Here is a 57671-nt window from a genome sequence, read left to right on the forward strand (position 1 = left end):
AGATCAATCTTGCGTTGGCGAAACCCTTGAGGTTTACGATGGATGTTCTTAACCCAACGCGTCACGCTCGCCACGCCAACATCAAACCGGGCCGCAACCTCGGCTATCGTAAGTCCTTTTTTCTCTCTAACAGACAGGACTTTACGGCGGAAATCCAGTGAATAGGCCATCTCTAAATTATAATCAAAATTATCTGGTTGTGCTATAGAATGCATTAGAGACGCGTTTGGCGAATAACTCGCTCTCCTAAGGACTACTTTTAAAACCCTCTCCATTCTAAATTAAAATTAGCTTGAACTTCTCCTTGCCCTAGTATTTATACTGTCTAGGTTCGCTTTCGCACCATGTTTGATTGGGAAACGGAATAAGTCATTATAAATTGATACTGCGCCCGCCATCCACAGCAATGATCTGACCGGTAATAAACGGCGCATTCGCGATTAGGAAATAGACTGTCTTGGCAATATCTTCCGGTTCTCCCATGCGCTTGAGTAATGTCCTGCCTATGATCTCTTTGCGTAAGGATTGGTCAATCCATTCTTCATGCTCTGGCCACAAAATAGGACCCGGTGCGACACCATTGACGCGAATAAGCGGAGCAAGCTCCAAGGCAAGCGATCGGGTAAGCGCAGCTAATCCACCCTTCGCTGCGTTATAAATCACATAGTTTTTCAAAGGCTGTTCCACATGGATATCCACGATATTAACAATACAACCATGTCGCTTTTCTAAAAAAGGTACCGCTGCCTGGGATAAAAACAAGGGTGCTTTAAGGTTGCTACCGATTAAATCTATCCAGGCTTGTTCAGTAAATTGGCCGACTGGTGTAGAAAAGAAGCTGGAAGCATTGTTCACCAGTGCATCCAGCTTACCGAATCGCCGCACAGTTTCCTTGATCAAATCTGGCAAGCGCTCAATATCGAGCAGATCAGCCTGGATTAACTCAACCGAATCTGGGCGCATTTGTTCGAGAGTTTGTCGCAATATTTGCGCATCATTCTGAGAAGAACGGTAATGCACCATCAGATTTGCACCCTGTTCATGCAGCTTGCCACAAATGGCCGCTCCTACTCGCTTAGCCCCACCCGTAACCAGAATCACTTTATTTTTCAAAGTCATTCACTATTCCCCTTTTGCACACGCTACATTTATAATCCCTTTTTCACAATCTACCATAAACCACGCCGTTCTACTCATATGCCTCCTATTACTTTACCTTTCCCCAGCGAAGCCGGGCTTCAGCATAGTAAAGCGTTACAAAATACTATCCAGGCAAGAATTACTGCCGCAGGTGGTTGGATTTCATTTGCTGATTTTATGGAAGCTACACTCTACACACCTGGCATGGGCTATTACAGTGCTGGCGCTACCAAATTTGGTTATGCCGGCGACTTTGTCACAGCACCGGAAATCTCTTCATTATTTGGCAAAACCATGGCACGGCAAGCTGCTCAGGTATTTGAACTAATCGGTTATAGCGATATTCTGGAGTTTGGCGCAGGTTCTGGCAAACTGGCACTCGACCTACTGCTTGAACTGGAGCAATTGAACCATTTACCACGACAATACTTTATCTTGGAGGTTAGCGCTGATTTACAGCAGCGGCAACGCGAATTATTCGAAAAATGTGCGCCGCATCTTATTTCATTGATTCAATGGTTTACCAGCTTACCACATGAATTTAACGGACTTATACTCGCTAATGAAGTGCTCGATGCGATGCCGGTTCATTTGGTAGTATGGCAAGACCATCATCTCTACGAACGCGGTGTTACCTGGAATCAGCAGACTTTTGAATGGCAGGAACGCCCTTTGATTGCTGGAGAACTATTTGAAATTGCACAAGCGTTACCCCCAATTAAAGAGGCAATGAAGCATGATTCCTTCCGCTACCTCAGTGAAATCAGTCTAGCTAATCGACACTTCATGCGCAGCCTGGCGCAGATACTTCACCGAGGCGTGATTCTGCTGATTGACTATGGCTTTGGACAAAGCGAGTATTATCATCCGCAGCGTAACCAGGGCACCCTAATGTGTCATTATCGTCACCATGTTCACGATGACCCCTTTTACTTGCCAGGATTGCAAGATATTACCAGCCACGTTAATTTTAGCGTGATCAACGACGTTGCATTAGATAGCGGTCTGCAGTCACTTGGCTATACCACCCAAGCACACTTCTTAATTAATTGCGGTATTACTGAGATCCTATCTCGAACACCAGCTGACATTCCTCATCAATATTTGCCATTGGCCAATCAATTACAAAGATTAGTCAGTCCAGCTGAAATGGGTGAATTATTCAAGGCGATCGCTTATGGCAGAGGAATCAATCAACCGTTAATAGGATTTACCCGAGGGGACAAAAGGCGGTTGTTGTGAAATAAATCAGTCAAAAACCCGCCGTTGAACGTGAAGGAGCGTACGATGATCCAAATGCGGCTACGGGATATCCCGTAACGGCCTCATCTCATTCTAGTGAATGAGAAAATCTTGAAGAGACTCTATATCCTGAGCCAGCTTTCCAATCAAGAGAGCAACGGCGGGTTTTTGGTTCAATATTGAGGTAAAAATGTACCCCCCAGTTCGATATCCGCATGTTTCACTACCGACAACAGCGTAGCACAAGCTGCACGCATACTCGGCGCGAGACGCAGCAAGGTCCCCACATTGACGGATCGGCGCAAAATCAACTCGAGCAAGTGGAGCATATTGACACTGCCATCAGGATAGACCGCACTCATTAAGATGGGTGGAGGAGAGAACTCGAGAGGATCGGTAATAGCACGTACCGCTACAAAGGGTATTCCCGCATTGACCGCGATCTCGGCAATAGCGCCACTTTCCATATCGACCGCACACGCGCCATTTTTTGCAGAGAATCTCTGTTTCTCGTCTCTCGAAGTCAATATCTGCTGACTAGTAGCTAAGGTGCCTCCCGCAACTTTTACGTGCTTAGGTAGATGCTGTATGATGCGACTACGCCATTCCAAGGCGACGGGGTGAGAATACTCCGTATAAACACGTTCAGGTAGAACCAGATCACCAGGGCGCAAAGTCTCATCCAATGCGCCTGCTACGCCAAAACTCATGAGGGATGATACTCCTCTGTCACGTAATCCCGCTGCAGCTTGCCGGGCAGCTTCGCTTCCTATACCACATACCCAGATTGCCGTCCCTTCTCTGAGCCGGACCATTTCATTGAAAGGGAGCCGACGTGGTGTGATGCATTTTGCTTCCGCGCGCATTGCTGTGACAATGCCTACTAAGCTCACGAGGGATTTCTCCCAGTCAGCGCACGATACCGTATCAACGCCCACAAGGGAAAATACTTTGAATAACCGTGATATTTCAAATAAAACACTCGTGGAAAGCCCGGTGCTGTAAACCATGGCTCATACCACAATCCATCAGTACTCTGCGTCTGAATCAAATATTTAATTCCTTTCTCAACTGTCTGGCTGTGCATTTCTCCAGCAGCCATCAGACCAAGTAATGCCCAAGCAGTCTGAAATGAAGTACTCTGCTCAAATTGTCCGGCGCGCTGTGGATCGAAATACGTATCATTGGTTTCGCCCCAGCCACCATTATCACGCTGAACAGATTTTAACCACTCAACCGCACGACGAATAGCCGGATGCTCCTTGTCAACATTTGCGAGCCGCATGGCTTCTAATACCGACCAAGTGCCGTAAATGTAATTGCTCCCCCATCGACCAAACCAAGCGCCACTAATTTCTTGTTCGCTAAATAGATAGGCCAGACCGCGCTTCACTGCGTGCTTATGTTGCGGATCACCATACATTGCCAGAAAACCAGTACATCGAGCGGTCACGTCGCTAGATGGTGGGTCAAGCAAAGCGCCGTGATCTGCAAAAGGAACCTCATTGAGATAATAATAAGTATTATCAATATCGAAAGCGGCAAAACCACCATTACTAGATTGCATGCCAGCAAGCCAATTTGCTGCACGCTGTACATTTTCTTGATAGTCAACGGAGCCAGCTTGATGCAACGACCAGGCGGCTGCAGCTGTATCATCCAGATCCGGATAATGCGGATTAGCATACTGAAATGCCCAGCCACCGCCCGGTAAATCTGGCCGTTTCTCACGCCAATCACCAGGGGCATCTAGTATTTGATGAGGAATGAGCCAATCAAGGGCTCGTTGGACAGGTCGTTGATCAGTATCACGATCCTCCTGCAAGGCAAGACAGGTTAAAACGGTATCCCAAATTGGGGAGGTGCAAGGCTGACACCATGTACGCTCACCTTCATCAACCAGCAATCCCTGAAGCGCTAAACGACATTGCTCGCGATAGGGATGATCATACGCATAACCGAGCAGCGCCAGAGCCTCATAGGCATTGACCATAGCTGGAAAAATTGCCCCTAAACCACATTCCCCATTGAGTCGCTCGACCATCCATTGTTCTGCTCGATGTAATGCTTTTTTCCGTACAAAGGCTGGAATCAGAGGTTCAAGTTTTGAGCCAAAGCGCTCCATATATAAAAAGAATCGATTAAGCGGAGTACGGACTGGAAAATAATCCTGTTCTTCTTCGGGTGGAACCGTGAATAGCTCCCTAACATGGATATTTCTTGGATTAGCCGCCTTGGCTTTTAAGGAGCAGAGAATAGAGAGTGGAATCATGACAGTACGCGACCAGTACGCCACTTTGCTGAGATGGAAAAGAAACCAGCGCGGGAACAAAATAATCTCTGCAGGAACGAATGGAACACCCCGCCACGGTATTTGACTATACATGGCGAGCAATAGTCGAGTAAACACATTGGCGCGCGCTGCCCCACCATGCGCCAGAATAGAGGAGCGGGCACGCACCATATGCGGGGTATCAGGAGAATCTCCAACAAGCTTCAATGCATAATAAGCCTTAATACTACAACTTTGATCAAATGCACCGCCATAATAAAGCGCCCAGCCCCCATGTGTCATATCTTGTTGCTCACGAATAAAGCGAGCCAACTTGTTTTCGAGAACGATATCTACTTCATCCATAAAATGCATCATCAGGATGTATTCGGCAGGAATCGTGCAATCTGCTTCTAACGGAAAACACCAATGACCATCTTTTTTTTGTAAAGAATATAATGTGTTGCGTGCTGAAGAGATGGCGTTATTCAGCTTTGATGAACTCATTTCGTCTATAGTCAAATTGCTTGATTTCAGCCATTGACCCATCAGGGCTGTCTTTTTTATGTTTATAAAGGCAAAGACCTGTTGTGACATTCTAGACATAAACATTAGAAACCTCTATTCAACATATTGAAATTTAATTATTTTACGAACATCTCTTTTTTGTTATTCAACTTAAATACAAAATTATGATACCCAGTTGCTACATCACAACAAAAAAGAACCACTACAAAGACATATCATTCCTGAAACTGATTTATTTAGTAACCTCATTCCTCTTTTTATCATTCTCATCATCACTCTTTTCATCATTATCATCATCATCCACTTCTTCTATGTCGATATGAAGATGATCATAACGATCGGTGGGAGGGTTACCATCATGGATCAGGAATTCACGTTGCTGTGTATAGGCTTCGCGTACAAACAAGTAGGGATCCAAAGCCGATTGATCACGAATTTTCATTGGCCCTGAAAGTCTTGCACGCTTATCTACCACTCTTAAAAATACAAGGGGAATCATTACGGGTCCACTGATTACATAACTCGCATAAAACAAAGCATCCGTAAAGAAACTGACAGGCAAATCCGCTATATCTCGCTGACTACTTGGTCCATAAACAGGAACAAATATATAAGAGCCACTATTTAAACCCCATACGGCCAATGTCTGTCCAAAATCCTCCTCATGTTCCTTAAAACCCATATGGCCCGCCATATCAGCGAGCCCGAATATACCAATAGTTGAATTAATCACGAACCGCAGGCTGTCCTCAACTCCCTGACGTATCTTCCCCTGCAGGAAAGCATTCAAGGCAACACTCGGATAAGCAAGGTTTCGATAAAAATTCCCAACAGGACGCTGTACAGCAAGGGGCACGTGCTCTATATAAACATCTGCCACTGGCTCCAAAATATTTCGATCAATCACGTCCGTAAACCAATAAGATTTACGATTAAAGGACTCATGGGGATCGGCCATATCCATCTCATTTTCATTTTTTGGTGTAGATGTACAACCTGTACAGAGCATCACCAGTAAAGACAACAAGATAATAACTAAATGATTTTGTCTCATATCCAAAGCCAGCCTTTTATCCTACTAAAGTGATTAGCCTGTATAGCCACTAAAATAATAGGTAGAAAGGGCTAAACAGAACGCTATAAACATGATGCATCAAATGTTTTTATGTAGTGTTAAAGTACTCGTCACGTACCCTTCTTTAACCAGCCATTCAATCTGGTCAATCAGAGCCTGTCGTATTGAGCTTTGCTGGAAACCCAATTCCTGCACGGCTTTATTACTTTCGAAAAACATAGAACGAGCTGCGAGTCTGACACCCGTCAATGGTGCCGTGGGTGGTTTACGCGTAATATAATCAGCTGATAATTCCGATAACGCTCCCACAACTAGAGCCACCCAGTGAGGAATGCGAAATTTTGGCATAGCCAATCCAGTAATGTCTTCAATCATTAGCAATAAATCCCCCAAAGTCAGATTCTCATTGCCAAGAATATAACGCTCCCTTGGACGACCATACTGAGCTGCCAGAATATGCCCTCTAGCTACATCCCGCACATCAACCATATTTAATTTACAATCAAGATAAGCAGGTATTTTACAATTTAAAAAATTCAGAATCATACGCGTGGGAGGTGTAATCCTTTGATCGCCAGGCCCAATGGGTAATGTCGGAGAAACAATCACTACTGGCAATCCTTTTCTTGCGGCGTCAAAAGCTATTTGTTCCGCAAGAAATTTTGAACGGCAATAAGGCCCAGGCATTTCATGCAGATCTCGCTGGATTGATGAATCAATAGGGCGATCTCCTTGCTTCTTGCCAGTCAATATTGACTCAGTAGAAGTATATACCACCACTTCAAGATCCGCTCGCGCTGCCTCTGATAATACAGTATATGTTCCTTCATAATTCACTTGCTTGAACACGCGCTTGTCTTGCGCCCATAAATCCGGATTTCCTGCCAGATGATAGAGACGTTGCACACCTTTTAAGGCACGTCGCACCGTATCAGCATCAGTTACAGAACCTCGTATTGCTTCTACGTCATTTGGTAGAGAGACATCTTCAAGCTCCAATACTTTTACTGTCTCGCCTTGTTCCAGGAGCTGCCTTACTAGATGTGCCCCAATAAACCCCCCTCCCCCAGTAACAAGAGAACAACGATGATTTGACAAAACGACTCCTTTAAATCACACATTAATTAGACAAAACGCAATTAATATATAAACAGAAATAGAAAATGCACAATATAAGATATTGTGGTAAAGGATAATCCAAAAAAGCTGACTAAATCTAGCTTATGTCAGGTCTTATTATATTTATCTTGTTTAGATTTGACGTTCTCCATGGATAACTTCAACCAGCTTTAAAGCTTGCAATTCCATTTCCATGACAAGAGTATCTACCTTGGCACGAAAATGCCGGTAAAAAATCATGCTGGGTATCGCTACAAGTATGCCAAAGGCAGCATTATACAATGCTACTGATATGCCATGGGCAAGTTGTGCCGGATTACTCCCTGTAGGCGCATTGGAACCAAAAATTTCGATCATGCCAATCAATGTGCCGAATAATCCCATTAACGGACTCAAGGAAGCAATGGTTCCCAATGTAGTAAGATAGCGATCAAGTTCATGTGCTACTCCACGCCCGGCTTCTTCAATGGACTCTTTCATAACTTCACGTGAATTGCCAACATTTCTGAGCCCTACTACAAAAATGCGACCCAATGGTGAGTTGTTATCTAAGCGCGACAACATCTCTACGTTTGTTCCTGTTTTATTGTATTCTTGTAGTACTCTTGGCAGTAAATCTCTGGGAGCAACCTTACTCAGACGAAGACTCCATAAACGCTCGACGATAATGGCAATTGCAACAACGGAAGCAAAGATGATTGGCCATATCGGCCAACCGGCAGCTTGGATAATTGAAAACACGCGTTAATCTCCCAGATAGTGGTATTTCATATGTTTGCAATTGCAGAATACTTTGTTCAATAAATCAGATAGATTGTGAAAAACACGAGCGTACTGAACGTCTAATCCGATGTGCCTACGATAATAAAAAATCAAGAGTAAAAAAATGTATCAAATCATAATGTATCGTGACAATGTAATTTCAGCAAGAAAATATAAATATTCTTTCTTATCTATAACTTCTGTGGATAAGTTTGTGTATAACCTATGAATAATATAAAAAATGCATCTTATTAAGCATTATTTTTAAATCGTTTTAATTCCTGATCTTAATAAAAAATATTTAATGACATTATGTTACGTTAACACACTATTTTCTAAAAGATATTTCATTTTCTAAAGAATAATTAGAATAAATGTGAATTATTGTAAAATAGCTAAATGAATCTTTCCTTTCAGCCTATTGGCTTTCGATCAGTATTAAGTGTCACCGAATTAAATCGGAGTGCAAGGGAGCTACTAGAACATACCCTGCCGCTCTTATGGGTAAGTGGTGAAATTTCCAATCTGAAGCAATACCATTCTGGTCATTGGTACTTTTCTCTCAAAGATGCCAACGCTCAAGTCCGCTGCGTCATGTTTCATCATAAAAATCAGTACCTTAATTGGCAACCTAAAGAAGGTATGCAAGTAGAGGTTCACGCTTTGGTAACACTTTATGAAGCACGGGGTGAATTCCAACTAATCGTTGAAAACATTCGCCGTGCAGGTCTAGGATTATTATATGAAGCGTTTGAACGGCTCAAAGCTAAGCTGGAACAAGCAGGATTATTCCACCCGATTCACAAAAAAGCATTGCCTACTTTCCCGAGGCAAGTCGGCATTATTACTTCGCTTAATACCGCTGCATTACATGATGTGTTAACCACGTTGCAGCGCCGAATGCCTGCATTGCCCGTCATTATTTATCCTACACCGGTGCAGGGCGAAAGCGCCGCTGCCAAAATAGCCGCTGCAATCCACTTAGCCATGGAACGGATGGAATGTGATGTGTTGATTCTCTGCCGTGGGGGCGGATCGATTGAAGATTTATGGGCATTCAATGAAGAAATTGTCGCACAAGCCATTTATGCGTGTTCAATTCCAATTGTAACAGGTATTGGCCATGAAACTGACTTTACTATTGCCGATTTTGTCGCAGATGTACGCGCACCTACCCCTACCGGCGCCGCACAAATTATCTCTCCAAACGCTCAAGAGATTTCCAATCACCTTCGTCATTTAGGTCAGCGCATGCAGCATGGAATACAACGTGGCATTGAGCGCCGCATGCAAATGATTGATTTGCTGACGCACCGTCTGCAACATCCTGGCGATCGTATTTATAATCAAGCAAAACATCTTCATCACTTGCAGGAAAGACTTTTAAATGCCTACTTAAGATATATGGAAGCACTTCGCTGGAAGTTAAATGAGCTTAACCGGCGAATGCACACTAGCTCACCAAATATTCCTTTTCTGTTCAAGCAGCAACATGATATGGCGCTTCGGTTACGTCGCGCAGGCATACATCGAATCCAAATTTTGGAAAATAATCTTCAGCATCAACAGGCATACCTTGTACATCTCAATCCGCAAGCGGTACTAGCGCGTGGTTATAGCATTACTTATACAACTGATGGTCATATTGTGCATAATTGGAAACAAATCCATTCGGTTGATGATATCCGAATCACTTTTGCTAAAGGATGGGCTCAAGCTAAGGTAATTGAAACAGGAAAATAAGTGTTGATGGACAATTTGGTAAGAGTGATGCAGACTTTGGCAACATTGCTTTGCTGATAAATTTTTATCTCACTCTTATTTATTCACAATTTAAAAGGAATTTAACTGATAATGCCCAGAACTTTTCTCGCACTTGGTGCGATCAATGCATTTTTATGCGTGCTTTTCGGTGCTTTAGGCGCGCATGGCTTAAAGCATACACTGACTACCGATATGCTCGTTATCTTCCAAACTGGCGTGCAATATCATTTTTACCATGCGCTAGGGCTTATTTTAGTTGGATTGGTATTATTAATTAATTTATCACAATCGAGATTATTGAAATTATCAGGCTGGTTGATGTTTACTGGCATCTTATTATTTTCAGGCACGCTTTACATCATGAGTGTCACCGGAATACGTGGATTGGGCATAGTCGCGCCATTTGGAGGGCTTTCTTACATGAGTGCATGGCTGTTGTTTGCCTATGCGGCATGGACAGGAAAATAAAAAAGTGGCGTCAGCTGACTGATTTAATACATGAAATTTCAGCATTTTTTTGCACCCTGCCCGCGTGGCCTTGAATCCGTGCTCGCCAGCGAGTTGGCACAACTTGGTGCAACAGCCATTCAAATATTACACGGTGGTGTGGCGTTTCAAGGCGATTGGCATATTTGCTATCGCGCTAATCTAGAAAGCCGTATTGCTAGTCGTATTCTATGGCAAATTGCCAGCCAACCCTATCACAATGAAGCAGATATTTATGACATCACTCATGCGCTACCGTGGCATAAATGGTTTGGCCCGGAACTGTCTATACGAGTCAATTTAGCCGCAATAAAATGTCCATTACGCAGCCTGGATTTTGTCACACTTAGAATCAAGGATGCCATTTGTGACAAATTCCGTAACGTTTGCGGTCAGCGCCCGAATGTCGATACCATCAACCCTGCCATTCGTATACATGCTTTTCTTGATGCCCAGACGTTTATCCTTTATCTTGATACTTCAGGCGAAGCGCTGTTTAAACGCGGTTTGAGACAAAATGCTGGAGAAGCACCCGTACGTGAAAATTTAGCAGCAGGCATTTTATATCTTGCTGGTTGGCAACCCGGTATACCGTTACTTGATCCGATGTGTGGTAGTGGTACATTTTTAATGGAAGCAGCCCAGATGGCCTGTCGCATTGCACCTGGATCAGGACGGCATTTTGCGTTTGAAAAATTCAAATTACTGGATGCGGCATTATGGCAACAGCTCAAACAAGCAGCTCAGGCTCAACAGCTCCCTTACACTCCTCAGCTTATTTTTGGTAGTGATTTATACGGCTATGCACTCGCTCATGCTCGCAACAATCTGACTGCGGCTGGATTGATCGATGTCGTCAGCTTAAAACAAGCTAATGTGCTGGAAATCGCTGCGCCATCCGCAAGTGGAATCATCGTAACCAATCCTCCTTATGGAGTACGTATCGGCGAGCAGCAAGCACTTGCACAACTTTATCCCAAGCTAGGAGATGTGCTGAAAAAGAAATTCCCGGGCTGGAATGCTTATATTTTTACCGCCGATCCGCTCTTACCCAAATTAATACGGTTGACTGCCTCACGTCGTATTCCATTGTTTAATGGTGCATTGGAATGCCGTCTACTCGAATATAAAATAATCAGTGGCAGTATGCGAAAGAAAACTAAAGTCATCGATTGTCAACCATCTGACATCACTATACCTTGAAGTATTATTTTCATAAAATCATCTATTACTTAAATAGCCTTAATTATTTTCAACTGAAAATGTCGTAGAGAAACAAGCCAATGCGAATTATCTTCTTATTGATTTTTTTAAGTTGCGCCGGCTTGATTGGCTATGCGCTTTATCTGCAAAGAGTAGAAGGCTTACTGCCATGCCCGCTTTGCGTAGCACAACGAATCGCTTATTGGTGCGTCGGGCTGACTGCACTGTTTGCTTTCCTGCATAATCCCCCAAAAATCACGCGCAGAGTATATGGTAGTCTGATGCTTATCTTTGCTCTGCTGGGTGCCATCATTGCGGGTCGTCATGCCTGGCTGATACGCTATCCTGAATCTTTTGAGTGCGGCATCAGCCCAGAGGAGGCTTTTCTGAATGCATTACCTATCGCAGAGTGGTGGCCTGGTATGTTTGAAGCCAATGGTGATTGCTCAGATGTCAGTTGGCAGCTGTTGTCTCTTACTATTCCAGATTGGTCACTTGCAGCTTTTTTGCTACTGATAAGTGCGACTATCTTTCTGTTGTTGACTAAAAGAAGTTGATATTGGGTATTTATTCCATTTCTAAATCAAAACTGATTTTGTCAGCTTCACCTTGCCGTATTATTTATACTGTCTGCGGCTCGCCTTCACGTATTTTTGATTTGGAAATGGAATTAAGCACAGACTAACCTCGGGGATGATGTTTAGCATGTAGTTGCTTTAATCTTTCTCTGGCTACATGTGTATAAATCTGTGTAGTAGAAATATCTGCATGCCCCAGTAATAGCTGGACAACGCGCAGATCGGCGCCGTGATTGAGAAGATGTGTGGCAAACGCATGGCGCAAGGTATGGGGTGACAGGGATTTAACGATACCTGCCTGTTGTGCATGACGCTTAATGAGATGCCAGAAAGTTTGGCGTGTCATGGTATCACTGCGGGCTGTCACAAATAATTTGTCTGTCACTTTATTATCCAACAGACATGGACGAGCCTTTTTGACATAATCATTGACCCAGTAAAGCGCTTCTTCACCAAGAGGTACCAAGCGTTCCTTGCTACCTTTACCCATGACACGTACTATGCCCATATCTGAGCTGATTTGAGCAACTCTAAGACTTACAAGCTCAGATACACGTAGTCCTGTGGCATAAAGTACCTCCAGCATCGCACGGTCACGCAGGCCCAATGGCTGCGTGATATCTGGTGCACTGAGCAATGCTTCAACTTCTGCCTCAGTCAGGCTCTCAGGTAGAGAGCGTGGTAATTTGGGGCTTTCGATGTTGAGTGAGGGGTCAGTTCTGATTTTCCCCTGGCGTAGCAAGAAACGATAAAATCGCTTCATACTTGACAATTCACGACTCGTGGTACTGGCTTTGGCCATAGAGGAAACTCTGCTGGCTAGAAATGCCAATAAATCAGCATGTGCTGCATCGATTAGCGATTGTGATTGTTGGTTTTGTTTAGCTAGCCATTCGCCTAATTGCTCCAAATCACTGCGATAACTTGCCAGGGTGTTAGCTGATAAACCATCTTCAAGCCATAGTGCATCAGTGAATTCATCTAATAACTTTGCATTTACCTCAGATGAATTCATGCGCATTCATGATTAAGGAGCCAGCGTTTGATATTAAGTGGCATACCATCGCTTGCGTGCATGAAGCCTCCCAGACCACCGTTCTTCGCGATGACACGGTGACAGGGCACAATAATAGGAAGACGATTGGCACCACATGCTTGTCCAACTGCACGGGGTGCAGAATGTAATTGACAAGCGATATCGGCATAGCTACGTGTTGATCCACATGGAATTTGCTGGATAATATCCCATACCCGCTTTTGATGAGGAGTACCCCCGATATGAAGCGAAAGATCAAAAACAAAAGACGGATTATCCTGATAGGCTAGCAACTGCCGACAAACTTCTTCTGCCAGCGGATTGATTGGAGCAAGTGGAGGAATATCCAAGGGGAGATAGTCGATATCGGTCAACCAATCTTCTTCTGTACGGATACCTAATACAGCAAATGGTGTGACCAATCTTGCGTGGTAATCCTTCAATGGTCCGGATTCCTTTGTATCACTCATTGTCTCTCCTCCACTTCAAGTTACAGACCAAATAGGGGGGCAAACCACAAGATCGTGCCCCCATCAGTCGTTTTATTATTTACCACTCAGAACATTTTGCAAAAGTAAATCATTCAATCTTCTAACAAAAGTTGCCGGATCCTCAAGTTGGCCGCCTTCAGCAAGCAAGGCCTGATCAAACAGTATATTGCTCCAATCAGAAAATTTTCCTTCTTCGTATTTCAGGCGTTGTACCATTGGATGATGTGGATTGATTTCTAAAATAGGTTTGGTGTCGGGCACTTTCTGCCCAGCGGATTTAAGCATGCGTTCCAGATTACCGCTCATATCATAGGCATCCACTACTAAACACGCAGGAGATTCGGTCAAACGGAATGTCACCCGTACATCCTTGATTCGCTCACCCAATACTTCTTTCATTTTTGTAGTGAGTTCCTTATATTCATCTGCTTCTTTTTCCTGTTCTTTTTTTTCTGCTTCGTCTTCTAATTTACCGAGATCAAGGCTGCCTTTGGCCACTGATTGGAGAGACTTACCGCCGTATTCGGATAAATTGGCTACTAACCATTCATCTACACGCTCAGATAATAGTAAAACCTCAATCCCCTTTTTGCGGAAGATCTCGAGATGCGGGCTGTTTTTAGCCGCTTTTAGGCTATCGGCAGTCACGTAATAGATTTTTTCTTGCCCTTCTTTCATGCGTGTAACATAATCATCAAGCGCTACCGTTTGATCGTCAGTATCACTGTGAGTTGAAACAAAGCGGAGTAATTTAGCGATACGCTCGCGATTGGCATAATCTTCACCGACACCTTCCTTCAATACTTGCCCAAATTCCTTCCAGAAGGTCTTGAATTTATCGCGATCTTCTTCTTTATCGCTACTAGCAAGATCTTCAATCAACCCAAGAATTTTCTTCACTGAGCCAGCTCGTATATTGTCAATATCCTTTGATTCTTGCAGAATTTCGCGCGAAACATTGAGCGGTAAATCATTAGAATCAATGATCCCACGCACAAATCGTAAGTAATTGGGTAATAATTTTTCTGCGTCATCCATGATGAAAACGCGCTTAACATACAGTTTGATACCGTGACGACGTTCACGATCAAATAAATCAAATGGTGCACGCGATGGGATGTAAAGTAACTGCGTATATTCTTGCTTGCCTTCTACCTTGGCATGAATATAAGCCAGTGGCGGTTCAAAATCATGAGCGACATGTTTATAAAATTCTTCATATTGCTCCTTTGTGATCTCACTTTTTGGTCGCGCCCACAAGGCACTGGCTTGATTAATGGTTTCATCTTCTTCAGTAATTATATATTCATTACTTTCTTGCGACCATTCTTCCTTCTTCATCACAATCGGCAAAGTAATGTGATCTGAATATCGGCGAATGATCGATTTTAACTGGAAACCACTCAGCAGCTCGCCTTCATCTTCTCGTAAATGCAAAATAATTTGGGTACCACGCTCTTTCTTTTCAACCGTTTCTAGCGTGTAATCTCCCTCACCAGTAGATTCCCACTGCACTCCATGTTCGGGTGTAAGGCCAGCACGCCGTGTAATCAGTGTAACTTTATCAGCTACGATAAATGCAGAATAGAAACCTACCCCAAACTGCCCGATCAAATGGGCATCTTTGGCTTGATCACCTGTTAATGAATTAAAAAATTCTCGTGTACCTGACTTGGCAATTGTGCCAATGTTGTCAATGACCTCCTGCCGTGACATGCCAATACCATTATCAGAAATAGTAATGGTGCGTGCCTCCTTGTCATAACTCACACGAATTTTTAGATCAGAGTCTGACTCATATAAAGCAGCATCTGTTAATCCTTCGAAACGTAACTTATCAGCCGCGTCTGAAGCATTTGAAATCAACTCCCGTAAAAATATTTCTTTATTGCTGTATAAAGAATGAATCATTAATTTTAAAAGCTGTTTAGCTTCAGCCTGAAAACTCATATGTTCTTTGTTTATTGCAGCCTGCATAGTTTTCTCCTTAAAAAATGCGGTAACATTGTGGGGGTGAATTAATAAATTTCAAGTTGGAAATTAAATATGGAAACAAATGATTTTTAATTTTCATCCTTTAACTAAGAAATCTCTGATCAAAAAACTATTACCCTAATAAACACATGCTATGAAATTGTCCCTATTTTTAACACTTGTTATTTTTGTTTTTTGCAATAGCACACAAGCTGTTGCCCAAGACGTGGATTTACTCCTTGAAAAAATCAAATTACCCCCCGGTTTTTCCATCAGCTTATGGGCGAAAGTACCTGACGCTCGCACGCTTGCAATAGGCGACAAAGGGACTGTATTTGTCGGATCAAAATCCGCGGGCAATGTTTATGCTATCACGGATCATCACGGTAAACGGCAGGTTAGAACCATTGCCAGCAATCTTAAACTACCTTCTGGTGTAGCATTTCACCAAGGAGCATTATATGTTGTAGCAATAAACCGGATTCTTCGTTATGATCAAATTGAAGAAAATCTTGATCTGCCACCTCAGCCTACGGTTGTAATCGATAGTTTTCCTAAGGAATCCTTTCATGGAGGGCGTTTTATTGCTTTTGGTCCTGACAATTTGCTCTACACCTCAGTGGGCGCACCTTGCGATGCTTGTGAAGCAGATCAGTCTCGATATGCACTGATTTCACGCATCATGCCCGATGGAAGTAACTACGAAATATTTGCTCAAGGTGTACGTAATTCGGTTGGATTTGACTGGCACCCTGAAACAAAAGAATTATGGTTTACGGATATTGGAAGGGACTGGTTGAGTGGTAGTTTGCCACCGAATGAACTTAATCATGCATCTAGTAAAGGTATGCACTTTGGTTTCCCCTATTGTCATGGTAAAAACATTCTTGATCCCAAATTTGGAGCAAAGCGCGGCTGTGAACGATCAACTCCACCTGCCGTTGAGTTAGACGCGAACGTGTCCCCAATGGGTATGCGATTTTATGCAGGCGGCATGTTCCCACCCGAATACAAAAATCAAATCATTATTGCTGAGCATGGCTCTATGAACCAACGCACACAAAGCGGCTATCGGCTAGAATGGGTATATCTGGAAAACAATAAAGTAATCAGAAAAGAAATATTTGCAGAAGGTTGGTTAGAAAATGGAAATGCGTGGGGTAGACCAGTGGATATACTTGTCATGCCAGACGGTGCCTTGCTAGTATCGGACGATGAAGCAGGTGCTATTTATCGAATTAGCTATACTAAATCATAAAGTAAGACTCCAGCATACATGGAAGCAGCAAAATTATTAAAATGTTCCGCTACATTTTCTGGCGGAGCATTTTATTCCATTTCTAAATTAAACCTGACTTTGTCTGCTCTCCTTATCGTATTATTTTATTTGTACTGTCTGCAACTCGTCTTTGTACTATCTTAATGTGTAACTGGAAGGAATATGTTAAATTGTTTGTTTATTCAGTCAAACTTCCACTCTACTAGAAAATGGTGATTTGGTTCTGGAAAAATTATTGCTTGGATGTTATAGCGACTCCAAGTTGACTATTTGCCATAGCAAAATCCCCACACAAGTTAAAAAATATTAGGTTATCTACATATTAAGATTGAGTACAAGGTTAAATCTATATATCTACTGCTGAATAGCATAAAGACTCAATCCCATAAGCGTTTGTGGAAAAATACCCAACATGATCACTGCCAAACCATTAATGCTGATCAAAACCTTGATATCCATTCCAGAAGAAATAGGCTTATCAATTTCAGGCGCATCGAAATACATCAACTTAACAATACGTAAATAATAAAATGCGCCAATCAATGAAAGCATAACGGCTACTACAGTCAGCCATATATAGCCAACTCCTAATACAGCTTGCAGAACAGCCAGTTTGGCATAAAAACCAATCATTGGTGGTATCCCTGCCATGGAAAGCATCAAAAACATCATGATCAAAGCCAGCCAAGGGTTACGCTGATTCAGTCCTTTAAAATCACTGATATTCTCAGACTCAAAGCCTTCTCGTGAAAGCATCATGATAATACCAAAAGCACCTAACGTCATTAACACATAGGCAGCAACATAAAATAATGATGAGCTATAACCATTTTCTCCAGCAGCAATGAAGCCAAATAACACAAAGCCCATATGTGATATGGTCGAATAGGCTAGCATCCGTTTAATGTTGGTTTGCGCTATAGCAACGAGATTACCAATGACCATAGATGCCACCGCTAGAATGACTAACATACCCTGCCAGTCGGTTACCAACTCTCCTAATCCATCAATGAGCAATCTCATCACAAAACCAAAACCCGCTAGATTGGGAGCGGAACCCACAAATAGTGTCACCGCTGTAGGCGCACCCTGATAAACATCTGGGGCCCACATATGAAAAGGAGCTGCGTAGAGCTTAAAGCCGATGCCTGCAACAATAAACACTAAACCAATTATTAATACTGCACGATCAATTGCGCCTGATTGGATAATCTCTGCTACCTTTGAAGTATGCAAACTACCGGTTGCACCGTAAACCATAGACATGCCATACAGTAAGAAACCTGAAGCAAGCGCACCTAATACAAAAAATTTCATAGCGGCTTCGGTGGCAACCGTTGAATCTCGCTGCAAAGCAACCATTGCATAAAGAGAGAGTGAAAGTAGTTCTAATCCCAAATAGAGAGTCATAAAATGGCTGGCCGAAATCATGACCATCATTCCAAGTGTCGCAAACAAGGCAAGGCTAAAAAACTCACCTCGAAACATTCCCCTTGCAGCGATGTAAATGCGCGAATAGATCAATACGGCCGCTACTGTTGCATAAACCATCAATTTAAGTATGTCTGACATTGCGTCATCGATAAACATACCCGAAAAGGTACGGTTGGTTTCTGAAGAGAAAGTAGTTAACGTGAGTATTGCACAACCGATTAACGTGAGTTGGGCCAGAAAAAAAGCTAAATAACGTCTCCTCTCTCCCACAATTAGATCAGTAAGCATCACCACGCATACCATTACCAGCAAAAATATCTCTGGATAAGCAGGAGTAAAATCAGGCGTCAGAAAATCCATTAATTGTCCTTCAATTCTGGGAAGTTATCTAATTGTTATTAAAGTTGTTATAGCTTGCTATATGTCATATGTTCTAGCAAATTACCAACAGTAGCCTGCATTATTTCTGTCAAAGGAAACGGATATATTCCCAACCATAATACTGCAAAGGCCAGAATGGCTAATAACATAAATTCACGTTTGGAAATATCTTCTAATGTTTCTACATTTACATTTGCCACAGCGCCAAATATGACACGCTTATACATCCACAAAGTATAAGAAGCGCCTAGGATAAGCGTCATTGCAGCAAAAAATGCATACCAGAAATTAACTTGGATGGTTCCCATAATGACCATAAATTCTCCTACGAAACCACTCGTACCAGGTAAACCTGCATTGGCCATAGCGAATACCATGAAAAAAGCAGCAAATATAGGCATTTTGTTAATCACACCACCATAATCAGCAATCTGGCGTGAGTGTAATCTGTCATATAATACACCTACGCATAAAAACATCGCTCCGGAAATGAATCCATGCGAAATCATCTGTACCATGGCCCCTTCTATTCCCAAATCGTTCAATAGAAAAAAACCAAGTGTTACAAAACCCATATGTGATACCGATGAATAAGCAATAAGCTTTTTCATATCTTGCTGCATCAATGCGACTAATCCAATATAGACCACCGCAATCAACGATAACAAGATCATCAAATCAGCAAGATATAAACTCGCATCAGGTGCAATCGGCAACGAAAATCGTAGAAAGCCATAACCACCTAGCTTCAGTAATATAGCAGCCAACACGACCGACCCACCAGTAGGTGCTTCAACGTGGGCATCTGGTAACCAGGTATGCACCGGCCACATCGGTACTTTGACTGCAAATGCGAGTAAGAACGCAACAAATATTAATATTTGCGGTGTCATTGCAAGTGGTAGCTGGTGATAATCCAGTATTGAGAAACTGCCATTGGACACGTAATACAAATAAATGAGAGCAATTAGCATTAACAGAGAACCAAGCAATGTATATAAAAAGAATTTGATCGCTGCATATACTCTGTTGGGACCGCCCCAGACACCGATAATAATGAACATGGGAATCAGCGAAGCTTCCCAAAAAGTATAGAAAAGTACTGCATCCAATGAAGCAAAAACACCATTGACTATGCCTGACATAATCAAAAAAGCACCTAGATACTGGGAGACACGTTGACGAATGACTTCCCATCCGGCTATTACGATTAAGGGTGTAATAAAGCAGTTCAGTAAGATCAGTGGCATAGATATGCCATCAATACCCAAATGATAATGCACATTCAGTCGCTCAAACCAAACATGATTTTCTATAAATTGCATCGTGCTCAACGAAGGATCAAAACGCATATAGAGCGGTAGCGCTACAATAAAACCAAAGATTGATCCGACGAGGGAGAGCCAGCGTGCTAATAAAGGATTACGATCACTGCCAATTGCCAAAACAATCAGACCAACAATAATAGGTAGCCAGATAACTAAACTTAATAGCGGGAATCCAAACAGCATGATTATTCCATTTCGTTTACATGTAAATGCGTTTTTGTTTTTTTAGAGCACCATGAAAACTACCATCCGGTACTTTGTCTTCTTTTCTCACACAATTTCTTTTCAGAAATAGTAAAGCCACAAGCTCATTAAAATAAAGATGCCTCCAATCATGGTAAATGCATAATGATATATGTAGCCTGATTGGAAACGTCGTGCCACAGAAGCTGTCAAAGCAACTACACGTGCTGTTCCATTGACAAAAAATCCATCTATGATTTTGACATCACCGATTTTCCACAAAGCAGATCCCAGTGCACGCGTTCCACCTGCAAATACCCATGAATAAATCTCATCAATAAAATATTTGCGGTCGAGTAATGTATAGATTGGACCTGATAATCTCTTGATTTTACCAGGCCATTCTGTTTTATATAAATATAGAAACCAAGCGGTGAGGATCCCACCAAGTGAAAGCCAGAAAGGTGCCGTTGAGAATGCATGCAGCATCATCCCGATGACACCGGTAAATTCTGCTTCTAATTTTGCAACCGCCTCATGTACCGGAAGTATCTGGATAGCCCCGGCAAAATAATCACCAAATACCATTGTTCCTATCAGCCAACCAGCAGCAACAGTTGGTACAGCCAATACGATAAGCGGAACGGTTACAACCCATGGCGATTCATGCAAATGGTCACGCGTATGGTCATCCATTCTTGTATCGCCATGAAATGTCAGAAACATTAAGCGGAAAGTATATAGTGCCGTAACAAATACAGTAGCGAGTACACAAAAATAAGCAAATCCTGCACCTGGAATATTGGCAAATTTTGCTGCTTCGATAATGGCATCTTTGGAGAAAAATCCAGAAAAACCGGGTACACCTGCACTGGCTAGCGCAGCAATGAACATTGTCCAGTAAGTGATGGGCATGTATTTCTTTAATCCCCCCATCTGACGCATATCTTGCTCATGATGCATGGCTATAATCACTGAGCCTGCACCAAGAAATAGCACTGCCTTGAAAAAGGCATGAGTCATAAGATGAAAAATAGCAATTGAATAAGCCGAAGCACCTAATGCAACCGTCATATAACCAAGCTGTGATAATGTAGAAAATGCAACTACACGTTTAATGTCATTTTGAACTACGGCAACCAGCGCCATAAATAAGGTCGTAATGGCACCTATTACCAAGATGGTGGATAACGCTGTTTCAGACAATTCAAAAAGAGGTGACATCCGGGCAACCATAAAGATACCGGCGGTTACCATAGTAGCCGCATGTATCAAAGCGGATATCGGAGTAGGACCTTCCATTGAATCGGGTAGCCACACATGTAATGGGAACTGCGCAGATTTTCCCATAGCACCAACAAATAACAAGAGGCATATGACTGTCATCAACATCCAGGATTGTCCCGGTATGATTTCTATGAAATGCGAAGCCATATGATTTGCATGAGCGAATACGATTTCGTAATCAAGTGTCCCAAAATACATCAGGACTAATGCAATGCCCAGCAAAAAACCAAAATCTCCTACCCGATTAACCAGAAAGGCTTTCAAGTTAGCGTATATTGCAGTGGGGCGTGTATACCAGAAACCGATAAGTAAATAAGAAACAAGCCCTACCGCTTCCCAGCCAAAGAAAAGCTGTAAGAAGTTATTAGACATCACTAGCATCAGCATGGAAAAAGTAAATAGCGAAATATAGCTAAAAAATCGCTGATACCCAGGATCGCCATGCATATAACCAATAGTGTAGATATGTACCATTAACGACACTAGAGTTACCACCACCATCATCGTGGCAGTAAGCAAATCAATTAAGAACCCGATCTCTAAATGAATATCTCCCAATACCATCCAGGTATACACACTACCGTTATATGTATTTCCTTGGTAAGTATCGAAAAAAATGATTAAAGAAGCGATTAGAGATATGAAAACTAAGGAGATTGTCGTTCGATGACTCCAAATTGTGCCTATGAAACGACCAAATAGCCCAGCTATGATTGCACCCATCAGTGGTGCCAGCGGGACCAGTAAATAAAGTTTTTCCATCTATGTTATGAAATATTAATTGTCAGTTATCAAATAGTTTTGTATTTGTAAAGAAGCAAAAACTTACCTTCTCAGCCTTTCAACTCATCAAGGTCATCCACATTAATGGTATGCAAATTACGAAAGAGTACTACCAGTATGGCAAGCCCAATAGCCGCTTCTGCAGCTGCTACAGTCAGAATAAAGAAAACAAAAATCTGCCCTGCTACATCCTGGAGAAAATGAGAAAAAGCAATAAAATTTATATTGACTGCCAATAGCATTAATTCGATTGACATTAATAGAATAATTACATTTTTTCTATTGAGGAAAATACCAACTACGCCTATCGCAAACAATATTGCACCAAGAACGAGATAATGAGATAACGATATCAACTAACCACCTTTTAATCTGAATGTATATAATGAATAGTTTTATTTTTATATCAGTGTACGATTTTTATTCTTTGCTCTCAGAAGGGATACAAACTATTCTTAACCGGTCTTCTCGTTTAACTGCAACTTGCTTTGAAGGGTTCGGTGATTTTTTATCGGTACGATAACGTAAAGTAAGCGCAATCGCTGCCACCATTGCTACCAATAAAATAACTGCTGCTAATTCAAATGCATAGACATACTCGGTATATATCAAACGCCCTAGTTCTTTGGTATTGCTATAATCAGTCCCATGGGGTTGTGGAACTGGCATATTCTCTAGATTGAACTGCTTTCCCATCAAGACCATACTCATTTCAATAGCTAAAACGAGCGATAATAATGCGCCAAATGGAAACCATTTCCAAAAACCTTCACGCAATTGCTCAAGATTAATATCCAGCATCATGACGACGAATAGGAATAAAACCATGACAGCGCCCACATAAACCAACACCAAGGTAATAGCAAGAAACTCAGCTTCCAGAAGCAACCATATTCCAGCAGAACTAAAAAAAGCAAGCACTAACAGCAAAGCTGCATAGACTGGATTACGCAAGGTAATGACTCCTAGTGCAGAGAAAACTAATACCCCAGAAAAAAAATAAAATAAGAAATCCTGAAAGTTCATGTGCGTTAATTTATATGTTTATCGATAAGGTGCATCTGCTTCTCTGTCTTTTGCGATCTGCTCTTCATAACGCTCTCCAAATGCAAGTAGCATTTCTTTTGTATACATCAGATCACCTTGTTTTTCGCCATGGTATTCAAAAATACGAGTTTCAACGATCGCATCGACCGGACAAGCTTCCTCACAAAAACCACAATATATACACTTAATCCCGTCAATATCATAACGAGTGGTACGCCGAGTTCCATCTTCTCGCTCTTCTGACTCAATGGTGATGGCTAATGCGGGACATACCGCCTCACACAATTTACAAGCGATACAACGTTCTTCTCCATTAGGATAACGGCGCAACGCATGCAATCCACGGAACCGTGGTGATAGGGGTGTTTTCTCCTCTGGATAATGTACCGTTATTTTGGGCGCAAAAAGATAGCGTCCAGTAACTTTCATTCCTTTCAATAATTCAAACAGGAAAAAGGATTTAAAAAAATGCTTAATACGTTCCATTTCTCTCCCTCCTTTTATTTAAACCATAGATTCAGTGGAAACAACTCCTTACTTGATTCAGGTAGCTGTAATAATATACCTAATAGAAGAATCCATATCAAAGTAATCGGTATAAATATCTTCCAACCAAGCCGCATAATCTGGTCATAACGATACCGCGGGAAAGTAGCCCGGAACCATAAGAAGAAAAATAACATAAACGCTATTTTCATTAACAGCCATACAATCCCAGGTATTAAGTTAAACGGTGCAATATTCAATGGAGGAAGCCAGCCACCTAAAAACATGATGCTGGTAAGTGTCGCAACCAAAATCATATTGGCATATTCTGCCAAGAAAAAGACAGTAAATGCCATTCCTGAATAATCAACATGGAATCCAGCTACAATTTCTGATTCACCCTCGGCAACATCGAATGGAGCACGATTTGTCTCAGCCACACCAGAGATAAAATAAACCAGGAACATGGGAAATAGAGGAATTAAATACCAATTCAGAAAACTATCACCTTGTTGTCCCTTAACGATATCTCCCAAATTCAAACTTTCAGCCATCATTAATACACAAACAAGCGCAAAACCCATCGCTAATTCATATGAAACCACCTGCGCCGCTGATCGCATCGATCCCAGAAACGCATATTTAGAATTAGAAGCCCATCCTGCTATGATCACACCATAAACACCCAATGAAGTCATCGCTAAAATATAGAGCAAGCCAGCATTGATATCAGCAAGTACGAGTTCGGGTGAAAAAGGTACCACTGCCCATGCTGCCAGGGCCGGTGCGATCGTAAGAATAGGTGCAAGCAGAAACAAAAACTTGTTGGCGCCAGTGGGAATGATGATTTCTTTCATGATCGCCTTTACCGCATCTGCGATAGGCTGCCCCCAACCACGCAACCATGGAATACCGAAAAAAGTGACTCGATTAGGCCCTACCCTAATCTGCATATAAGCAATGATCTTACGCTCAGCAAATGTGAGATAGGCAACCGCTAAAAGCAACGGCACAACAATCGCAAAGATATAGAAAAGGTTCTTTGCCAGGATAAAAACTGTTATGCCCCATTCAGTACCAAACATCTGTTCAAACAGTTGTTGTGTATAGTCCATCAACGAATCTCACTCGTATTTTTATAATTTTTCTACAGAAATTTCCCCAAACATTTCACCGAGGGCTATAGAATTGGAATGCGCGCAAGCTACACGCACACAATTGGCAGGAAGCCCATCATCACAAGCTACTTCAAACTGCGCTTCACCCTCTCCCTGTTTTACCCTAACTATCTCGCCTTCGCTCACATTAAACTGTTCAAGCAATGCAGAAGACAACCATGTTTTCGGTGGCGCCGCATCACGAGTTAACTGTAAAGATTCAGCACGCCGTACAATAGGATCTGCCTGATAAATTGGAACCTCTCCAATGCGCTGCAAGCCAGCCATTTCCTCGGAAGATATCCTCACCTCATAATCTTTTATATCATTACTAAGGTATCTTGTAATGGCGTCTTCAGCCGGAATAACCTGTGCGCGAATTTGCTCCGATGTTTCGTAATCAAAACCCTCTAATTGCAGCAAATTACCCAACACCCGCAATACTTTCCAGCCAGGACGAGTATCTCCCAAAGGTGCAACCACGCCGTTGAAGCTTTGCACCCGCCCCTCTGTATTCACAAATGTGCCAGAGGTTTCTGTAAAAGGGGCAATAGGCAAAATTACATCCGCATAATTCGCAACATTGCCCTTAAAAGAGCTCAGAGCAACAACGAATTCAGCATTGCTCATTACTTTCATCGCTTGCTGCGGATTGTATGCATCAAATTCTGGCTCCAGATTCATGAGTATGTAGGCTTGACAAGGGGTCACAACATTATTCGAACTATTACCCAGCATTTGTGCCGCATTGAATTGAGAGCCATGCTCAGCACGCTTGATTTCAGATCCCAACACACCTTGATTTGGAATCGCCCCTGCGAGATAGGCACCTACACTGTTTGCTGCCTCCCCAAGAAATCCAAATTTTGCTCCTGTTAATGTGGCAATTACTTGCGCGATCGCATGGATATCTGCATAGGATGGATGATGCTGAGCGATATTACCTAAAAAAATGGCAGCAGGGCTATTAGCCAGCAAACTATTCGCAATTGCGCGTGCGTCATCGGTAATTTTTACTGCTTCCAATGACTGCATGATATGCTCAGATATCCCTTCGCTAGATTTAGTTTCCATTATCGCTTTAAGAACTCGCGCCAACATATGCACCATTTCAGAAGGTGCAGCGATTGCACGATTTGCGATCTTCATTAATAGATCATCGTCCATCGGATTAATAATGCTGAGCTGCGCTCCATTTTTCACTGCCTGCCGGAAACGATGAGCCAGAAGAGGATGGTCCTTGCGTAAGGTACTGCCAACGATTAAAACTGATTTCAATTGTGGAATATCAGCGATGCTCATTCCTAGCCATGGCACACCTTGAAGGTGGCTATCAGCCCGGAAATCCGATTGGCGTACACGATGATCTATATTCCCTCCCCCTAGTGCTCGTATTAATTTCTGTAATAAAAAGAGCTCTTCCAAGGTGCTATGAGCCGATCCTAAAGCCCCGATACCCTTTACACCATGCCTTTCCATCACTGATTTTAAGCTCTCGACAGTAAATATCAGTGCTTCCTGCCAATCACACGTATGCCACTGACCATTGCGCTTGATCATGGGGGTGGTCAAACGGTCTTCCGAATTTAACCCTTCGTAGGAAAAACGATCTTTATCCGATAACCAACATTCGTTAATTTCTTCATTGTCACGGGGTAAAACTCGCATCACGCGGTCTAGCTTTACTTGCACTACTAAATTACTGCCTAGACCACAATGAGGACTGATCGATTTTCTACGTGAAAGCTCCCATGGACGCGCGGTATAGCGAAATGGTTTACTCACCAGAGCGCCCACTGGACAGAGATCTATCACGTTTCCTGATAATTCTGAATCAACCGTTTTACCAACAAACGATAAAATTTCTGAATGCTCACCACGACCCGCCATACCTAATTCCATGATCCCTGCAATTTCCTGACCAAAACGTACACAACGGGTGCAATGTATGCAGCGTGTCATATCAGTTGAAATAAGAGGACCCAGGTTTTTATTTGTGACTACCCGTTTTTCTTCCTGATAACGTGATTCACTGGCGCCATAACCCACCGCCAGATCTTGTAGCTGACATTCACCACCTTGATCGCAAATGGGACAATCCAACGGGTGGTTGATAAGCAAAAACTCCATTACACCTTTTTGCGCCGTCACTGCCTGCTGCGAGTGTGTATAAACTTTCATCCCTTCTGTTGCAGGTGTCGCACAAGCAGGTAAGGGTTTAGGCGCTTTCTCCACTTGCACCAAACACATGCGGCAATTGGCCGCGATCGACAACTTTTTGTGATAGCAAAAATGAGGAATATAAATCCCGAGTTGTCTTGCACCATCCATCACGGTGCTACCTTTGGATACAGTTACTTGCTTACCATTGATTTCGATATTGATCATCGATTACAAACTCTCGGATTAATCACACATAAAAAAGAACCACATCGACAAAGTGCTCATCACACCATGCACTTCTTATGCTCAATGTGATACACAAACTCATCTCGAAAATGCTGCAACATTGCGCGCACGGGCATTGCCGCTGCATCGCCTAACGCACAAATGGTGCGTCCTTGAATATTGTCAGCCAGATTATCGAGCAAATCCAGATCTTCTGACCTACCTTTCCCGTGCTCTATGCGATTGATAATACGATAAAGCCAGCCCGTTCCTTCCCTACATGGTGTACACTGACCACAGGATTCTTCATAATAAAAATAAGATAAGCGTTCCAGCGCTCTCACCATACAGGTTGTGTCATCCATGATAATGACTGCCCCCGAACCGAGCATTGATCCGGCTTTAGCGATTGAGTCATAGTCCATATCTGTTTGCATCATCACATCACCCGGTAGAACAGGCATGGAAGACCCTCCAGGAATACATCCTTTTAGTTTTCTGCCACCGCGCATTCCCCCTGCCATTTCTAGAAGCTTCGCAAAAGGAGTTCCTAGCGGTACTTCATAATTGCCTGGCTTATTAACATGGCCTGATACTGAAAAAATCTTGGTGCCACCATTGTTGGGTTTCCCTAGCTGCAAGTATTTCTCTCCACCATGGCGCATGATCCAAGGTACTGATGCAAATGTTTCCGTATTGTTGATAGTTGTTGGTTTACCGTAAAGACCATAGCTTGCAGGAAAAGGCGGCTTGAAACGGGGCTGACCTTTCTTACCTTCTATCGATTCAAGTAGTGCTGTTTCCTCTCCACAAATATACGCTCCATAGCCATGATGATTGTTTAGCTGGAAGCTAAATTCTGAACCTAAAATATTGTTCCCTAGAAAACCAGCTTGACGTGCTTCCTCGACAGCTTCTTCCATACGCTCGTAGGTTTCCCAGATCTCGCCATGAACATAGTTATAACCTGCTTTAACCCCGATGGCATAAGCAGCAATCGCCATACCTTCAATCAAGATATGCGGATTGTATCGCATGATGTCGCGATCTTTAAATGTACCTGGCTCACCTTCATCAGAATTGCATACCAGATACTTATCTCCCTCGTATTGACGGGGCATGAAACTCCATTTCAAGCCTGTGGGGAATCCTGCACCCCCACGACCACGTAATGCGGATTTTTTGACCTCTTCAATAACATTTTCAGGAGGGATCTTATTGGCAATAATTTTTCTGAGAGCAGTATAGCCATCACGCTTAAGATAGCTTTTTAACCTCCAGTTATCACGATCAGTTGGATCTACACCAGCTAAAATCACCTGGACAGACTGAGTCATTTGCGCAATTCCTCCAGCAATTGATCTATTTGCTCATTGGACATAAAACTACACATACGCTTGTTATTAACCAACAAAACTGGAGCATCTCCACACGCTCCCATACATTCGCCTTCCTTGAGCGTGAAGAGTCCGTCAGCTGTAGTTTCATTAAACCCTATTCCAAGCTTTTGCTTTAAATAATTCGCCGCATCATTTCCGCCCGATAAGGCACATGGCAAATTAGTACATACTGTAAGCTTATACTTCCCTAGGGGCTTCAAATTGTACATGCCATAAAATGTCGCTACTTCATATACTGCAATAGCCGGCATACCTAAATATTTGGCAATGTAATCCATGGTTTCGGTAGCGAGCCAGCCTTTTTCATCCTGCGCAATAGCAAGTGCGGACATCACTGCCGATTGTTTTTGGTCGGCTGGGTATTTTGCAATCTCTCGATTTATTTTTTCCAAGGATTCAGCGCTTAACATTTCTTTTTTTATTTATCTGTCTATTTCACCAAAAACAATATCTTGTGTACCTATAATGGCAACTAAATCAGCAATCATGTGACCACGTGACATTTCATCTATTGAGGCTAAATGAGCAAATCCTGGTGCGCGAATTTTTAAACGGTAGGGTTTGTTGCCACTGTCAGAGATAATATAGATACCAAATTCCCCTTTGGGATGTTCAACTGCCGCATATACTTCGCCAGGTGGAACATGAATACCTTCAGTGAAAAGCTTGAAGTGATGAATCAACTCTTCCATGTTCTGTTTCATGGTCACACGAGAAGGAGGCGCAACTTTATGATTATCAATTATAACTGGACCAGGATTGCGGCGTAGCCATTCAATACACTGCTTAATGATCCGTGTAGACTGCCGCATTTCTTCTATACGCACTAAATAGCGATCATAGCAGTCACCATTAACTCCTACCGGTATATCAAAATCAAGCTTATCATAGACCTCATAGGGCTGTTTTTTGCGTAAATCCCATTCCACTCCGGAACCTCGCAGCATTGGCCCGGTAAAACCCAAAGCTTTGGCGCGCTCGGGTGAAACCACACCAATATTTACTAATCTTTGTTTCCAGATACGATTATCAGTCAGAAGCGTTTCATATTCATCGACGTATTTCGGAAAACGATTAGTAAAATCTTCTATAAAATCAAGTAGAGATCCCTGACGATTTTCATTTCTTTTTTGTGTTTCCTTTTCGTCATGAATTTGTGAGACTTGATACTGAGGCATTGTGTCAGGCAGATCTCGATATACGCCACCAGGTCGATAATAGGCTGCATGCATTCTCGCTCCTGACACAGCTTCATAGCAGTCCATCAAATCTTCTCTGTCACGGAATGCATAGAGAAATACTGTCATGGCTCCCACATCTAGCGCATGGGCTCCTAGCCAAAGTAAATGATTCAATATTCTCGTTATTTCATCAAACATAACCCGTATATACTGGGCTCGCAATGGCACCTCAATTTGCAATAACCGCTCAACTGCCATTACATACGCATGCTCATTTACCATCATTGAAACATAATCCAGCCGGTCCATATAAGGCACTGACTGAATATAAGTCTTGTTTTCGGCCAATTTTTCTGTGGCACGATGTAACAATCCAATATGCGGATCTAATCGCCTGATTACTTCACCATCTAATTCCATTACCAACCGTAAAACACCGTGTGCAGCAGGGTGTTGTGGTCCAAAATTCATGGTGTAATTACGTATTTCAGCCATATCCTAAGCTATCCCAGCATCAAAAAAGATATGTTTTGATTTCATATTTAGTCGACCTTATTTCCTTCACCGTAATATTCCTCACGGATGACATAAGGTGTTATCTCTCGAGGTTCTATTGTGATGGGTTGATAAATAACTCGTTTCTGATCAGCATCATAGCGCATCTCTACATATCCAGATAACGGAAAATCCTTACGGAATGGATTACCAATAAAACCATAATCAGTAAGAATCCTTCGTAAATCAGGATGATTGAAAAAAATGATACCGTAAAGATCGAATGCTTCACGCTCAAACCAGTTAGCTGATGGCCAAATGCCCATTACCGAATCTACCATCGGCAATTCATCATCATCAGCAAATACCCTTACTCGTAACCGATGATTGAGATTTATTGAAAGCAAGTGATAAACAACGGCAAATCGCCTGTTTTTGCGCCCTTCTCCCGCAAAAGAATCATGAGTATGCGCTGAATAATCCACACCACACAAATCAATAAGCATGTCAAAATTCAGATCAGGATGATCGCGCAACGCTTCCGCCACATCCAATAAATCCTGTGATCGCACCAGGATGGTTATTTCATGTAAGTGTTGACTCAAACTTGCCAGCTTACTATCAAGTACACTCCGCAAAGATGATACGAGCTTTTCCAAACGACTAATCGACATGTTAGAACCTAACGGGCAATGGTATTTGTTCTTTTTATTTTATTTTGGAGCTGAATGATTCCATAAAGGAGAGCTTCAGCAGTAGGCGGACATCCCGGGACATAAATATCAACGGGCACAATTCGATCACAGCCACGAACGACAGAATATGAATAGTGGTAATAACCCCCACCATTCGCACAGGAGCCCATGGAAATGACCCAACGTGGCTCAGCCATTTGATCATAAACTTTACGTAATGCGGGAGCCATCTTGTTACATAATGTTCCTGCCACAATCATTACGTCTGATTGTCGCGGACTAGGTCGAAAAACTATTCCAAATCGATCGAGATCATATCGTGATGCTCCAGTCTGCATCATTTCTACTGCACAACAGGCAAGACCAAATGTCATTGGCCACATTGACCCGGTGCGACCCCAATTAATTACAGAATCCAAACTAGTGGTTATAAAACCTTTATCTACTGTGCTGTCCATTATATCAATCCCACTCCAGGGCACCTTTCATCCACTCGTAAGCAAAACCTACCACAAGTATGCCAAGAAATACTAGCATTGCAATAAAGCCAAACATACCAATTTCATTTAATACAACCGCCCAAGGAAAAAGGAAGGCAATTTCCAGATCAAACAGAATAAACAATATCGCTACCAAATAATAACGCACATCAAATTTCATACGTGCATCTTCAAATGCTTCAAAACCACACTCGTATGGCGACAATTTCTCACTATCGGGTCGATTTGGCGCAAATAACCAACCTGCTAACATGGATAACACACCCACTGCCAACCCAACCAAAATAAAAAGGAGAATTGGGAAATAATTACCAAGCATTGTTTCTAGCATAATTGTTGTTATTCTCGTTATTGATTTACTTGCGTAGTTACTATTCTTCTAATATGTAATGGTGCCGATGGCGAGACTCGAACTCGCACAGCTTTCGCCACCGCCCCCTCAAGACGGCGTGTCTACCAATTCCACCACATCGGCTGATTTTTTCTGAATCAATAATAAACTTTACTTAATATAGAAATTAAATCCAACCCTAAACATTTTAATTATTCAGGTATTTCCCCAGCCTTAGAAGCAGCATCATTCACCGGCACTTCAGAAGAAGGTCTCGTATCTGTTGTTGTTTCTGCCTCTTTTACCCCAGCAGACTCCACTTCAAAACGTTTCATGATACTGGCGCTCTCAGTCCCGCCGCCAGAGAAATAGGCGAGTGACAAGCTAGTGATAAAAAATACCGTAGCGGCCAAAGCAGTTGTTCGACTCAAAAAATTAGCTGACCCACTTGCACCAAAAAGACTTCCGGCTGAGCCACTGCCAAATGCAGCCCCCATATCCGCGCCTTTTCCATGTTGCAACAAAATCAAAACTACAACTACCAACGCTGCTATCAGATGTATCGACCAAACTATTGTTTCCATTTTTTACTCTTAAGAAATCATTGCTGTGCGGCTGAACAGATTGAAATAAACTCATTAGCATTCAATGAAGCACCCCCTATCAATCCTCCATCGATATCAGGCATTGCAAATAAATCGCTGGCATTACCAGCTTTTACACTTCCTCCATAGAGAATCTGCACGTTAGCGGCCATTTCTGTGCTTTGCTTAGCAAGCTTGCTGCGTATAAAGGCATGTACACTCTGAGCTTGTGCAGGAGTCGCCGTTCTGCCCGTACCAATTGCCCATACAGGCTCATAAGCAATAACCGATTGCGCTAACGAATTAGCACCGGCTAACTTGATCACGGCATCGAGCTGCTCTTCTATTACTCGCTCCGTTTCACCAATTTCACGTTGTGCCAATGTCTCACCGACACATAGAATAGGTATCAAACCAGCGCTCTGTGCTTTTTTAAACTTCTCGGCTACGGTATGGTTATCCTCACCAAACAAAGATCGTCTCTCGGAATGCCCAACAATCACATAACGGCAGGCAAAATCCAGCAACATCTCTGCCGCCACTTCGCCAGTATAGGCGCCCAGATCAAACTGACTGACATTCTGTGCGCCCCAAAATATATGAGTATCTTTCAGAGCAAGCTGCACCGCTGGCAAATAAGGATATGGTGCACAAACTGCACATATGACATCCCGTAATTCCTTCGTACCGGGAATGATTGCAGTGAGTAACTCTTGGTTCTGAACCAGATTACCATTCATCTTCCAGTTACCGACAACCAGCTTTGCGCGCATCCTATTATCCTTACATATCAGAATCGGGAATCCTACCCGTGAAAAAGCACTGCGTCAATCTCTTGATAAACTATGCGTTAAGCAATTTGACCAGTTAAAATTGAATAATTTCTTCACTAAATATGTAATTTACAGATATAAATGTTTGAAGAAAAATAGATATTTTTTTACAATGCAATTTATCAATCTTGCGTGATGCTAACATTGCTGGGAAACAATGCTGTATTTCTGTTAATTTTTTTCTACAATCAAAACTTATCGAAACCCAAGCGCAGCTCATATCATCATTGCCATGAACCTAAGGCCGCTACTTTTGCCATTGCCTCAAGAATTACTCATCACTTAGGACTGGATTCCATCAATTAGATCGTGCCACCACTCTCGAGCCATACACGACAGTCGAGAGTGAGTGCTCGATCACAAGCAGCTTCATAGAGCGCCATCTCTTTGTCAGAAAGCACCTCACGCCAACGCCCATTTGTTCCCTTATGAAGAAAAGTTTGTGCTCCCCCCTTCCAGAAATGGCCGCCCCCTGGGGCGTATAGATCTCCCTGACGTTTCATTTCCGCAAAGGAAACTGCCTTGATGATGTCAGCCCAAGCATTCTCGGGCACATTAATTTCCAGAAATGCAGCCATGCGGCGCACTTCCCGCTCAGTATTTTCGAGCATATCGTTGTAGTGAAATAGCTGAATGTTAGGCAGGTGACGAAAATTCCACCAAGACTGTACATTGGAAAGATGCGACCAATATGGCCAACCATCAGTTTCCCACGCGAACGAACCGCGCGTTATCCAATTTCGCCAAAAGATATGGATATCATCTGGTGGTCGCGGCAATTCATCACCCACTCGGCCCGGCAGCAAATTCATCAGTGTAAAGAACTCATCCTTCATACCCTTATAATGATTCCATAACGACATGAAAACATCCCGCGGATCGCGGGCAATGTAAAGGTACTTAATCTTCTCACTATACAACATACCATCGAGCGGCAAATGCGTCTTGATGAAGCGACAGTGCGTCTGCGCTTTCAATCTGTTCAACACTACTTCAAGCGGCATAATGCGCATATCCAGCCACGGTGACATTTCCGCCGGTGCAGCTGGGAAATTTCCATCTGGAAAAAGAAGATGCGCCACAATAGCCTGAGTCCAAGTCGTACCTGCTTTATATGATGTGGCTACGACGATATCATTCGCGCGCGACTCGAAATAATCCCAACGGGTGCTGTCGAAATGATGATTCTGGTAGATACGGGAGCGCTTTGGTAAAGTTGGCATTCTAGTAACCCATTTTGAAATGATTTATTGGTAATTCCATTTTTAAATCAAAACTGACTTTGTCGGCTTCGCCTTGCCGTATTATTTATACTGTCTGCGGCTCGCCTTCGCGTCATTTTTGATTTAGAAATGGAATAACTTATAAAGAGACATTCTCAATCTGGCAGGTATGTGCCAATGGCTAATAAGATTCGCAGCAATCTTATCTTGGTTTATTTAGCTATTAACCTCTTGAGTGATTTGTTAATTTCATTCCGCTCTTTTTGCGATAACTATTGCACCAGGATACTCTCTTTACCAATATTTTAATTTTCTAGATTGTTCTGGAAATGATCAAGCTAGAATATCAGGAAATACAGTATTTTTTATTTTTTCGATCAATGACAATATCAATTCATTACCAAAAATATCATTTGATGAGAAATGTGGGATAGCGAAAGTTAAACCAACCTTTCTTATTGTTTTTTTATGTAATGAAAAAAGAATTTCATTATTTTTATAACTAAGCGCATCCTCACATGCGCTTTTAACTTTATCACTGATTCTCATTATTGGTAATTTCTGAATTGGATTAAATTCCAGCCATTTTGCCTCGACAATATCAAGATAATTTTCTAAGACAAGAACCATATCCAAACACGCTGAAGATTCATTTCTATTATCAATGACTTCACGCATAGTGGCATAACCTGCTTTTGCTGGTGAAACACCAAAAAGATGAGTATTGCCGTGCTCTGCATGAACATAGGGAGCATCAAATCCAGATGTGATTAACTATATCAATTAATTCTTTTTCCCATTATTGGAAGATTTTCTCCCAACATTCCAATATATTTTCATTTACTATTTCCAGCCCATTCATGCCTGTACATGGAAACTTACTAGAAATCAACCATGCGCAATGACGCAATCCATTACATAATAGATAAGTGATGAGTACGCTACACTATTCCAGCGGTACTACCCTTGGCCGCCGGTTTTCATCAATAGCTACGTAAGTCAATACCGCTTCGGTCACTTTGATACAGATCTCTTGTCCACCTTCCCGCGCGCCACGTTGCACATAAACCGATACATCGACGGTAATCGAGGTACGCCCTATCTTGATAATGTTGGCGTAGAAACTGACGATATCGCCCACAAACACAGGTTGCTTAAATACAAAGGAATTAACAGCCACTGTGGCGACGCGTCCTCGTGCTCGTCGGATGGCGGGGATGCTGCCCGCAATATCGACTTGCGACATGATCCAGCCACCGAAAATATCACCTGCGTAATTGGTATCCGATGGCATCGGTACCGTGCGCAAGATGGGCTGACCTTCTGGCAAGGGAACGTGTCGTGCGGGATCATATGGAATGTTGGACATTGCTGGCTTATAACGAGTTAGAGGTGGGTTGAAGAGGATTCATTTTGGTCAGTGTCCCGCGTATAAACGCTCGATCTCAGTCCTATAGCGCTCTAGAATTTTTGACCGCTTCAATTTCAGAGTAGGTGTCAGCATTTCATTTGCCACTGTCCACGGCTCAGGGATTAAAGCTACCCGATATACTTGGGCATACCCTGGAAATTCATGCACCTGCTGGCTAATCATTTCCAATACGATTTCTTCTGCTTGCTCATTTTTCGTCAGTTGCTGCGGGTCGGCTGACACTTGACATTGTGCAGCAACATTTTCCCAGCCACGCCTGCTCAATACCACCAATGCGCTCAAATAAGAGCGCCCTTCACCAATGATCATGACTTGCTCGAACAGAGGATTTCGCAAAATAGCGGCTTCCATATCGGCTGGTGGCACCTTTTCACCCGTGGAGGTCACGATAATATCCTTTATACGTCCAGTAATCGTGATGCGCCCTTGTTCATCGATACTTGCAATATCCCCCGAATTCAGCCAACCATCATCAGAAATGATGGCTCGGGTCGCTTCTGGATTATTCCAGTAGCCAAGCATGACATTAGGGCCGCGAATTAGCAGAGCGCCGTGCTCTCCGAGCTTGACTTCCACTCCCGGGATAGGCAAACCAACACTGGAGGGCAAGTTATTAGTCAGGCGATTAGCACAAACCACTGGACTCGTTTCTGTCATGCCATACCCTTGCAATATCGGTAATCCTAAGCCAATGAAGACACGTGAAATCTCAGGCGAAAGCGCTGCTCCCCCACTTAGCGCCAACTGTAACCGCCCGCCCAGCTTATCCATCAATTTCCGTGCTACCAGCTTATCCAGCAATGGCCATAGCAAATGAAACCAGTGCCAGGAATCACGTCCTTGCTGATGCTCAAATCGGCTGTAGCCGACTTCTACAGCCAGGTTGAATAGCTTTTTAGCTAGCGCTGGTCCCTCATCCAATTTAGCGCGTATGCCTGCATACACTCGCTCATAGATGCGTGGCACCGAAACCAGGACGGATGGACGAATTGTGAGCAAATCTTCCTGCAACTGTTGAATCGAGCGAGCATAAGCGATAGTGGCACCACACATCATGGGCACATAATATCCAGCTGTGCGCTCAAATGTATGAGACAGAGGCAAAAACGAAAGCAGCAGATCATCGGGTGTCACGTTCACGACCTGAGCAGAAGCGTAAGCATTGGTCAGAATATTATGGTGACTGAGCATCACGCCTTTGGGATGCCCTGTTGTGCCCGAAGTATAGATGATCGTTACAAGTGCATGCGGGTCGTTAGTCAGATGTTGGATATCGCCCGCTTGCTCCGGCAACCACTTGCTCATCGCAATCACCCGAGTGTCCTCTACCTGAACTGTCTCCTGCTCGGACAAAGTAATGATCACGATGCGCGACAACTCGTTGAGTTGCTCCTCTTTTACTAGAGAAAATGCTTCCCATTGCGCCAATTTCTCCACTAACAGCAGCTTGACACCAGCATTCCGCAGGCAGTAGGCTGCATTTTCAGCACGATCCTCTGTATAAAGCGGTACTACCACCAAGCCCAATCCAATCGCTGCCTGTTCGAACATCACCCACTCGTGGCAATTTCGCGACATCACCGCAACCCGATCGCCAGGAGACAAATTTTCACGCGACAAGGCAGTTTGCCAGCGCATGACTCCTTGTGCCATCTCAGCCCAAGCGTAATCACGCCATTTTTCAGCCACCACATCAAAATCGCGATAAGCCACGGACTCGGGAGAACGACTTACTCGTTCTTTGAATAAGCCATCCAATGTTTTAGCCATTTCTACCGGAATGACATCTGTTTTGCTGCACGGATGATCTGCCACTTTTTCTCCCTATTTATATTGACCATACTGTTTGTAGAAATCCCGCTCTATTTTATGATGTGGTGCCTGTTGCTTTCCCAAAATCAGGTGGAAAATCATCGACCATAATCACGCGACGCCGCAAGACTTTCATTTTTTCAAGTAGCGCCGCTTCTTCTTGATTAATGATACCTCGCTCCAGTGCCTCGGTTACTTTTCCATCATTGGATCTAGTCAATTGACCTGCCTTAATAGCGTTGCGCAATTTTATCTCGATGGCGTCGCATGCCACAGCACATTCCATAGCCTGTTCAAGATGCGCCAAGGGCTCTTTGTCATCTGTGGGAACATACATCCCTGCTGTCAAACGATCACGCACTTCTCCAGGCTCCAGAATCAGTCGAGCAACTGTGTGCGAAAGCGCATCTGAGGGTGGTGCAAATTTCCTCCCTAATGGGAACACCAGTATTCGCATCACCCAATGCATCAACCAGCTTCCCGAAAAGTTCTTCAGTAATTCATCGAAGGTCTGCTGAATACGATAGCGTGCATCTTGAATCGACCAATGCAACAGCGGTAAATCTGCAGCAGGTCGACCATCATCTTCAAAGCGCTTCAGTGTTGCAGAACACAAATACAGCATACTGAGAATATCGCCGAGTCGTGCAGATATCCTTTCCTTCCGTTTGAGTGCTCCGCCCAGCTTTAGCATCGCAATATCGGTAAATAAAGCAAACGCAGCGGAAAAGCGAGTCAATTGCCGGTAATAATCAGCGGTATCACTTAAAACACCTTCTGGTACTCCTTTGATATATTGGCTGCCCAAACCGAAGAAAAAGCTTCGGAAGATATTACGCAGACTAAAAGCAATATGTCCCATCAGTGCCCGATCAAATGCAATCAAAGCATGCTTTTTGTCTGGATCATTAGCTGCATTGATTTCTTGCAATGCGTAGGGATGGCCACGAATCGCACCCTGACCGAAAATGATCATATTCCGCGTCAAGAGATTGGCGCCTTCGACTGTAATGCCGACTGGAATCTGCTGATAAGTGCGGGCTAAATAGTTGCTTGGCCCCATACAAATGCCTTTGCCACCGTGGACATCCATGGCGTCATTGATCGCCTGACGGCTACGCTCGGTCAAATGATATTTAACAATAGCTGAAATCACCGATGGTTTTTCACCCAGATCCACTGCACCAGCAGTCATGACTCTGGCCGCATCCATCATGTAAGTGTTGCCAGCAATGCGTGCCAGCACTTCTTCCACTCCCTCAAAAAAACCAATGGGGGTCTTAAACTGCACGCGCACCCGTCCGTATGCACCGCATGTGCGTGCAGCCAGTTTAGCTGCCCCAGTACTGGTAGCGGGCAGGGAAATCGACCGCCCAGCAGCTAGACAGTTCATTAACATCCGCCAGCCATTACCCACTCCCCCACGTCCACCAATTACCCACTCCATGGGGATGAATACATTTTTGCCAGAATTTGGACCATTCTCGAACGCCCCATTCAACGGAAAATGACGACGGCCGATATTCACACCTGGCGTTTGAGTAGGAATTAAAGCTAGGGTAATACCAAGATCTTCTTGATCGCCAAGTAATTTGTTTGGATCACGTAACCTGAAGGCCAATCCCAGGATAGTGGCAACCGGTCCCAGCGTAATGTAGCGTTTCTCCCATGTAACTCGCATGCCGAGTACATCTTGCTGACCGTTATACTCACCTCGACATACAATACCCAGATCAGGGATAGATCCAGCATCAGAGCCTGCTTCTGGTCCGGTCAAGGCGAAACAAGGCACTTCAAGACCTTTCGCTAAACGAGGTAGATAATAGTTTTTCTGCTCCTCAGTCCCGTAATGCAATAGCAATTCAGCCGGACCCAGCGAATTTGGCACCATGACTGTTACGGCTGCCGTGTTACTGCGCGAGCCGATTTTCATCACCACCTCAGAATGCGCCAATGCCGAAAAGCCATATCCCCCATATTCCTTCGGGATAATCAAACCGAAGAATCCGTTATCTTTAATGAAGTGCCAGACATGCGGTGGCAAATCATAGCACTCGTGGGTGATATGCCATTCATCCAGCATTGCACAAAGTTGCTCAACGGGACCATCCAGAAATGCCTTTTCCTCCGGGCTGAGCGTAGGTTTGGGATAAGCTAGTAATTTGTGCCAATCGGGTCTACCGCTAAACAGTTCTCCTTCCCACCACACTGTACCCGCATCGAGCGCCTCCCGCTCAGTCTGTGAAATCTGAGGAAGAATTTTGCGGAAAATTTTCAATAGGAAATTGGAAACAAGGTTACGACGCAAAAATGGAATCACGAGAATAATGACTATGATCCCTATCAACGAAAAAATTAGCAGTAAAAAAGACTGAAGCATCGCTTTTCCTGTAAGAATTGAGAGTCTGATTACACTACCGCAGAAAATACTTGTGTCAAGCCTTACTGCGCTGAAGTTCTCAATGGTCTATCAAAATCCCTTTGAGGTGTTGTAAAATCGACTCATTCCATTTCTAAATCAAAAAATGATGCGGAGGCGAGCTGCAGACAGTATAAATAATACGGCAAGGTGAAGCCGACAAAGTCAGTTTTGATTGAGAATGGAATCAGATCATAAACAAAATAATAAGTGTCAATATCTCACTGACCGCTTCACTTGGTGTCATAATACCTACCTCTATCAGCAATTATTTCATTAGGACTGTAAATGGAAAACCGGGCCCATGCACTTGCAGCGGGTTTATTCGTCATTATCCTTAGCATGGCAGCGGCAGCTGCTATCATGTGGTTTAGTGACCAGAAGATACTGCATGACCACTATATTCTGGTATCGAAAGAAGGTTCCGTGGCAGGATTGAATCCTGAATCATCAGTTCGTTTTCGTGGTGTCCCTGTTGGCAAGGTCGAAAACATTAGGTTCGACCCGCAGAATCCGAACCTGATCTTAATACGCATCGCCGTGCGTAGCCATGTCGTTTTTCCAAAAAATATCTATGCACAATTATCTACTCTGGGAATTACTGGACTTGCATTTATCGAAATGAATATTGAAGGTAAAGAACCTTCGGATGAGCACCTCTCCCCAGATGAACGTATTCCTCTGCGCCCCTCTTTTGTCAAAGAACTTTCAACCTCACTGGAAGATTTACTCAATAATTCCAACCATGCCATCAAACGCATCAATTCTTTGTTAAACGAACAGAATCAGACGCAAATCTCTACTATCCTGACTAGTCTTGTACAAGCAATGCGCCGTTACGATAGTTTGGCAGATCAGCTACAATCAAGCATTCAATCTCTACCAGAGTTAACTTCCGATGTTGGGCTTATGTTTAAGCAGACCAATCAGCTCTTTTCAGATGTCAATAAAAGCTTGGTAAAAATCAATCAACAAAACGGCTTGGTAGATGGCTTGACACAGAATAGCCAGGAACTCACTGATACTTTGCTAAAATTACGAGAAGTCAGCACAGCCATTACAGAAAGCTCCTACAATATCAACCGTATGATACTTAAATTAGAAGAACAGCCGCAAAGCTTGCTATTTGGTGCTCCTCCTACTGTACCCGGCCCCGGAGAAAACGGTTTTGTACCGCCCCGGAAGATCATGCCATGATTAAATTCGCTATTGTATTTTTATTGCTTGCTGGCTGTTCGCTAACACCGCAAAAAAATTCTCCAGTAACCGTCTATGATTTTGGCCTTCAACGCCCTGCAGGACATAACAATCCAATTCCCTTTAACACAAGCATTTTTATAGCAGAGATTAAAGCTCCTATATGGTTGGATAACTCAGCAATTCAGTATCGACTTGCCTACCATGATCAGGCACGATCCTATGCCTATGCTAACAGCCGTTGGGCTGCCTCACCAGCAAAGCTGCTTACTCTGCGAATTAAAGATCACCTTATTACCCAGAATGGTATGATCAGTAGTCATGACGGCTTAAAGGCAGACTATACTTTGTACATCGAACTAGTGGAATTTACTCAGGTATTTGATAAGCCAGACAATAGCCTGGCTATTATTCGATTGCGCGCAAGCCTGATCGAACGAAATTCGCGCCTATTACTCGCTCAAGAAAACTTTTGTAGCGAACAAGCGGCTCCTTCAGCTGATGCGGCTGGCGCGGTCGCTGCTTTGATCTCAGCAAGTGATTCTGTATCGGATAAGTTAAGCCAATGGCTTAGCGATTATCTGACAAAGAATAAAAGAAATGTATCAGGGTCACCTCTCATTCCATTTCTAAATCAAAACTGACTTTGTCAGCTTCACCTTGCCGTATTATTGATACTGTCTGCGGCTCACCTTGGCGCCATTTTTGATTTGTAAATGGAATATTAGGGATAAATAAAATAAACAATTAAGCAGTTTATTTCAGCCTTTATCAGTTTTTTTATTTCTACCGTAGAAATTTTTGCCAATTCTAAAAAAGCATTTTTAACCAATGTATACAGAGAGGAGATAGATTCTAGCCAGGAGAGAAAGGGCTGTTCTTTCTTCAAAAATCCATTTCACCCACTGGATGATTGCTTCGTTCAACCGTAAAACCTATATAATTCCATGCTTACGATAGATTTTATAGATTCAGCCAAAAGAAATAGGATTAACAAAATTTCATTTCACATCTCTCTATGACGCGCTTATGATAATATCCGTCACTTTTAACTTTTATACATCTCGTGCGCCTACTGTATATCGCTGCTTTCATATCTTTCTGGCTGACTGCTTGTGGAACAAAAGGGCCGCTCTATCTTCCCCCCAAAGAATCTCCTCCAGCATCACAACCGTCTGAGGAGACAGAGACACAAAAAAATCAATGAGCAAATTCATATCATTTACTTATAATCATGATCAACTTTTCGCCGAATCGGCTTCCTTGATCGAGATTGCCAAAGAATTCGGCACGCCCTGCTATGTTTATTCGCGCGCCGCATTGGTTGCGGCTTATCAAGAATTCAATCGCGCCTTCGCTGGACGGGATCATCTCATTTGCTACGCAGTCAAAGCCAACTCCAATCTAGCCATCCTCAATATTCTTGCCTGTCTAGGGAGTGGTTTTGATATTGTTTCCGGCGGCGAATTACAACGAGTATTAAAAGCTGGTGGAGATCCCCAAAAAATTGTGTTTTCAGGTGTGGGGAAGAATCAGGATGAAATGCGTATGGCACTTACTGCAGGCATCCTTTGTTTCAATGTCGAATCAGAAATGGAGCTACTGAGTCTTAACCAACTTGCAAAGGAAATGGATAAAATTGCGCCAGTAAGCCTTCGAGTTAACCCCGACGTTGATGCTAAAACTCATCCTTATATCTCGACGGGCCTCAAAGAAAATAAATTCGGTATTCCCATGGCGGAAGCAGAGCGAATTTATCATACTGCTGCACATGAACTTCCTCACGTTCGCATCACCGGCCTGGATTGCCATATTGGCTCGCAGCTCACCGAAATCGACCCATTCATTGAAGCCAGTAATAAAATGCTGGCTCTACTGGATCGTCTGGAGAAACAAGGAATATGTATTGAACATCTGGATCTGGGCGGTGGACTGGGTATAAGTTATAGCCAGGAATCGCCTCCATCAATCAAAGATTATGTCACCGCGTTATGTAACAGTGTTGGTCAACGTAAGCAACGCATACTTATTGAGCCTGGCCGCTCATTAGTTGGCAATACTGGCTTATTATTGACGCGTGTGGAATATCTTAAACATGCTCCCCATCGAAATTTTGCTATTGTAGACGCTGCAATGAATGATCTGATGCGCCCAGCGCTGTACGATGCATACCACGAGATATTGCCGGTCGTTAAAAAGTCTAGTGAAGTTAATAATACTTACCAGGTGGTCGGGCCTGTCTGTGAGACGGGAGATTTTCTCGGACACGATCGCCAGCTAAGCTTAACCAAAGATGATTTACTGGCTGTCATGTCAGCCGGGGCCTATGGAATGAGTATGAGTTCAAATTACAATACTCGGCCACGGGCAGCAGAAATCATGGTGGATGGTCATGCTATCCATTTGATTCGTGCACGGGAAACAGTAGAACAACTTATTGCTTCTGAAAAGATACTGGACTGAAATCAGCTATGAATCAGTATAAATAAACATATTGTTTTTTCACAGTTAGCTGCCTAGATCGATTTATGACGACTTATACCATGGCCCACCCTGCCAGCATTGAAGATAATCGCTACCAGGAACGCATTTTGCAGGGGGTTTCCCGTACCTTTGCGCTAACGATCCCACAACTTCCCCCCTCACTCTATCCAGTCATCGGCAATGCTTATTTATTGTGCCGTATTGTGGATACCGTGGAAGACGATAATGGCTTATCCTCTGAGCAAACTCGCACGTTTGCCGAAATGTTTATCCAGGTCGTCAGCGGAAATGTCGCAGCTGAAGCATTCGCAGAAGCATTATTTCCCCTGCTTTCTGATCATACCATTCCTGCCGAACATGACCTGATCAAAAACACGCCTGCTGTCATCCGCATCACACATAGCTTTAATCCTACTCAACGCAAGGCATTGGAGCGTTGTGTTCGTATTATGGGGCAAGGTATGGCTGATTATCAGGATACCGAGTCACTAGCAGGATTAAAGGATTTAGCAGCCCTGAATCGGTATTGTTACCACGTTGCAGGAGTTGTAGGAGAAATGTTGACCGAATTGTTTTGTGATTATTCGGAAGAAATCAACCTTAACAAATCCGCTCTCATGAAATTGGCCATTTCATTCGGCCAGGGGCTGCAAATGACCAATATCCTGAAAGATATCTGGGAAGATAGAAAGCGCGGCGCATGCTGGTTGCCGCAAGATATCTTCAGAGAAAAAGGATTTGATCTTAATGAGCTGCAACCAGGATGTACAGATCCGCGATTTGATGAGGGTCTTGGCGTATTAATTGGCATTGCCAAAGCTCATTTACGCAATGCGCTGGCTTATACCTGCATGATTCCGCCCAGGGAAACGGGGATACGCCGCTTCTGCCTGTGGGCACTGGGTATGGCCGTTCTGACGCTGAATAAAATCAATCAAAATCGTTTTTTCATTGAGGGCGACCAAGTCAAGATTTCGCGCAAGAGTGTCAAAGCTACTGTGCTGATTACCAGTGCATTAGCCAACCAGGATTGGGCATTGCAACGGATGTTTGAATTGACTTCGCGACATCTGCCAGAAGTTGATATTCTGGGTAAAAAAGTGTAGAAGAATTTAATATCACTCTCTTATAATTCCATTTCCAAATCAAAAATGACGCGAAGGTGAACCGCTGACAGTATCAATAATACGGCAGGGAAATGTCGGCAAAGTCAGTTTTGATTTACAAATGGAATAACAGGATGGGGAGAACGAAAATAAGCTTAACTTGATATTTTCTCTAATGATTTAAGGTCCACTATGAAATCTCTGGTAACGGGTGCAAATGGTTTCGTTGGTTCAGCCGTGGTTAGATGCTTATTAGCAGCCGGTCATGAGGTCCGTGCATTCGTCAGGCCAGGAAGTGATCGGCGCAATGTGATGAAACTCCCCATCGAGATCGCAGAAGGCGATCTACGCGATGCCACCTCATTAAAGCGTGCGGTAACAGGTTGCCACTATCTGTTCCATGTCGCAGCAGATTACCGCTTGTGGGTCCCTAATCCGGCTATTATGTACGATATCAATGTCAATGGTACCAAAGCGCTGATCCTTGCAGGCGCTGAAGCTGGCATGGATCGCATGGTATATACCAGTAGCGTAGCTACTTTGGGATTGAATTCAAACAGCGAGCCCGCTGATGAAGAAACCCCCTCCAATTTGGCATCGATTGCTGGACACTACAAGCGTTCCAAATTTCTGGCTGAGCAAATGGTGCAACAACTCGTGCGCGAGCATCAGCTTCCGTTAGTCATTGTCAATCCATCCACCCCAATCGGTCCACGCGATGTCAAACCCACTCCTACAGGACGCATTGTGCTCGACACGCTGCGCGGGAAAATGCCGGCCTATGTCGATACCGGACTTAATGTCGCCCATGTTGATGACATTGCGCATGGCCATCTGCTGGCTTACAAAAAGGGGAAGTGCGGAGAACGTTATATTCTGGGCGGTGATAACATGACGTTGCTGCAAATTCTCCAGACCATCGATGACATCACGGGTAAGCCCACCAAGCGCAGAAGCATCCCGGTGAAGCTGATGCTTCCGCTCGCGCATACTATGGAGATGGTTGCCAAAATCACCAAAACCGAACCTCGCGCTACTGTTGATAGTATTCAAATGGCCAAAAAGAAAATGTTTTTTTCTAGCGCCAAGGCTGCACGTGAACTGGGGTATCAATCCCGCCCCGCTGTGGGAGCGATTCAAGATGCCATTGATTGGTTTAAGAATGCAAATTATTGTTAAGAGTTATTTTCTTAATACCGCGAGTGTTTCCACATGGGGCGTATGAGGAAATAAATCGACCAGCTGAATCTCGGCAATCGACCAGCCTTTTTTTGAAAAAGACCAAGCATCGCGGGCAAATGTTTCAGGATCGCAGGAAATGTAATAAATCGTCTTCAACGAAACAAAATGCTCAAAAAAACCCTTCATGTTTTTGAGCCCTGCACGCGGTGGATCGAGTACGAGGGTATCGGCATCAGCAATACTCTTTCTCAAAATCTTCCAGATAAAGGGTTTAAACAGATCAATGGGGCGCGCATCCACTTTGGGCAGATTCTTTGCGCGGAGCTGCTTGATGGCATCGAGCCCTGATTCATACGCAATCATTTCGCTGCATCCCGATTCAGCAATTACTTCGGTGAAATTACCTGATCCACAAAATAACTCGATGACTTTACCAACACAGGGATTTTCATTGAGTTTGCTACGCAGCCAGGATTTGATCCATTCATTTTGTGTACTATTCCCCTGCTTAAACGGTCGTTTCTGATTGAGTTGAACATTTTCAGCTGGCAAATCATCATCGACATCAATGAAATTCCAATCATAGCCAGCGCCAGGTGCCCAATCTTCGCGCGGCAAACTCTTGAGCATTCCTTGCAGAAGATTTCTACACGCATCGTTCAGCGTGATACAATCACCAACCGGTGCGATTTTATGGGAGCCCTCAGCCACAAAACCCAATTTCTCACCATCAGTTTTCACCTGAAAGCGATTGCGATAGCCATATAAAAAAGGGGAAGGATGCACTGGAGGGATGTTCCATTGCTCCACATCGAACCCGATTCTCTTCATGGCATAAATCAAACGGTTTCGTTTTTGCTCAAGCTGACTTTCATAATCCGCAATCATCCAGGGACAGCCCGAACAAGAATCCTCATTGACACCAAGGAAAGCACAGGCAGGCTGCTGCCTTTGGTCAGATGGCTTAATGAGCTGAACAAGCCTGGCATAGCCATACTTCTTATTATTCAACGGTCGGTCGATAACTTCAAATTCACCCAAATCTCCCGGCCATGTGCCAAACACAAAATAGGAAATATTTTCCTCTTCGCTTTTAACTACCCCTAGCCCTTTTTGTGACAAATGGGTCACTTCCCCCGTGAATTTCATCTGATCAGATGTTATAGGATTAAACCGCTAAAATTGATTTTTAGCAGCGCCTTGATATTGGAGCAAACTCTTGAATTCTGCATGTGTGTTCTTACAATCTTAATGCACCAAGCGCAGCCCGGGCGGCAGAGACTCCCCATACATACTCCGTTCGTCTGCTTCCTGGAGCTCAGTGGGATGCTCAACCATCTCAATCCATGATTCTGGACATTTCGCTTTTTGTAAATATTGGATAATTTGTGCACGCAGTTCTGGCGAAATATCCCGTTCCCGATCTCCACTCATGCGCGCCAGCATGGTAGCGGCAAAGGCAGCAGGCCGGATCTTTTTCCAGTCCAATTTGATCACCATTTGCAGCCAATTGGCGGCAATCTCTGCCGGCACAACATTATGTACACTGCCATAAAACGGTACTCTTGCCCCAATACGTCCTACCGCCCACCAGGTTTGCAGTGATTCGGACGCTTTTTGCAGGCGATCCAACAACCATTCTCCTACTTCGATTTTACGTGCTGCAGGCAAACGTTCCAATGTTGCGACCAGGCGTACCATATCATCATAGCCTTGAGGCTTTGCTCCCGGTGGTCGTTTCCGAGCACGCTTGCTTAAGGGCTGCAAGTCATAAGCGATATCATCAAGAATCTGGCACTGAGCCGGTTCACTTAAACCACCGCTCACGCGCCGCCACAAAATCCACCATTCCGCCCATACTGCTGCTTCAGTGGTATATTGCAATCCTTGCTCATAAATGGACCATAGCTGTTGCACTCGCCAATCATCAAGAGGATAACCAAAACCAGGGCGTAAACAAAAACCAATCAAATTAAACCATAATCTTTCATGCGCCGCGGAATAATGACGGCGCTGGCCACATTCCCATAGTGTGCCGAATAATTCCCGCAATAAAGGGGTATCCCAATCCTCGCGCTTACCTAACATCTTTTCCATATCAAATCGTAAGGTTTTTATGGCCTTGGGGCTGATCTTCTTTGATGGCGGACCATAAACCAAACTGAGCAGCTCACTTGCTTCCGCAAAACGAGGATGTAAAGTACTGGACATGCTGGATATGAGTCCACCCTTGCCGCCACGCAATTGAAACTCCAGCTTCCAACGCTGTGAAGGCTTATCCTGGGCAACACAAGCCATTTCAAGCGTACCGACTTCAGTCAAAGTAGTTTGTAGCTGCACCGGCACTTCAGCCGTTTGCGGCTGTGCCGCATCCTTATTCTGCGTGAGTACCGTGGCGATGGGAGGCAGTGGCGTAAACATGATGTCATCCAGAGTAACGATATCTCCCGGCTGGAACGTTGCATCGCTGATGGATGAAACGAGATGAAAACGGACGGGCTCACCAATCCGTAAGGCAAAATTACGTTCAGTCAATTGGAGCGGTTGGCCTTCTTCTGTGCCACGCGGCAAGATACACACCGCCTGCTGCGCTTCTTGTTCTGCAGCAACCTGGATAAAGTAACTCCGTGCTGAACCCCCACCGATTCGGATACCCTGGCCATGACGTGCCATAGCGTAAGCCACTGCGCCAGAGGCCACGGCAAGATCGGGTTGTGTGTTTAATAGATGTTGCAATGGTGCGCCGCGCCATTGCGCCAATATATCCAGCAAGCGCTGGGATAACAAGGTGCTGTTAAAAATGCCGCCATTGAGCAAAATAGCATCCGGAATCGGAATGCGATTATCGAGAGGTGCCAGCTCACCCAATGCCTCGCGCGAAGCCTGAGCATGCAGTGTGAGAAACGCAGCAATATGCCGGCTGATGGCTGGGTCGGACACATAAGGCAATCCAAACTCAACAATGCCACCGCGCATACGATGCGGAAGCTCATCCAGCGGTGTGATCGGTAAGAACCCATCCAATAGCATGCGATGCACCGTATCGCGGTTTAATTCAGTTGAACGCGCTCCACCAATCAGCTTGGCGCCTGTACCCAGAATGGTCACCATTATTTTTTCCGGCGCATCGGCATTCAACAAGCGCTCCTTGGCATTACGGCATTGCTGCATCAGTTGCGACAGACTAGCTGCACTCAGCGGCGCACCTGGAGTGGCCAACTGCCCTTCCGCGACATGCGCCAGTGCCAGATCCATGTTATCACCGCCTAACATAAGATGATTACCCACCCCAATACGGGTCAGATGCGCCTGATCATTTTTGAGCGTGACCTTGATCAGGGTTAAGTCTGTAGTACCGCCGCCCACGTCACATACCAAAATCAGGCGAGTATCGGCTAATAAGGTATGTAATTCTTGTTTATGGCGCGCAAGCCAGTCATAACAGGCAGCCTGCGGCTCTTCTACCAAACGTGCACTCGTAAGACCTGCCAAATGCGCAGCCTCCACCGTCAGTGTCCTGGCTCCTTCATCAAAAGAGGCTGGGATGGTAATGACGACTTCCTGCTTTTCTAATGGATACTCAGAAAATTGATGGTTCCAGGCACTGCGTACATAAGCCAGATAAGAGGCGCTGGCATGGACCGGCGAAATTTTGTCGATGCCTTCAGCCCCTCCCCATGGCAAAATCGGTGCCATGCGATCTACCGCCGCATACGACAACCAGCTCTTTGCACTAACCACCAAACGTCCCGGCACACGCGAACCCAGTTCACGGGCCAGTTCGCCAAATACCGCCCTGGGTTCCTGCGGATCGATGCGGTTTAACTGCCATGGCAAATGAAGATCGCGCTCGGCAAGTTCACCTGCCGCAGGATGATAACGTAAAGAAGGTAACAACGGCTGCGCGGCTACTTCACCGGGCGCGACCAACTGTTCTATGTTAAATAATCTAGGCGTAGGCTCGGGCTTGTTCAGGTCGACGTACGCCGCGACGGTATGAGTCGTCCCCAAATCGATACCGACGATATAGCGGGCTGGATTTTTTTCTTTATTCAAGGCTTGTTTTCCACGCCTCCACGTACATCAAACTCTACTTTCCAATGTTCACCATTCGGGGAAACTGCTTCAAGGTGAAGAGTACCCATTTCTGTGATAGCTGCTTGCAAATGTACCGGAACCACTTCCCCTGGCGAGTGATTCTCAGCAGGTAGATTAATTTCGATTTCCTCCAGCTCCTCTATTTCTTCTGGTAACCACTCATCCAGCATCATGCCCGCTTCATCTTCACGCCGCACCGATGAACCGAAAAAGCGAAACCTTACCGGCTCACCGACAACCAGACCAAACTCCTGGCTAGGTACTTCAGTACGCGTCCCTTCCTCCATGCCAAAAGGCGCAACGCACAGTATCTGGATAGGAGGCTCAACACCGGGAACCGCTGGCATAGCACTTTCTACCCCGATATAATATGACTTGGCGGTACCCCCGCGAATCCGTACGCCCTGGCCAAGTCTGACATAACCATAATAGGCTGCACCTTTCGCCACGGCGAGATCTAAATCCGCACCTTCTAACAAGCGTATAGTGGGAGAATTCTCCTTTTGTAACCAGCTATTGATTACTTCACTCACGCGTTCAGTCAGCAACGGTGCCTTAAACACTCCGCCATTAAACAGCACGGCTGTCGGATGCAAAAAACTTGCACCCTCTGCTAATGCATTTTCAAAACCCGTTAATTCTGCAGCAGCACCCACTTGTCGCGTCAGAAATGCTGCTAAATGCCTGGTAATAGCAGCATCCTGCGCATAGGGTAACCCGAGTTTGGTTAATGCACCACGTGGCCGGGAGACCAATTGTGCCATCACTTCCACTTTTGGAAAAAAACCCTCCACAATGGTTTGCATCACCTCAGCACGAGTTAATTCAGTGCGCAAAGTGCCGCCAATTAAACGCGAGCTCCGGCTGGGAACGACAACGGGAACTGTTTCCGCATTGGGATCATTGAGTAGGATTTCTTTCGCAGTACGACATGCATGAGTCAAGCCATGCAATTGCCACGGCTCAAGACGAGTGCCTTGATTGGCAAGTTTGGAACTGACCACATGGGCTAACGCCAAATCCATATTGTCACCGCCCAGCAAGATATGATCGCCCACCGCGATACGCTGCAAGACAAGATTACCTTCCTGTTCAGTCACCGCAATCAAGGACAAATCAGTTGTCCCCCCACCTACGTCTATCACCAGGATGATATCACCGGGTTTCACCTGCTTACGCCAGTTCCCTCCGGTTGCTTGTAACCAACTGTATAATGCCGCCTGTGGTTCTTCGAGAAGAAGAAATTGATCTAGTCCGATCGCCCGCGCAGCTTCAGCAGTCAGATCCCGCGCTGCAGGATCAAAGGAGGCAGGGACAGTGATCGTCACCGACTGTTGGGCTAAAGGTGCATCGGGGTGTTGGTTATTCCATGCATCGTGCAAATCTTGCAAGTAATGAATGGAAGCCTGCAAAGGTGAAATTTTTTCAATTTCATCGGGTGCGTCCAGTGGCAAGAGTGCTGAGCGCCGGTCCACTCCCGGATGGCACAACCAGCTTTTTGCACTAGATACGACCCGTATCGGGGTGCGCATCCCCTGACTACGTGCCAATTCACCCACGACATATTGTCGTTCGCTATCCCATGGCAGCATTAAATCATTTTGCGCAAACTCATCGGGATGAGGTAAGTATAAAAAAGAAGGAAGTAACACTTTCTCTTCTACGTTACCTGGTGAAGTCAGTTGGGGTATTCCTATGGTTGCTTGCGCCACCGTTTCTCCCTGACTTTGCGCCAGATCCACACAGGATACGGCGCAATGTGTCGTACCTAAATCAATACCTATGCTATATTTTGCTTCTTTCACAGTTCTATCTCTGCCGGAGCTAATACTTTCACATCATGACCTTCTGCGAGTTTTGGCAAGGTGATATTGTTAACCCGCCAGCCGCGGTGAACCAAAGTACCACTAAATGGGGGCTGACCAACCACTTTACCCGTCAAACGAATAGCTGAGGCATCAAAGCCCGCGTGCAACGTTACTCGCGCACCTTCTTGTTCCTCGCGCACAGGTCCCGTCATCATATGGTCATGCAAGACTTTCCGACACCCCTCATGCACTACTCTGACGGCTGCACCAATATCCGCATCGGAAAACCGCGCGACATCTTCCTCTATAAAATCAATAAAACGCCCCTCTTGCTGTAATAGTCCTAACAACTGCAGCGCCGAATCGGGTGGTGCTTCCTTCAGCATCGGCGCCACTGCCTGAGGCCTGGCTTCGATGGGAGGTGTCTCACTGGCGGAAGCGGTGATTTCACCTTTACCTATGCGCAAGACGGCACCAGCAAATTCCTTATTAAAGAGGAAGCGAAAATAAACACCGAATGCGAGAAAAAATCGAACAAAAAATCCTGGTACAGCCGGCTCACTCATTGTCCTTTCCTTTTTATTTTCAAGATGAGATTATGCTATCACGTATCGCAGGAACAGTGATCTAGCCTGGATGATAAACAATAGCGAAAACATAAAACTCAATAACAAACTATAAGGTATTTCGAATGTCTGCGATCAACCAGGCAATCCAGACTAGCCTCAATATCTCATAAATTTACGTCATGAAATCAATTTTTCCAGAATGATTGCGCCTAATGGCGGCAGCGTTAAGCTTATGGAATACGGTCTTCCGTTCCATTCTATGGCTTCTGCCACTAGATTTACATCACCATTGCCTACATTACTCCCCGCATAAAAATTCGAATCCGAATTAAAAATTTCTTTATAAGCACCAGATTCTGGCACACCCATTCTGTAATTTTCATGGAGGACAGGGGTAAGATTAAGTGCAACCACCAGAAAATTCTCATCTGACTTTCGTAGATAGGTTAAAATCGAATTTCTGTTGTCATTACAATCAATCCATTCAAATCCCTGCCACTCAAAATCATATTGATGAAGCGCTGTAGTGTGGTGATACAGGTGATTCAAATCCTTTACTAGCAGTTGCACACCTTTATGGTAAGCATACTCAAGTACATACCAATCTAGAACTCCAGCACTGTCCCATTCAAGCCCCTGACCAAATTCTGTCCCCATAAAGAGTAATTTTTTACCGGGATGAGTAAACAGATAAGTATAGATCAGTCGCAAGTTGGCAAAACGTTGCCGCTCATCACCGGGCATCTTGTTCAGCATGGAACCCTTGCCGTGCACGACTTCATCGTGAGAAAACGGCAAAATGAAGTTCTCTGAAAAAGCATACAGCATACTGAACGTAAGGGTATTGTAATGGTACTGTCGATAAATGGGATCTTTGGACCAATAGGCCAGAGAATCATTCATCCACCCCATATTCCATTTGATATCAAAACCCAGTCCGCCGCTATCGGCAGGTTTGGTCACTTGTGGCCAAGAGGTGGATTCTTCTGCAAAGATCAGCACGCCAGGACACTGACCATGAACAACGGTGTTGACTTGACGCAAAAAATCAATCGCTTCCAGGTTTTCTCTGCCACCGAATTGATTAGGTATCCATTCTGTGCGCGAGTAGTCAAGGTAGAGCATGGAGGCCACTGCATCCACCCGTAATCCGTCAATATGGAATTGTTCCAACCAATAAAGCGCACTTGAGAGCAGGAAATTTTTTACTTCATGGCGGCTATAGTTAAAAATCAAGGTGGACCAGTCCAAGTGTTCACCTTTACGTGGATCGCCATGCTCGTATAGCGGCGTGCCATCAAAACGTGCTAAGCCATGCGCATCCTTGGGAAAATGCGCAGGCACCCAATCGAGAATAACCCCGATATTATGCTGGTGCAGATAATCGACAAAATAACAAAAATCATCTGGAGAACCAAATCGGCTGGTAGGCGCATAATATCCAGTAACTTGATAACCCCAAGAAAGATCGAAAGGATGCTCGGTTACTGGCAACAGTTCGATGTGAGTGAAACCCATTTCAATCACATAAGGCACCAGCCGATTGGCTATTTCCCGATAGTTAAGAAATTCACCTTCCATGCCACGTTGCCACGAACCCAGGTGAATTTCGTAGATTGACACGGGTTGATGTTGCCAGTCAAACTGGCTACGTTGCTCCAGCCAATTTTGGTCACCCCATTGATAGCTGGTTTCTTTAGCAATGATCGATGCGTTGCGTGGACGTAGTTCAAATTCTTGTCCATACGGGTCAATTTTCGAATGGATAGTACCGTGCTCCCGATTACGAATCTCATATTTATAGAGCATGCCGGGATGAACATCAGGGATAAAAAGCTCCCATACGCCATAACCCTGACGGACACGCATCGGATGGCAACGGCCATCCCAGCGATTAAAATCACCGATAACGCTCACACGTTCTGCGCTAGGCGCCCATACAGAGAACAGCGTTCCCCTGACATTGTCAACTTCGTGTGGATGAGCGCCCAAAAAACGGTAAGCATGCCAATGTTTTCCTTCAGCAAATAAGTGAAGATCAAAATCACTAAGCTGAGGCAGGTAGGTATAGGGATCATGAGCAATATGTTCGTAATTATCGTAGTCGTGCCAGATAAAACGGTAGTGTTGCGGCAGGTTGCGGCCGTCACCTTGCCATTCAAAAAGGTCAGTGTCACCCACTCGTTGCATAGTCAGTCCGTTTTCTGCAATCGTGACAGATTTAGCATGGGGTTTGAAGGCACGGACAATTGTCATGCCCTCCTTATCATGACGGCCTAATAGAGTAAAAGGATCGTGATGACGTGCTGCAATTATCTTTGCAATGTCATTGGCAATGTCATTGTTTAAAGGCATAATTTATTCCTTATAGCTGGATCGCACTTAATAATGCGGGTTATCCACCATTCAATGTTTGGTATGTTTACTAAAAATCCTTCTTAAGGATTTCATAAGCGCGGCGGCATATTTCACGCCCATAATCAGTCCACAAGCCTTGTCCCCAGTAGCGATAACAGCTTGTTTGCGAGCAAAGCAGATGAAAAAGGGCATTACGATAGTGATGTTCATTCGTGGCACAGCCTGGTTTAAGCGCTGTGGTGTAAAACAGCTTGCTCACTTCTTGCAAGGGTCCGATAACACTCTCATAGCCTTTTACCCAAGAAAAATCATTGGTCCAACTACCCCCTTCCATATGAAAACTGTGATCTTCCCGCGATAGCGCTTCAATGGCGGCATGGAGTTTGTCTGGACCATCCCCTGGTTTGATATACGCCCAAATCTTTTTATGAAACAAGGGGCGGATGACGGGAAAATCTTCTTCCTTAAGCTGAATGGAATAGAGGTATTCCAGATATTCACTGACGTTGACGCCAGGTGTATCGCTATAAGAACACTCGCGCATAACCTCTTTGTATTTGGACGGGAATTCATTCATCATAACCCCCCCATTTTCACCATCGGCGATTTGACTGACCACTAGCGGAATATTCTTGCTAGCAAATTCTGTCCGCGACAAGCCTTTCGCTTCGTAATAAGGCTGCATTTGGCCAACAAGTTTAGTATCTGAGCCTTGGGTTTTGATAATAGCAACGATGCTTGCGGTTGCGCCGTTGGAGTGAGTGCAGACCAAGCGATGCGGTAAATGAGGTTGTCGCGACGAGCAGCCACTTTCCAGCTCCTCGACTGAATGCTCTTGAACCAACACCCATTGATAGCCGCACTCTTTTAATGTTTTGACGAATTCATAAGCCACATCGGGATGGTTAGGTAAAGCCATTTCCGAAGGAGAAAAACCGCGCACCCGCTTAAGTGCCTCTAATCCAAAGATTGCAGCAAAATGATGCTGCCAGGCCTTCACGTGCAGGCGATAGTCCTGCACGGGAGTAGAAGGTGCCACGGAATGACCCCAAGGGCAACCCAGCCATTCTACGGCGCGACTATATTCAGGGTTGCAGGTAATTCCTTTAAGGCTGTCTATCACATCATGACGCCCCATACTGAGTATGCCATGCAACAGGGTGCCTGAATACTCCAACATGATTTTTGGGTTTTTACCCTCATGAATCAATTGTGGAATATATTCACCCATCCGCTTATAGCAATAAGCAAACACAGGGGCGTTGTGATTATCGCCGCTGTTCTGATGTTCCATCATGTACTGCAAATTACTGATGATGGCAGCGGTCTGTAGATGATCACCACCCGCAGGAATAAGCGGCTGATGCATGTGCAGCGCGCAAGCAAATGCGCTTTTTATGCGATTGAAATCTATCCCGCTATGCGGCAAGAATACAAAATCATCTTCACATTCCCGAATGACCTTTGCAACAAGATCTTCTGATCCACAAATATTGGGTAAGCCGTTGATATATTCGGGTAACTGGTTCATTGTTGTGAACTTCCTTATCTGGTTTTTCTCAAACAATGCACTGTGGTTATTCTATATCGAATATATATTCATAAAAAACCTTCTGCGCAACCCTGAAAATTTTGCTATGGAAAAGGAATATCTCTAAATGACAGTTTTACCCGAAATTTTTGGCAAAAAGCAAAGCCTTACTGTTTTTTTAGGCCATTTTTTCCTTATTATGCCCTATTTAGACAGACTACTCCCCTGATGATTCGTCTACAAAATTTTTATTGACAGTTTCTCTCAGATTCATGCATTCAATATGCCATCAATTACCGTACCCGCCGCACCTTTCATCGTCAAAACCGCGTGGTTGAATCTGTCCATTGATAAATGCAAAAAACCTTCTAGGTTTAGTGTGTACCATCAACCGGCTATGAAACTGGCACAGTGTCGTTTTTATAAGGTATTGCATCCGACAAGCGCAGCCTACAAAAATGTAGAAAATCTATCTATACGCATGGCGCCCGTTCGAGCGCTGCATCCGACAAACTATGTATGCCATTGACCCAGCAAAATTGCCTTGAACATCATCAGCGCGTCAAACGGTTCCTATCCTCTACCTTCGATCGTTCACGTTGGTAAATCGTTCACGTTGGGATAAACCGCTAAGATTCAGCCGTAACTTCTCCCGAGCAATTAGGACATCACTCTTATACCTCGGGTTGCCTGTTTGATGGTCAACAAGCGAAATTATAGCCCTAGCACAAAGGGAACTATTAGGGTTAATATAATAAGTTATATATACGAGCAAATTTCAATCTTTTTAGAAAAAATATGAAAATCTGGCCAGGACAGCCTTATCCTTTGGGAGCCGTTTATGATGGCTCTGGAACGAACTTCGCAGTATTTTCAGAAATCGCGGAACGAGTCGAGCTGTGCCTTTTTGATGAAAAAGGAAAAGAACAGCGTATTGATTTACCCGAAGTAACAGGCTATTGCTGGCACGGCTATGTGCCATTCATTGAGCCGGGCCAACGTTACGGTTT

The 57671-nt window shown here is 44.1% G+C and carries 50 protein-coding genes and 1 tRNA gene (1 of these 51 running past the window's edge); 13 read left to right on the forward strand and 38 right to left on the reverse strand.

The genetic code is table 11. The features are described from left to right. A partial coding sequence (locus tag BM122_RS25870) for an IS630 transposase-related protein (RefSeq protein WP_218152004.1) occupies nucleotides 1-275 on the reverse strand: 275 nt, incomplete at its 3' end. A gap of 97 nt (nucleotides 276-372) precedes the next feature. Further along, nucleotides 373-1113 (reverse strand): pteridine reductase, encoded by a 741-nt coding sequence (locus BM122_RS05045; RefSeq protein WP_177198052.1) that lies wholly within the window; start codon nucleotides 1111-1113, stop codon nucleotides 373-375. An 84-nt stretch (nucleotides 1114-1197) separates the two neighbouring features. Here BM122_RS05045 and BM122_RS05050 point away from each other — a divergent pair, with 84 nt between their 5' ends. Further along, nucleotides 1198-2382 (forward strand): class I SAM-dependent methyltransferase, encoded by a 1185-nt coding sequence (locus tag BM122_RS05050; RefSeq protein WP_074904221.1) that lies wholly within the window; start codon nucleotides 1198-1200, stop codon nucleotides 2380-2382. Between the two features lie 173 nt (nucleotides 2383-2555). Here the strand turns inward: BM122_RS05050 and BM122_RS05055 are convergent, their stop codons facing one another. From BM122_RS05055 to BM122_RS05075, 5 genes are all read right to left on the reverse strand, one after another. Then, complete coding sequence (locus tag BM122_RS05055; RefSeq protein ID WP_074904222.1) at nucleotides 2556-3275, reverse strand: phosphorylase family protein; 720 nt, start codon at nucleotides 3273-3275, stop codon at nucleotides 2556-2558. Further along, a complete protein-coding gene (gene shc, locus BM122_RS05060) occupies nucleotides 3272-5203 on the reverse strand; it encodes a squalene--hopene cyclase (RefSeq protein ID WP_074904328.1) in 1932 nt (643 codons plus the stop codon). The genes BM122_RS05055 and shc overlap by 4 nt, the downstream gene beginning before the upstream one ends. A gap of 211 nt (nucleotides 5204-5414) precedes the next feature. After that, the gene (locus BM122_RS05065; protein WP_074904224.1) at nucleotides 5415-6236 is read right to left on the reverse strand and encodes an MlaA family lipoprotein; all 822 of its coding nucleotides are present in this window, start codon (nucleotides 6234-6236) and stop codon (nucleotides 5415-5417) included. A 99-nt stretch (nucleotides 6237-6335) separates the two neighbouring features. Further along, entirely contained in the window at nucleotides 6336-7355 is a 1020-nt protein-coding gene (gene hpnA / locus BM122_RS05070) for a hopanoid-associated sugar epimerase (RefSeq protein WP_074904226.1), read from the reverse strand. 153 nt (nucleotides 7356-7508) lie between these two features. Further along, on the reverse strand, nucleotides 7509-8117 hold the full coding sequence (locus BM122_RS05075; RefSeq protein WP_074904228.1) for a MotA/TolQ/ExbB proton channel family protein: 609 nt from the start codon (nucleotides 8115-8117) through the stop codon (nucleotides 7509-7511). Nucleotides 8118-8537: 420 nt separating this feature from the next. Between BM122_RS05075 and xseA the strand changes: the two genes are divergently transcribed. The 4 genes from xseA to BM122_RS05095 all read left to right on the forward strand — a co-directional run bounded on the left by xseA (nucleotide 8538) and on the right by BM122_RS05095 (nucleotide 12148). Then, nucleotides 8538-9881, forward strand: coding sequence for an exodeoxyribonuclease VII large subunit (gene xseA / locus BM122_RS05080; RefSeq protein WP_074904229.1), 1344 nt, complete (start codon nucleotides 8538-8540; stop codon nucleotides 9879-9881). 111 nt (nucleotides 9882-9992) lie between these two features. After that, on the forward strand, nucleotides 9993-10370 hold the full coding sequence (locus BM122_RS05085) for a DUF423 domain-containing protein (protein WP_074904231.1): 378 nt from the start codon (nucleotides 9993-9995) through the stop codon (nucleotides 10368-10370). Nucleotides 10371-10400: 30 nt separating this feature from the next. After that, a complete protein-coding gene (locus BM122_RS05090; protein ID WP_074904232.1) occupies nucleotides 10401-11591 on the forward strand; it encodes a THUMP domain-containing class I SAM-dependent RNA methyltransferase in 1191 nt (396 codons plus the stop codon). Nucleotides 11592-11671: 80 nt separating this feature from the next. After that, nucleotides 11672-12148, forward strand: coding sequence for a disulfide bond formation protein B (locus tag BM122_RS05095; protein WP_074904234.1), 477 nt, complete (start codon nucleotides 11672-11674; stop codon nucleotides 12146-12148). Nucleotides 12149-12272: 124 nt separating this feature from the next. Here BM122_RS05095 and xerD read toward each other — a convergent pair whose 3' ends face one another. The 3 genes from xerD to htpG all read right to left on the reverse strand — a co-directional run bounded on the left by xerD (nucleotide 12273) and on the right by htpG (nucleotide 15673). Then, complete coding sequence (xerD, locus tag BM122_RS05100) at nucleotides 12273-13184, reverse strand: site-specific tyrosine recombinase XerD (protein WP_074904235.1); 912 nt, start codon at nucleotides 13182-13184, stop codon at nucleotides 12273-12275. Next, nucleotides 13181-13675, reverse strand: a complete 495-nt coding sequence (locus BM122_RS05105) for a methylated-DNA--[protein]-cysteine S-methyltransferase (protein ID WP_074904236.1) — start codon at nucleotides 13673-13675, stop codon at nucleotides 13181-13183. Before BM122_RS05105 ends, xerD begins: the two co-directional genes overlap by 4 nt. Nucleotides 13676-13750: 75 nt before the next feature. Next, nucleotides 13751-15673 (reverse strand): molecular chaperone HtpG, encoded by a 1923-nt coding sequence (htpG, locus tag BM122_RS05110; protein ID WP_074904238.1) that lies wholly within the window; start codon nucleotides 15671-15673, stop codon nucleotides 13751-13753. Nucleotides 15674-15896: 223 nt separating this feature from the next. Here htpG and BM122_RS05115 point away from each other — a divergent pair, with 223 nt between their 5' ends. Further along, nucleotides 15897-16928 (forward strand): PQQ-dependent sugar dehydrogenase, encoded by a 1032-nt coding sequence (locus BM122_RS05115; protein ID WP_256211892.1) that lies wholly within the window; start codon nucleotides 15897-15899, stop codon nucleotides 16926-16928. 375 nt (nucleotides 16929-17303) lie between these two features. On the opposite strand, the gene nuoN is transcribed toward BM122_RS05115, so the two are convergent. The 22 genes from nuoN to BM122_RS05225 form a co-directional block, all read right to left on the reverse strand. Next, nucleotides 17304-18743: an NADH-quinone oxidoreductase subunit NuoN gene (nuoN, locus tag BM122_RS05120; RefSeq protein ID WP_074904241.1), complete on the reverse strand. Its 1440-nt coding sequence runs from the start codon at nucleotides 18741-18743 to the stop codon at nucleotides 17304-17306. Between the two features lie 47 nt (nucleotides 18744-18790). Beyond that, nucleotides 18791-20275 (reverse strand): NADH-quinone oxidoreductase subunit M, encoded by a 1485-nt coding sequence (locus BM122_RS05125; protein WP_074904243.1) that lies wholly within the window; start codon nucleotides 20273-20275, stop codon nucleotides 18791-18793. 102 nt (nucleotides 20276-20377) lie between these two features. Next, nucleotides 20378-22324 (reverse strand): NADH-quinone oxidoreductase subunit L, encoded by a 1947-nt coding sequence (nuoL, locus tag BM122_RS05130; RefSeq protein ID WP_074904244.1) that lies wholly within the window; start codon nucleotides 22322-22324, stop codon nucleotides 20378-20380. Nucleotides 22325-22395: 71 nt separating this feature from the next. Then, complete coding sequence (gene nuoK / locus BM122_RS05135) at nucleotides 22396-22701, reverse strand: NADH-quinone oxidoreductase subunit NuoK (RefSeq protein WP_074904246.1); 306 nt, start codon at nucleotides 22699-22701, stop codon at nucleotides 22396-22398. A gap of 64 nt (nucleotides 22702-22765) precedes the next feature. Then, nucleotides 22766-23371: an NADH-quinone oxidoreductase subunit J gene (locus BM122_RS05140; protein ID WP_074904248.1), complete on the reverse strand. Its 606-nt coding sequence runs from the start codon at nucleotides 23369-23371 to the stop codon at nucleotides 22766-22768. Nucleotides 23372-23389: 18 nt separating this feature from the next. Continuing rightward, nucleotides 23390-23878: an NADH-quinone oxidoreductase subunit NuoI gene (nuoI, locus tag BM122_RS05145; RefSeq protein WP_074904249.1), complete on the reverse strand. Its 489-nt coding sequence runs from the start codon at nucleotides 23876-23878 to the stop codon at nucleotides 23390-23392. Nucleotides 23879-23892: 14 nt separating this feature from the next. Then, complete coding sequence (gene nuoH / locus BM122_RS05150) at nucleotides 23893-24993, reverse strand: NADH-quinone oxidoreductase subunit NuoH (RefSeq protein WP_074904251.1); 1101 nt, start codon at nucleotides 24991-24993, stop codon at nucleotides 23893-23895. Between the two features lie 21 nt (nucleotides 24994-25014). After that, nucleotides 25015-27423 (reverse strand): NADH-quinone oxidoreductase subunit NuoG, encoded by a 2409-nt coding sequence (gene nuoG, locus BM122_RS05155; protein WP_074904252.1) that lies wholly within the window; start codon nucleotides 27421-27423, stop codon nucleotides 25015-25017. 59 nt (nucleotides 27424-27482) lie between these two features. Further along, nucleotides 27483-28760 carry an NADH-quinone oxidoreductase subunit NuoF gene (gene nuoF, locus BM122_RS05160; RefSeq protein WP_074904254.1) on the reverse strand — a complete coding sequence of 426 codons (1278 nt, stop codon included), beginning with the start codon at nucleotides 28758-28760 and terminating at the stop codon, nucleotides 27483-27485. Next, nucleotides 28757-29233: an NADH-quinone oxidoreductase subunit NuoE gene (nuoE, locus tag BM122_RS05165; protein WP_074904256.1), complete on the reverse strand. Its 477-nt coding sequence runs from the start codon at nucleotides 29231-29233 to the stop codon at nucleotides 28757-28759. Before nuoE ends, nuoF begins: the two co-directional genes overlap by 4 nt. Nucleotides 29234-29245: 12 nt before the next feature. Then, a complete protein-coding gene (locus BM122_RS05170; protein ID WP_074904257.1) occupies nucleotides 29246-30499 on the reverse strand; it encodes an NADH-quinone oxidoreductase subunit D in 1254 nt (417 codons plus the stop codon). A 47-nt stretch (nucleotides 30500-30546) separates the two neighbouring features. Continuing rightward, nucleotides 30547-31173 (reverse strand): NADH-quinone oxidoreductase subunit C, encoded by a 627-nt coding sequence (locus BM122_RS05175; protein ID WP_074904259.1) that lies wholly within the window; start codon nucleotides 31171-31173, stop codon nucleotides 30547-30549. An 8-nt stretch (nucleotides 31174-31181) separates the two neighbouring features. Beyond that, on the reverse strand, nucleotides 31182-31652 hold the full coding sequence (locus tag BM122_RS05180) for a NuoB/complex I 20 kDa subunit family protein (protein WP_074904261.1): 471 nt from the start codon (nucleotides 31650-31652) through the stop codon (nucleotides 31182-31184). Nucleotides 31653-31656: 4 nt separating this feature from the next. Next, nucleotides 31657-32013, reverse strand: coding sequence for an NADH-quinone oxidoreductase subunit A (locus BM122_RS05185; RefSeq protein ID WP_074904263.1), 357 nt, complete (start codon nucleotides 32011-32013; stop codon nucleotides 31657-31659). Nucleotides 32014-32084: 71 nt separating this feature from the next. Beyond that, nucleotides 32085-32169: transfer RNA gene (locus BM122_RS05190), tRNA-Leu, on the reverse strand. A gap of 68 nt (nucleotides 32170-32237) precedes the next feature. Beyond that, nucleotides 32238-32609 (reverse strand): preprotein translocase subunit SecG, encoded by a 372-nt coding sequence (gene secG / locus BM122_RS05195; RefSeq protein WP_074904264.1) that lies wholly within the window; start codon nucleotides 32607-32609, stop codon nucleotides 32238-32240. A gap of 17 nt (nucleotides 32610-32626) precedes the next feature. Beyond that, nucleotides 32627-33382: a triose-phosphate isomerase gene (gene tpiA, locus BM122_RS05200; RefSeq protein WP_074904266.1), complete on the reverse strand. Its 756-nt coding sequence runs from the start codon at nucleotides 33380-33382 to the stop codon at nucleotides 32627-32629. 362 nt (nucleotides 33383-33744) lie between these two features. Continuing rightward, a complete protein-coding gene (locus BM122_RS05205; protein WP_074904267.1) occupies nucleotides 33745-34665 on the reverse strand; it encodes a sulfotransferase domain-containing protein in 921 nt (306 codons plus the stop codon). A gap of 333 nt (nucleotides 34666-34998) precedes the next feature. Next, a complete protein-coding gene (locus BM122_RS05210) occupies nucleotides 34999-35343 on the reverse strand; it encodes a hypothetical protein (protein ID WP_074904269.1) in 345 nt (114 codons plus the stop codon). Between the two features lie 268 nt (nucleotides 35344-35611). After that, the gene (locus tag BM122_RS05215; protein WP_074904270.1) at nucleotides 35612-36034 is read right to left on the reverse strand and encodes an acyl-CoA thioesterase; all 423 of its coding nucleotides are present in this window, start codon (nucleotides 36032-36034) and stop codon (nucleotides 35612-35614) included. A gap of 48 nt (nucleotides 36035-36082) precedes the next feature. After that, nucleotides 36083-37867 carry an AMP-dependent synthetase/ligase gene (locus tag BM122_RS05220; protein ID WP_074904329.1) on the reverse strand — a complete coding sequence of 595 codons (1785 nt, stop codon included), beginning with the start codon at nucleotides 37865-37867 and terminating at the stop codon, nucleotides 36083-36085. Nucleotides 37868-37964: 97 nt separating this feature from the next. Beyond that, nucleotides 37965-40289 (reverse strand): acyl-CoA dehydrogenase, encoded by a 2325-nt coding sequence (locus BM122_RS05225; RefSeq protein WP_218151999.1) that lies wholly within the window; start codon nucleotides 40287-40289, stop codon nucleotides 37965-37967. Between the two features lie 327 nt (nucleotides 40290-40616). Here BM122_RS05225 and BM122_RS05230 point away from each other — a divergent pair, with 327 nt between their 5' ends. From BM122_RS05230 to hpnA (BM122_RS05255), 6 genes are all read left to right on the forward strand, one after another. Beyond that, nucleotides 40617-41525: an MlaD family protein gene (locus BM122_RS05230; RefSeq protein ID WP_074904273.1), complete on the forward strand. Its 909-nt coding sequence runs from the start codon at nucleotides 40617-40619 to the stop codon at nucleotides 41523-41525. After that, on the forward strand, nucleotides 41522-42169 hold the full coding sequence (locus tag BM122_RS05235; protein WP_074904275.1) for an ABC-type transport auxiliary lipoprotein family protein: 648 nt from the start codon (nucleotides 41522-41524) through the stop codon (nucleotides 42167-42169). Before BM122_RS05230 ends, BM122_RS05235 begins: the two co-directional genes overlap by 4 nt. Before the next feature lie 422 nt (nucleotides 42170-42591). Next, the gene (gene lptM / locus BM122_RS22245) at nucleotides 42592-42732 is read left to right on the forward strand and encodes an LPS translocon maturation chaperone LptM (RefSeq protein ID WP_218152000.1); all 141 of its coding nucleotides are present in this window, start codon (nucleotides 42592-42594) and stop codon (nucleotides 42730-42732) included. Continuing rightward, a complete protein-coding gene (gene lysA / locus BM122_RS05245; protein ID WP_074904277.1) occupies nucleotides 42729-43988 on the forward strand; it encodes a diaminopimelate decarboxylase in 1260 nt (419 codons plus the stop codon). Before lptM ends, lysA begins: the two co-directional genes overlap by 4 nt. 65 nt (nucleotides 43989-44053) lie before the next feature. Then, nucleotides 44054-45115, forward strand: a complete 1062-nt coding sequence (locus tag BM122_RS05250) for a phytoene/squalene synthase family protein (protein ID WP_074904278.1) — start codon at nucleotides 44054-44056, stop codon at nucleotides 45113-45115. A 192-nt stretch (nucleotides 45116-45307) separates the two neighbouring features. Continuing rightward, a complete protein-coding gene (gene hpnA, locus BM122_RS05255) occupies nucleotides 45308-46294 on the forward strand; it encodes a hopanoid-associated sugar epimerase (RefSeq protein WP_074904280.1) in 987 nt (328 codons plus the stop codon). Between the two features lie 3 nt (nucleotides 46295-46297). Here the strand turns inward: hpnA (BM122_RS05255) and BM122_RS05260 are convergent, their stop codons facing one another. The 6 genes from BM122_RS05260 to BM122_RS05285 all read right to left on the reverse strand — a co-directional run bounded on the left by BM122_RS05260 (nucleotide 46298) and on the right by BM122_RS05285 (nucleotide 56661). Then, nucleotides 46298-47446 carry a class I SAM-dependent RNA methyltransferase gene (locus BM122_RS05260; protein WP_074904282.1) on the reverse strand — a complete coding sequence of 383 codons (1149 nt, stop codon included), beginning with the start codon at nucleotides 47444-47446 and terminating at the stop codon, nucleotides 46298-46300. A gap of 99 nt (nucleotides 47447-47545) precedes the next feature. Further along, the gene (locus BM122_RS05265; RefSeq protein WP_074904283.1) at nucleotides 47546-50353 is read right to left on the reverse strand and encodes an Hsp70 family protein; all 2808 of its coding nucleotides are present in this window, start codon (nucleotides 50351-50353) and stop codon (nucleotides 47546-47548) included. After that, nucleotides 50350-52200 carry an Hsp70 family protein gene (locus tag BM122_RS05270; protein ID WP_074904285.1) on the reverse strand — a complete coding sequence of 617 codons (1851 nt, stop codon included), beginning with the start codon at nucleotides 52198-52200 and terminating at the stop codon, nucleotides 50350-50352. Before BM122_RS05270 ends, BM122_RS05265 begins: the two co-directional genes overlap by 4 nt. Beyond that, nucleotides 52197-52769: a DUF2760 domain-containing protein gene (locus tag BM122_RS05275; protein WP_074904287.1), complete on the reverse strand. Its 573-nt coding sequence runs from the start codon at nucleotides 52767-52769 to the stop codon at nucleotides 52197-52199. Before BM122_RS05275 ends, BM122_RS05270 begins: the two co-directional genes overlap by 4 nt. Before the next feature lie 180 nt (nucleotides 52770-52949). Further along, the gene (gene glgB, locus BM122_RS05280; protein ID WP_074904288.1) at nucleotides 52950-55127 is read right to left on the reverse strand and encodes a 1,4-alpha-glucan branching protein GlgB; all 2178 of its coding nucleotides are present in this window, start codon (nucleotides 55125-55127) and stop codon (nucleotides 52950-52952) included. A gap of 70 nt (nucleotides 55128-55197) precedes the next feature. After that, nucleotides 55198-56661 carry a glycosyl hydrolase family 57 gene (locus tag BM122_RS05285; protein WP_074904290.1) on the reverse strand — a complete coding sequence of 488 codons (1464 nt, stop codon included), beginning with the start codon at nucleotides 56659-56661 and terminating at the stop codon, nucleotides 55198-55200. Nucleotides 56662-57459: 798 nt separating this feature from the next. Here BM122_RS05285 and glgX point away from each other — a divergent pair. Next, nucleotides 57460-57671, forward strand: partial view of a glycogen debranching protein GlgX gene (gene glgX / locus BM122_RS05290; protein WP_074904291.1) — the beginning only. 1888 nt of this gene lie beyond the right edge of the window; 212 of the gene's 2100 nt are visible here — the first part of the coding sequence; its start codon is at nucleotides 57460-57462; its stop codon lies off the right edge, out of view.

Origin of the sequence: Nitrosomonas communis (assembly GCF_900114745.1) — a bacterium.
Classification (GTDB): domain Bacteria; phylum Pseudomonadota; class Gammaproteobacteria; order Burkholderiales; family Nitrosomonadaceae; genus Nitrosomonas; species Nitrosomonas communis_A.

Excerpts from the sequence above, each read along its gene's own strand:
- BM122_RS05050 (WP_074904221.1), top strand. The coding sequence starts at position 1,198 with ATGCCTCCTATTACTTTACCTTTCCCCAGCGAAGCCGGGCTTCAGCAT.
- shc (WP_074904328.1), bottom strand. The coding sequence starts at position 5,203 with ATGGGTCAATGGCTGAAATCAAGCAATTTGACTATAGACGAAATGAGT.
- BM122_RS05065 (WP_074904224.1), bottom strand. The coding sequence starts at position 6,236 with ATGAGACAAAATCATTTAGTTATTATCTTGTTGTCTTTACTGGTGATG.
- xseA (WP_074904229.1), top strand. The coding sequence starts at position 8,538 with ATGAATCTTTCCTTTCAGCCTATTGGCTTTCGATCAGTATTAAGTGTC.
- BM122_RS05085 (WP_074904231.1), top strand. The coding sequence starts at position 9,993 with ATGCCCAGAACTTTTCTCGCACTTGGTGCGATCAATGCATTTTTATGC.
- BM122_RS05090 (WP_074904232.1), top strand. The coding sequence starts at position 10,401 with ATGAAATTTCAGCATTTTTTTGCACCCTGCCCGCGTGGCCTTGAATCC.
- BM122_RS05095 (WP_074904234.1), top strand. The coding sequence starts at position 11,672 with ATGCGAATTATCTTCTTATTGATTTTTTTAAGTTGCGCCGGCTTGATT.
- xerD (WP_074904235.1), bottom strand. The coding sequence starts at position 13,184 with ATGAATTCATCTGAGGTAAATGCAAAGTTATTAGATGAATTCACTGAT.
- BM122_RS05105 (WP_074904236.1), bottom strand. The coding sequence starts at position 13,675 with ATGAGTGATACAAAGGAATCCGGACCATTGAAGGATTACCACGCAAGA.
- htpG (WP_074904238.1), bottom strand. The coding sequence starts at position 15,673 with ATGCAGGCTGCAATAAACAAAGAACATATGAGTTTTCAGGCTGAAGCT.
- nuoN (WP_074904241.1), bottom strand. The coding sequence starts at position 18,743 with ATGGATTTTCTGACGCCTGATTTTACTCCTGCTTATCCAGAGATATTT.
- BM122_RS05125 (WP_074904243.1), bottom strand. The coding sequence starts at position 20,275 with ATGCTGTTTGGATTCCCGCTATTAAGTTTAGTTATCTGGCTACCTATT.
- nuoL (WP_074904244.1), bottom strand. The coding sequence starts at position 22,324 with ATGGAAAAACTTTATTTACTGGTCCCGCTGGCACCACTGATGGGTGCA.
- BM122_RS05140 (WP_074904248.1), bottom strand. The coding sequence starts at position 23,371 with ATGAACTTTCAGGATTTCTTATTTTATTTTTTTTCTGGGGTATTAGTT.
- nuoI (WP_074904249.1), bottom strand. The coding sequence starts at position 23,878 with ATGGAACGTATTAAGCATTTTTTTAAATCCTTTTTCCTGTTTGAATTA.
- nuoH (WP_074904251.1), bottom strand. The coding sequence starts at position 24,993 with ATGGACTATACACAACAACTGTTTGAACAGATGTTTGGTACTGAATGG.
- nuoG (WP_074904252.1), bottom strand. The coding sequence starts at position 27,423 with ATGATCAATATCGAAATCAATGGTAAGCAAGTAACTGTATCCAAAGGT.
- nuoF (WP_074904254.1), bottom strand. The coding sequence starts at position 28,760 with ATGACTCAGTCTGTCCAGGTGATTTTAGCTGGTGTAGATCCAACTGAT.
- nuoE (WP_074904256.1), bottom strand. The coding sequence starts at position 29,233 with ATGTTAAGCGCTGAATCCTTGGAAAAAATAAATCGAGAGATTGCAAAA.
- BM122_RS05170 (WP_074904257.1), bottom strand. The coding sequence starts at position 30,499 with ATGGCTGAAATACGTAATTACACCATGAATTTTGGACCACAACACCCT.
- BM122_RS05175 (WP_074904259.1), bottom strand. The coding sequence starts at position 31,173 with ATGTCGATTAGTCGTTTGGAAAAGCTCGTATCATCTTTGCGGAGTGTA.
- BM122_RS05180 (WP_074904261.1), bottom strand. The coding sequence starts at position 31,652 with ATGGACAGCACAGTAGATAAAGGTTTTATAACCACTAGTTTGGATTCT.
- BM122_RS05185 (WP_074904263.1), bottom strand. The coding sequence starts at position 32,013 with ATGCTTGGTAATTATTTCCCAATTCTCCTTTTTATTTTGGTTGGGTTG.
- secG (WP_074904264.1), bottom strand. The coding sequence starts at position 32,609 with ATGGAAACAATAGTTTGGTCGATACATCTGATAGCAGCGTTGGTAGTT.
- tpiA (WP_074904266.1), bottom strand. The coding sequence starts at position 33,382 with ATGCGCGCAAAGCTGGTTGTCGGTAACTGGAAGATGAATGGTAATCTG.
- BM122_RS05205 (WP_074904267.1), bottom strand. The coding sequence starts at position 34,665 with ATGCCAACTTTACCAAAGCGCTCCCGTATCTACCAGAATCATCATTTC.
- BM122_RS05210 (WP_074904269.1), bottom strand. The coding sequence starts at position 35,343 with ATGCGTGAAGTCATTGATAATAGAAATGAATCTTCAGCGTGTTTGGAT.
- BM122_RS05215 (WP_074904270.1), bottom strand. The coding sequence starts at position 36,034 with ATGTCCAACATTCCATATGATCCCGCACGACACGTTCCCTTGCCAGAA.
- BM122_RS05220 (WP_074904329.1), bottom strand. The coding sequence starts at position 37,867 with ATGGCTAAAACATTGGATGGCTTATTCAAAGAACGAGTAAGTCGTTCT.
- BM122_RS05225 (WP_218151999.1), bottom strand. The coding sequence starts at position 40,289 with ATGCTTCAGTCTTTTTTACTGCTAATTTTTTCGTTGATAGGGATCATA.
- BM122_RS05230 (WP_074904273.1), top strand. The coding sequence starts at position 40,617 with ATGGAAAACCGGGCCCATGCACTTGCAGCGGGTTTATTCGTCATTATC.
- BM122_RS05235 (WP_074904275.1), top strand. The coding sequence starts at position 41,522 with ATGATTAAATTCGCTATTGTATTTTTATTGCTTGCTGGCTGTTCGCTA.
- lysA (WP_074904277.1), top strand. The coding sequence starts at position 42,729 with ATGAGCAAATTCATATCATTTACTTATAATCATGATCAACTTTTCGCC.
- BM122_RS05250 (WP_074904278.1), top strand. The coding sequence starts at position 44,054 with ATGACGACTTATACCATGGCCCACCCTGCCAGCATTGAAGATAATCGC.
- hpnA (WP_074904280.1), top strand. The coding sequence starts at position 45,308 with ATGAAATCTCTGGTAACGGGTGCAAATGGTTTCGTTGGTTCAGCCGTG.
- BM122_RS05260 (WP_074904282.1), bottom strand. The coding sequence starts at position 47,446 with ATGAAATTCACGGGGGAAGTGACCCATTTGTCACAAAAAGGGCTAGGG.
- BM122_RS05275 (WP_074904287.1), bottom strand. The coding sequence starts at position 52,769 with ATGAGTGAGCCGGCTGTACCAGGATTTTTTGTTCGATTTTTTCTCGCA.
- glgB (WP_074904288.1), bottom strand. The coding sequence starts at position 55,127 with ATGCCTTTAAACAATGACATTGCCAATGACATTGCAAAGATAATTGCA.
- BM122_RS05285 (WP_074904290.1), bottom strand. The coding sequence starts at position 56,661 with ATGAACCAGTTACCCGAATATATCAACGGCTTACCCAATATTTGTGGA.